The sequence below is a fragment of the Lentzea kristufekii genome, from assembly GCF_033949925.1.
Taxonomy (GTDB): Bacteria; Actinomycetota; Actinomycetes; order Mycobacteriales; family Pseudonocardiaceae; genus Lentzea; species Lentzea kristufekii.
In genome coordinates this window covers 114020-161544 of the sequence record NZ_JAXAVV010000022.1, presented here as the reverse complement: position 1 = coordinate 161544, position 47525 = coordinate 114020, and the positions used below count along the sequence as shown (strand labels likewise).

General features: G+C 68.7%; 51 protein-coding genes (1 of these 51 cut by a window edge). 23 read left to right on the top strand and 28 right to left on the bottom strand.

Features of this window, described 5'->3' with window-relative positions:
- Window positions 1–3: 3 nt before the first annotated feature.
- The 3 genes from SK571_RS35400 to SK571_RS35390 form a co-directional block, all read right to left on the bottom strand.
- Window positions 4–7542, bottom strand: coding sequence for a DUF7927 domain-containing protein (locus tag SK571_RS35400; RefSeq protein WP_319988452.1), 7539 nt, complete (start codon window positions 7540–7542; stop codon window positions 4–6).
- A 190-nt stretch (window positions 7543–7732) separates the two neighbouring features.
- Window positions 7733–7975, bottom strand: coding sequence for a DUF3107 domain-containing protein (locus SK571_RS35395; RefSeq protein ID WP_406602080.1), 243 nt, complete (start codon window positions 7973–7975; stop codon window positions 7733–7735).
- A gap of 192 nt (window positions 7976–8167) precedes the next feature.
- Window positions 8168–8809, bottom strand: a complete 642-nt coding sequence (locus tag SK571_RS35390; RefSeq protein WP_266040962.1) for a ferritin-like fold-containing protein — start codon at window positions 8807–8809, stop codon at window positions 8168–8170.
- 199 nt (window positions 8810–9008) lie between these two features.
- Between SK571_RS35390 and SK571_RS35385 the strand changes: the two genes are divergently transcribed.
- Genes SK571_RS35385 through SK571_RS35375 form a run of 3 tightly spaced genes read left to right on the top strand, consistent with a single transcriptional unit; the run spans window position 9009 to window position 12881 of the window.
- Entirely contained in the window at window positions 9009–10658 is a 1650-nt protein-coding gene (locus SK571_RS35385; RefSeq protein ID WP_319988451.1) for a DEAD/DEAH box helicase, read from the top strand.
- Between the two features lie 4 nt (window positions 10659–10662).
- Complete coding sequence (locus tag SK571_RS35380; protein ID WP_319988450.1) at window positions 10663–11994, top strand: Rv3212 family protein; 1332 nt, start codon at window positions 10663–10665, stop codon at window positions 11992–11994.
- Between the two features lie 8 nt (window positions 11995–12002).
- Window positions 12003–12881 (top strand): alpha/beta fold hydrolase, encoded by an 879-nt coding sequence (locus SK571_RS35375; protein ID WP_266040959.1) that lies wholly within the window; start codon window positions 12003–12005, stop codon window positions 12879–12881.
- A 2-nt stretch (window positions 12882–12883) separates the two neighbouring features.
- Here the strand turns inward: SK571_RS35375 and SK571_RS35370 are convergent, their stop codons facing one another.
- Window positions 12884–13492, bottom strand: coding sequence for an A24 family peptidase (locus SK571_RS35370; RefSeq protein WP_319988449.1), 609 nt, complete (start codon window positions 13490–13492; stop codon window positions 12884–12886).
- Window positions 13493–13699: 207 nt separating this feature from the next.
- Between SK571_RS35370 and SK571_RS35365 the strand changes: the two genes are divergently transcribed.
- From SK571_RS35365 to SK571_RS35320, 10 genes are all read left to right on the top strand, one after another.
- Window positions 13700–13891 carry a Flp family type IVb pilin gene (locus SK571_RS35365; RefSeq protein ID WP_319988448.1) on the top strand — a complete coding sequence of 64 codons (192 nt, stop codon included), beginning with the start codon at window positions 13700–13702 and terminating at the stop codon, window positions 13889–13891.
- A gap of 2 nt (window positions 13892–13893) precedes the next feature.
- Window positions 13894–14049 (top strand): Flp family type IVb pilin, encoded by a 156-nt coding sequence (locus SK571_RS35360; RefSeq protein ID WP_266040954.1) that lies wholly within the window; start codon window positions 13894–13896, stop codon window positions 14047–14049.
- Between the two features lie 64 nt (window positions 14050–14113).
- Window positions 14114–14515 (top strand): TadE/TadG family type IV pilus assembly protein, encoded by a 402-nt coding sequence (locus SK571_RS35355; protein WP_319988447.1) that lies wholly within the window; start codon window positions 14114–14116, stop codon window positions 14513–14515.
- The gene (locus SK571_RS35350; RefSeq protein WP_319988446.1) at window positions 14506–15582 is read left to right on the top strand and encodes a pilus assembly protein TadG-related protein; all 1077 of its coding nucleotides are present in this window, start codon (window positions 14506–14508) and stop codon (window positions 15580–15582) included. Before SK571_RS35355 ends, SK571_RS35350 begins: the two co-directional genes overlap by 10 nt.
- Window positions 15583–15597: 15 nt before the next feature.
- The gene (cpaB, locus tag SK571_RS35345) at window positions 15598–16347 is read left to right on the top strand and encodes a Flp pilus assembly protein CpaB (RefSeq protein WP_319988445.1); all 750 of its coding nucleotides are present in this window, start codon (window positions 15598–15600) and stop codon (window positions 16345–16347) included.
- An 8-nt stretch (window positions 16348–16355) separates the two neighbouring features.
- Complete coding sequence (locus tag SK571_RS35340) at window positions 16356–17510, top strand: AAA family ATPase (RefSeq protein WP_319988444.1); 1155 nt, start codon at window positions 16356–16358, stop codon at window positions 17508–17510.
- Entirely contained in the window at window positions 17507–18859 is a 1353-nt protein-coding gene (locus tag SK571_RS35335) for a CpaF family protein (protein WP_319988443.1), read from the top strand. Before SK571_RS35340 ends, SK571_RS35335 begins: the two co-directional genes overlap by 4 nt.
- Entirely contained in the window at window positions 18856–20460 is a 1605-nt protein-coding gene (locus tag SK571_RS35330; RefSeq protein ID WP_319988442.1) for a VWA domain-containing protein, read from the top strand. The genes SK571_RS35335 and SK571_RS35330 overlap by 4 nt, the downstream gene beginning before the upstream one ends.
- A 1-nt stretch (window position 20461) precedes the next feature.
- Window positions 20462–21346 carry a type II secretion system F family protein gene (locus SK571_RS35325; protein WP_319988441.1) on the top strand — a complete coding sequence of 295 codons (885 nt, stop codon included), beginning with the start codon at window positions 20462–20464 and terminating at the stop codon, window positions 21344–21346.
- A 104-nt stretch (window positions 21347–21450) separates the two neighbouring features.
- Entirely contained in the window at window positions 21451–22089 is a 639-nt protein-coding gene (locus SK571_RS35320; protein WP_319988440.1) for a response regulator transcription factor, read from the top strand.
- Between the two features lie 19 nt (window positions 22090–22108).
- On the opposite strand, the gene SK571_RS35315 is transcribed toward SK571_RS35320, so the two are convergent.
- Together SK571_RS35315 and SK571_RS35310 are read right to left on the bottom strand one after the other, a co-directional pair.
- On the bottom strand, window positions 22109–22411 hold the full coding sequence (locus SK571_RS35315; RefSeq protein ID WP_319988439.1) for a hypothetical protein: 303 nt from the start codon (window positions 22409–22411) through the stop codon (window positions 22109–22111).
- Window positions 22412–22518: 107 nt separating this feature from the next.
- Window positions 22519–23358: a RecB family exonuclease gene (locus SK571_RS35310; RefSeq protein WP_319988438.1), complete on the bottom strand. Its 840-nt coding sequence runs from the start codon at window positions 23356–23358 to the stop codon at window positions 22519–22521.
- A gap of 97 nt (window positions 23359–23455) precedes the next feature.
- Here SK571_RS35310 and SK571_RS35305 point away from each other — a divergent pair, with 97 nt between their 5' ends.
- Window positions 23456–23758, top strand: coding sequence for an ArsC/Spx/MgsR family protein (locus tag SK571_RS35305; RefSeq protein WP_319988437.1), 303 nt, complete (start codon window positions 23456–23458; stop codon window positions 23756–23758).
- Here SK571_RS35305 and SK571_RS35300 read toward each other — a convergent pair.
- From SK571_RS35300 to SK571_RS35285, 4 genes are all read right to left on the bottom strand, one after another.
- Window positions 23755–24369: a MarC family protein gene (locus SK571_RS35300; protein ID WP_030480912.1), complete on the bottom strand. Its 615-nt coding sequence runs from the start codon at window positions 24367–24369 to the stop codon at window positions 23755–23757. The genes SK571_RS35305 and SK571_RS35300 overlap by 4 nt on opposite strands.
- A gap of 12 nt (window positions 24370–24381) precedes the next feature.
- On the bottom strand, window positions 24382–25239 hold the full coding sequence (locus tag SK571_RS35295; RefSeq protein WP_406602079.1) for a PHP domain-containing protein: 858 nt from the start codon (window positions 25237–25239) through the stop codon (window positions 24382–24384).
- A gap of 36 nt (window positions 25240–25275) precedes the next feature.
- Window positions 25276–25836: a PH domain-containing protein gene (locus SK571_RS35290; RefSeq protein WP_266040941.1), complete on the bottom strand. Its 561-nt coding sequence runs from the start codon at window positions 25834–25836 to the stop codon at window positions 25276–25278.
- Window positions 25837–25915: 79 nt separating this feature from the next.
- Window positions 25916–26074, bottom strand: a complete 159-nt coding sequence (locus SK571_RS35285) for a hypothetical protein (protein WP_169746024.1) — start codon at window positions 26072–26074, stop codon at window positions 25916–25918.
- Window positions 26075–26208: 134 nt separating this feature from the next.
- Between SK571_RS35285 and SK571_RS35280 the strand changes: the two genes are divergently transcribed.
- Window positions 26209–26628 (top strand): NUDIX hydrolase, encoded by a 420-nt coding sequence (locus SK571_RS35280; RefSeq protein ID WP_406602078.1) that lies wholly within the window; start codon window positions 26209–26211, stop codon window positions 26626–26628.
- Between the two features lie 28 nt (window positions 26629–26656).
- On the opposite strand, the gene SK571_RS35275 is transcribed toward SK571_RS35280, so the two are convergent.
- Both SK571_RS35275 and SK571_RS35270 read right to left on the bottom strand, forming a co-directional pair.
- Window positions 26657–27652 carry a DUF2332 domain-containing protein gene (locus tag SK571_RS35275; protein WP_319988435.1) on the bottom strand — a complete coding sequence of 332 codons (996 nt, stop codon included), beginning with the start codon at window positions 27650–27652 and terminating at the stop codon, window positions 26657–26659.
- Between the two features lie 15 nt (window positions 27653–27667).
- Window positions 27668–28174 carry a MaoC family dehydratase gene (locus SK571_RS35270; RefSeq protein ID WP_090065688.1) on the bottom strand — a complete coding sequence of 169 codons (507 nt, stop codon included), beginning with the start codon at window positions 28172–28174 and terminating at the stop codon, window positions 27668–27670.
- A gap of 285 nt (window positions 28175–28459) precedes the next feature.
- On the opposite strand from SK571_RS35270, the gene corA reads away from it, so the two are divergent.
- Together corA and SK571_RS35260 are read left to right on the top strand one after the other, a co-directional pair.
- Window positions 28460–29530 (top strand): magnesium/cobalt transporter CorA, encoded by a 1071-nt coding sequence (gene corA, locus SK571_RS35265; protein WP_319988434.1) that lies wholly within the window; start codon window positions 28460–28462, stop codon window positions 29528–29530.
- 139 nt (window positions 29531–29669) lie between these two features.
- Complete coding sequence (locus tag SK571_RS35260; RefSeq protein WP_319988433.1) at window positions 29670–30047, top strand: hypothetical protein; 378 nt, start codon at window positions 29670–29672, stop codon at window positions 30045–30047.
- On the opposite strand, the gene SK571_RS35255 is transcribed toward SK571_RS35260, so the two are convergent.
- The gene (locus SK571_RS35255) at window positions 30031–31110 is read right to left on the bottom strand and encodes a DUF2332 domain-containing protein (RefSeq protein WP_319988432.1); all 1080 of its coding nucleotides are present in this window, start codon (window positions 31108–31110) and stop codon (window positions 30031–30033) included. The two genes, SK571_RS35260 and SK571_RS35255, sit on opposite strands and share 17 nt — an antisense overlap.
- A 65-nt stretch (window positions 31111–31175) precedes the next feature.
- Between SK571_RS35255 and SK571_RS35250 the strand changes: the two genes are divergently transcribed.
- The 3 genes from SK571_RS35250 to SK571_RS35240 are packed head-to-tail and all read left to right on the top strand — an operon-like array spanning window position 31176 to window position 33189.
- Window positions 31176–31847, top strand: coding sequence for a metallophosphoesterase family protein (locus SK571_RS35250; RefSeq protein WP_319988431.1), 672 nt, complete (start codon window positions 31176–31178; stop codon window positions 31845–31847).
- On the top strand, window positions 31837–32703 hold the full coding sequence (locus SK571_RS35245) for a ParB N-terminal domain-containing protein (protein WP_319988430.1): 867 nt from the start codon (window positions 31837–31839) through the stop codon (window positions 32701–32703). The genes SK571_RS35250 and SK571_RS35245 overlap by 11 nt, the downstream gene beginning before the upstream one ends.
- Window positions 32704–32712: 9 nt before the next feature.
- The gene (locus SK571_RS35240; RefSeq protein WP_319988429.1) at window positions 32713–33189 is read left to right on the top strand and encodes a GNAT family N-acetyltransferase; all 477 of its coding nucleotides are present in this window, start codon (window positions 32713–32715) and stop codon (window positions 33187–33189) included.
- On the opposite strand, the gene SK571_RS35235 is transcribed toward SK571_RS35240, so the two are convergent.
- The 13 genes from SK571_RS35235 to SK571_RS35175 all read right to left on the bottom strand — a co-directional run bounded on the left by SK571_RS35235 (window position 33164) and on the right by SK571_RS35175 (window position 44924).
- Complete coding sequence (locus tag SK571_RS35235) at window positions 33164–33430, bottom strand: hypothetical protein (RefSeq protein WP_319988428.1); 267 nt, start codon at window positions 33428–33430, stop codon at window positions 33164–33166. The two genes, SK571_RS35240 and SK571_RS35235, sit on opposite strands and share 26 nt — an antisense overlap.
- Before the next feature lie 27 nt (window positions 33431–33457).
- Entirely contained in the window at window positions 33458–34450 is a 993-nt protein-coding gene (locus tag SK571_RS35230; RefSeq protein WP_319988427.1) for a hypothetical protein, read from the bottom strand.
- A gap of 256 nt (window positions 34451–34706) precedes the next feature.
- A complete protein-coding gene (locus SK571_RS35225) occupies window positions 34707–35594 on the bottom strand; it encodes an SDR family NAD(P)-dependent oxidoreductase (protein WP_319988426.1) in 888 nt (295 codons plus the stop codon).
- A 270-nt stretch (window positions 35595–35864) separates the two neighbouring features.
- On the bottom strand, window positions 35865–37049 hold the full coding sequence (locus tag SK571_RS35220) for an ABC transporter ATP-binding protein (RefSeq protein ID WP_319988425.1): 1185 nt from the start codon (window positions 37047–37049) through the stop codon (window positions 35865–35867).
- A gap of 8 nt (window positions 37050–37057) precedes the next feature.
- Window positions 37058–37903: a carbohydrate ABC transporter permease gene (locus SK571_RS35215; RefSeq protein ID WP_319988424.1), complete on the bottom strand. Its 846-nt coding sequence runs from the start codon at window positions 37901–37903 to the stop codon at window positions 37058–37060.
- On the bottom strand, window positions 37903–38859 hold the full coding sequence (locus SK571_RS35210) for a carbohydrate ABC transporter permease (protein ID WP_319988423.1): 957 nt from the start codon (window positions 38857–38859) through the stop codon (window positions 37903–37905). The genes SK571_RS35215 and SK571_RS35210 overlap by 1 nt, the downstream gene beginning before the upstream one ends.
- Window positions 38856–40109, bottom strand: a complete 1254-nt coding sequence (locus tag SK571_RS35205) for an ABC transporter substrate-binding protein (RefSeq protein WP_319988422.1) — start codon at window positions 40107–40109, stop codon at window positions 38856–38858. Before SK571_RS35205 ends, SK571_RS35210 begins: the two co-directional genes overlap by 4 nt.
- 167 nt (window positions 40110–40276) lie before the next feature.
- Window positions 40277–40837, bottom strand: a complete 561-nt coding sequence (locus tag SK571_RS35200; protein WP_319988421.1) for a general stress protein — start codon at window positions 40835–40837, stop codon at window positions 40277–40279.
- Window positions 40838–40890: 53 nt separating this feature from the next.
- Window positions 40891–41400, bottom strand: a complete 510-nt coding sequence (locus tag SK571_RS35195) for a hypothetical protein (protein ID WP_319988420.1) — start codon at window positions 41398–41400, stop codon at window positions 40891–40893.
- 23 nt (window positions 41401–41423) lie between these two features.
- On the bottom strand, window positions 41424–42023 hold the full coding sequence (locus SK571_RS35190) for a hypothetical protein (RefSeq protein ID WP_319988419.1): 600 nt from the start codon (window positions 42021–42023) through the stop codon (window positions 41424–41426).
- Window positions 42024–42060: 37 nt separating this feature from the next.
- Window positions 42061–42729, bottom strand: a complete 669-nt coding sequence (locus SK571_RS35185) for a hypothetical protein (protein ID WP_319988418.1) — start codon at window positions 42727–42729, stop codon at window positions 42061–42063.
- A gap of 9 nt (window positions 42730–42738) precedes the next feature.
- On the bottom strand, window positions 42739–43560 hold the full coding sequence (locus SK571_RS35180; RefSeq protein ID WP_319988417.1) for a hypothetical protein: 822 nt from the start codon (window positions 43558–43560) through the stop codon (window positions 42739–42741).
- Between the two features lie 167 nt (window positions 43561–43727).
- Window positions 43728–44924, bottom strand: a complete 1197-nt coding sequence (locus SK571_RS35175; protein WP_319988416.1) for an acyl-CoA dehydrogenase family protein — start codon at window positions 44922–44924, stop codon at window positions 43728–43730.
- Between the two features lie 202 nt (window positions 44925–45126).
- On the opposite strand from SK571_RS35175, the gene SK571_RS35170 reads away from it, so the two are divergent.
- Window positions 45127–45504 carry a DUF4190 domain-containing protein gene (locus SK571_RS35170; protein WP_319988415.1) on the top strand — a complete coding sequence of 126 codons (378 nt, stop codon included), beginning with the start codon at window positions 45127–45129 and terminating at the stop codon, window positions 45502–45504.
- 11 nt (window positions 45505–45515) lie between these two features.
- Here SK571_RS35170 and SK571_RS35165 read toward each other — a convergent pair whose 3' ends face one another.
- Together SK571_RS35165 and SK571_RS35160 are read right to left on the bottom strand one after the other, a co-directional pair.
- Window positions 45516–45692: a hypothetical protein gene (locus SK571_RS35165; RefSeq protein ID WP_319988414.1), complete on the bottom strand. Its 177-nt coding sequence runs from the start codon at window positions 45690–45692 to the stop codon at window positions 45516–45518.
- Window positions 45693–45838: 146 nt separating this feature from the next.
- Complete coding sequence (locus SK571_RS35160) at window positions 45839–46798, bottom strand: HpcH/HpaI aldolase/citrate lyase family protein (protein WP_086663051.1); 960 nt, start codon at window positions 46796–46798, stop codon at window positions 45839–45841.
- A 164-nt stretch (window positions 46799–46962) separates the two neighbouring features.
- On the opposite strand from SK571_RS35160, the gene SK571_RS35155 reads away from it, so the two are divergent.
- Together SK571_RS35155 and SK571_RS35150 are read left to right on the top strand one after the other, a co-directional pair.
- Window positions 46963–47301, top strand: a complete 339-nt coding sequence (locus SK571_RS35155; RefSeq protein WP_319988413.1) for a hypothetical protein — start codon at window positions 46963–46965, stop codon at window positions 47299–47301.
- Window positions 47298–47525, top strand: the start of a protein-coding gene (locus tag SK571_RS35150) for an aminoglycoside phosphotransferase family protein (protein WP_319988412.1). It continues 606 nt past the right edge of the window; 228 of the gene's 834 nt are visible here — the first part of the coding sequence; the start codon lies at window positions 47298–47300; the stop codon falls past the right edge of the window. The genes SK571_RS35155 and SK571_RS35150 overlap by 4 nt, the downstream gene beginning before the upstream one ends.

Here is a 47525-nt window from a genome sequence, read left to right as displayed (position 1 = left end):
GGCCTAGGCCCGGCGCCTCAACACCACGCCCGCGAGCAGCAGGAGCAGGCCGAACGCCGCCAGCGGCAGGGCCGGGAAGCCGGTCCACGCGATCGGCGGGTCCTGCCGCACGTTCACGGTCGCCGAGCACCTCGGGTCGGAGCCGCCGGGCCTGCAGTTCGCGCCCGGCTCGTCCGAGGTCACGACGTTGCGCAGCTCACCGGGCCCGGTCGCGGTCACCCGGTACGTGACCGTGGCCGAGGCTCCGACCGCCAGCTCACCGGACCACGTCAGCACCGGCGACGTGAACGTGCCCGCGTCCGTGCCGCCCCAGCTCGCGTGCTTCAGCACGTCCGCCAGCGAGTCGCTGAACGACCCGGTGACCGGCGTCTGGCCCGTGTTCCGGACGGTCACGGTGTAGGTGATCTTCTCGCCCGGTTTCGCCTCCGCCCGGTCCGCCTTCTTCACGATCTCCAGGCCCGACACTGGGGTCTCGGTGCCACACGCCTCGCCTGGACAGTTCGACGGTGTGTCCGACGTGACGACGTTGCGCAGCGTGAAGTCGCCGGTCGGCGGGTCGTTCACGCGCACCCGGTACGTCACCGTCTTCGTGGCCCCGATCGCGAGCTCACCGGTCCACGTCAGCTTCGGCTCGGCGAACGAACCTGCGTTCGTGTCCACAAAGGACGCGTCGTCCAGCACTCCGCTCAGGTCGTCCACGAAACCGGCCGCGGGCAACGGGGTCTGGCCGGTGTTCGTGACCGTCACGGTGTACGCCACCAGGTCGCCGGGTTTCGCGGAGGTCCGGTCGGCCTTCTTGAGGATCTCCAGGCGCGGCACCAGCACCTCGACCGAACAACCCTCGCGGCAGTTCGAGCCGGGGGTGTCGGACGTGACGACGTTCTTGAGCCGCAGGTCGCCCTTACTCGTGACGGTCACCGAGTACCGCACCGTCGCAGATGCCCCGACCGCCAGATCGCCCTTCCACGTGAGCTTCGGTGCCGCGTAGGTGGCGAGACCCGAGGTCGAGGCCGCGTCGCCGTTGTACGTGGCGTCGTCGAGCACGTCGGTCATGTCGTCGGCGAACGCGGCGTCGCGCAGCATCGTGGCGCCGGTGTTCGTGACGACGATCGTGTAGGTGACCTTCTCGCCGGGCCTGGCCTCGGTCCGGTCCGCCTTCTTCACGATCTGGAAGCCGGCGATCGGGGTGTCCGTGGTGCAGCCGTCCGCGCAGTCGGTGTCCGGGATGTCAGACGACACGACGTTCTTGAGCCGCTTGTCCCCCGCACCCGTCACCTTGACCGAGTACGTGACCGTCACCGACGCGCCGACCGCCAGGTCGCCGGTCCACGTGAGCTTCGACGCCGTGAAGGACACCGAACCCGCGGTCGCCGCCTGATCACCGTTCCAGCTCGCGTCGTCCAGCACGCCCGTGAGGTCGTCGGCCACCGTGATTCCACTGTGGACCGTCTTGCCGGTGTTGGTGATCGTCACGGTGTAGCCGACGTCGTCACCCGGCTTGGCTGACGCCGGTTCTGACGTCTTCACCAGCTTCAGCCCGGCGATCGGCGTGACCGTCGCGCACTCGACGCAGGTGCCGCCCGGCGTGCCTGTCGTCACGACGTTGTCCAGGCTGAAGTCGCCGGTCACCGGGTTCTTCACGACGACGGTGTAGGTCACGGTCGCCGTCGCGCCGACCGGCAGGTCACCGGTCCACGTCAGCGTCGGCGCGGCGAACGAGACCGTGCCGCTCGACGCCGTCCACGTGCCGAACGTCGCGTCGTCCAGCACCTTGCTCAGGTCGTCGGAGAACGACGCCCCGGCCAGCTCGGTCTGGCCGATGTTGCGCGCCTTGACCGTGTAGGTGACGGTGTCGCCCGGCTTGGCGCTCTGGACGTCGACGCTCTTGCTGACCTCCAGGCCCGGCAACGGAGTCGACGTCGAGCACTTGGGGTCCGTCGATCCCGGCGGGCAGTTGCCGCCGGGTGTGTCCGAGGTGACGACGTTGTTCAGCCGGTGATCGCCGGCCGCCGTCACCTTCACCGAGTAGGTGATGACGGCCTGCGACCCGATCGGCAGGCCACCGGTCCAGGTCAGCTTCGGAGACGCGTAGGTCACCTCGCCGACGGTCGCGGCCTGGTCGCCGTTCCAGGTCGCGTCGTCCAGCACACCCGTCAGGTCGTCGCTGAACGAGGCGTTCTGCGACGTCTGCCCGGTGTTCCGGACGGTCACGGTGTACGTCACGACGTCACCCGGCACAGGCTTCTCCGGCGAGGCCTTCTTCACGATCTCCAGACCCGCGACCGGGGTGTCCGTGGCGCAGCCCTCCGAGCAGTCGGTGCCAGGGGTCTCCGACGACACCGCGTTCTTGAGCCGCTTGTCCCCCGCACCCGTCACCTTCACCGAGTACGTGACCGTCACCGAGGCACCGACGGCCAGGTCCCCGGTCCAGGTGAGCTTCGGCTCCTCGAACGACACCGAACCCGCGGTCGCCGCCTGATCACCGTTCCAGCTCGCGTCGTCCAGCACACCCGTGAGGTCGTCGGCCACCGAGATTCCACTGTGGACCGTCTGGCCGGTGTTGCTGATCGTCACGGTGTACTTGACGGTGTCACCGGGCTTCGTCGTGGCCGGCTCGGACTTCTTCACCAGCTTCAGCGAAGCGACCGGTGTGTCCGTGGTGCAGCCGTCGACGCAGTTGTTGCCGGGAGTCTCGGACGTGACGACGTTCTTCAGCCGCTTGTCGCCCGCCCCGGTGACCTTCACCGCGTACGTGACGGTCGCCGTCTCACCGACACCCAGCCGCCCGGACCACGAGAGCTTCGGCGCCGCATAGGTCGCCGTGCCCGTCGAGGCGTTCACCGCCTCCCAGGTCGCGTCGTCCAGCACACCGGTGAGGTCGTCGGCGAACGACGCGTCGAGCACGGTCTTGCCGGTGTTGCGCACGGTCACCGCGTACTTCACGGTGTCGCCCGGTTTGGCCGACGCGGGCTCGGCGGTCTTCTTGATCTCCACACCGGACACCGGGGTGTCGGTCGTGCAGTTCGGTACGCAGTTGTTGCCGGGGGTGTCGGACGTGACGACGTTCGTCAGCTGGTGATCGCCCTTGCCGGTCACGACGACCGTGTACTTCACGGTCGCGGAGCCGCCGATCGGCAGTGTGCCGGACCAGGTGAGCACGGGCGACGTGAACGTCCCCGCGGTCGTGCCGCCCCAGGTCGCGTCGTCGAGCACCTTCGTCAGGTCGTCGCGGAACGACGCGTTCAGCTCGGTCTGCCCGGTGTTCCGCACGGTCACGGTGTAGGTGACGGTGTCACCGGGGTTCGCGGACTTCCGGTCGGCCTCCTTCACGATCTCCATGCCGGGCAACGGGGTCGTGGTCGAGCACTTCGGGTCCGTCGAGCCTGGCGGGCAGTTGCCGGGAACCTCGCTGCTGACCACGTTCGCCAGCCTGTGGTCGCCCTTGATCGGGTCGTCGACCTTGACCACGTAGGTCAGGGTCGACGAAGCACCGACCGCGAGGTCACCGGTCCACGTCAGCGTCGGCGCGGCGAACTCCGCCTTGCCCGTGGAAGCCTGCACGGACACCCACGACGCGTCGTCGAGCACGCCGGACAGGTCGTCCGTCACCTTCTCGCCGGTCAACGGCACCTGACCGGTGTTGGTGATCGTCACGGTGTAGGTCACCTGGTCACCGGGGTTCGCGGACTGCCGATCGGCCTTCTTCTCGATCGTCAGCTCACGGCCGGGCGTCTCGGTGCTGCACGACGGGTCCGTGGAGCCGGGCGGGCAGTTGTTGCCGGGTGTGTCCGAGGTGATCTTGTTGTTGAGCTTCTTGTCGCCGGGGTTCGGGTTCTTCACCGTCACCGTGTAGGTGATCGTGGCCGTGCCGCCGATCGGCAGGTCGCCCTTCCACTCCAGCCTCGGCCACACCAGCGTGACCGCGCCTGTCGTGGCCTGCGCGTCGTCGTTGTAGACCGCGTCGTCCAGCACCTTCGTCAGGTCGTCGGTGAAGGACGCTCCTGTGTGGACGGTCTGGCCGGTGTTGGTGACCTCGACCGTGTAGGTCACGGTTTCACCGGGCACGACCTGGTCGCGGTCGTCGGACTTCTCGATGCGCAGCCCGGCGATCGGCGTGCTGGTGGAGCACTTGTCGCCGCCGGGGCAGTCGGCGCCGGGCGTGGTCGACGTGATCACGTTGTCCAGCTTGAAGTCCGCCGGGTCGCCGACCTTCACCGCGTACGTGACGGTGGCCGTGCCGCCGACCGCGAGATCACCGGTCCAGATCAGGCGAGGGGCCGTGAAGGAAGCCGAGCCCGTGGAGGCCTCGGCGGAAACCCAGTCGGCGTCGTCCAGCACCTTCGTCAGGTCGTCGGTGAAGGTGACGCCCTGCAACGGAGTCTTGCCGGTGTTCCGCACGGTCACGGTGTACTTCACCGTGTCGCCCGGCTTGGCCGACTGCCGGTCCACCGCCTTCTCGAACTCGACACCGGACACCGGCGTGGTGGTCGTGCAGTTCGGCACGCAGTTGTTGCCAGGGGTCTCCGAGGTGACGACGTTCGTGAGCTGCTTGTCGCCCTTGCCGTTCGCGACGACGGTGTACGTCACCGTGGCCGACTCGCCGGGCGCCAGCGGGCCGTTCCAGGTCAGCTTCGGAGCCGCGAAGGACGCCGTGCCCGAGGAAGCGCTGACCGAACCCCAGCCGGCGTCGTCGAGGACCTGCGTCAGGTCGTCGGCGAACGAGGCGTTCAACGGCGTCTTGCCGGTGTTCCGCACGGTGACCGTGTACTTCACCGTGTCACCGGGGTTCGCCGACTGCCGGTCGACCTCCTTCCTGATCTCCACCCCGGAGACCGGGGTCGACGTGCGGCAGTCCGCGTCGGTGGAGTCTGGCGGGCAGTTGCTGCCCGGCGTCGGCGACGTCACCACGTTGTCCAGCTGGTGATCGCCCTTGCCGGTCACCTTCACCGTGTACGTGATCGTCGCCGATCCACCGACCGCGAGCGTGCCGGTCCAGTCCAGCTTCGGTGCCGCGAACGTGGCCGTGCCGGTGGAAGCGCCGGCGGAAACCCAGTCGGCGTCGTCGAGCACCTTCGACAGGTCGTCGCTGAACGCGGCGTTCAGCGACGTCTTGCCGGTGTTGGTGACCTTGACCTTGTACGTCACGGTGTCGCCAGGATCGGCGGACTTCCGGTCGACCGACTTCTCGATCTTCAGGCCGGGCACCGGCGTGGTCGTGCCGCACTTCGGATCCGTCGACCCCGGCGGGCAGTTGCCGCCCGGCGTGCTCGACGTGATCGCGTTGTCCAACTGGAAGTCGCCCTTGACGGGGTTCGCGATCTTCAGCGAGTACGTGACGGTCGCGGAGCCGCCGACGGGCAGGTTGCCGGTCCACGTCAGCTTCGGCGAGACGAAGTCCGCCACACCTGAGGAAGCCGTGGCGGAAACCCACTCCGCGTCGTCGAGCACCTTCGTCAGGTCGTCGGTGAAAGTGGCGCCCTGCCAGAGAGTCTTGCCCGTGTTCGTGACGGTGACGGTGTACGTCACGGTCTCGCCGGGGTTCACCGACTGCTTGTCGGCCTGCTTCTCGAAGCTGATGCCGGACACCGGGGTGTCGGTCGTGCAGCTCGGCACGCAGTTGTTGCCGGGCGTGTCCGAGGTGACGACGTTCATGAGCTGCTTGTCGCCGTTGCCGGTGACGACGACGGTGTAGGTGACGGTCGCCGACGCCCCGACGGCCAGCGCACCCGTCCAGGTCAGCGTGGGCGAGGCGAACGTGGCCGTGCCGGAGGACGCCGTCGCGCTGCCCCAGGTCGCGTCGTCGAGCACCTTGGTCAGGTCGTCGGCGAACATCGCGTTCAACGGCGTCTTGCCGGTGTTGGTGACCTTGACGGTGTACTTCACCGTGTCGCCCGGATTGGCCGCCTGCCGGTCGACCGACTTCTCGATCTTCAGGCCCGGCGTGTTCACCGTGGTCGAGCAGTCCGGGTCGGTCGAGCCCGGCGGGCAGTTGCCCGCACTGCCGACCACCGCGTTGCGCAGCTGGTGGTCGCCCGTGATCGGGTTCTTGACCGTGACGGAGTAGGTCAGCGTGACCGTCCTGCCCTTGGCGACGTCACCGGTCCACGTGAGTTTCGGTGCTGAGTAGGAGATCGAGCCCGAGGTCGCGGCCTGGTCGTCGTTGAACGTCGCGTCGTCCAGCACCTGCGTCAGGTCGTCGGACACGGTCAGACCGGTGACGTCCGTGGCGCCGGAGTTGGTGATGGTGATGGTGTACGGCACTTGGTCGCCAGGATTCGCGGTGGTCCTGGTCGTCGACTTCTTGATGTCCAGGCACTCGACCGGCAGCCGGTAGTCCTCGACCTCACCGCTGTCCGCGAGACCCGTCGCGCTGGCCGCCTGGTCGGTGTCGTAGCTCGCCCGGAACCGCGCGTAGGTGTTGCCGCACTTGACGTTCTGCGGAATCTTCCAGGTGATCGTCGCGGATCGCGCGCCGGCCGCGAAGCTCGCACACGCGCGTTCGCCGGCGTCGAAGGAACCGTTGCCGTTGAAGTCGATCCACGCGCACACCCGGCCGGGCTGCGAGGCACCGGACAGCGTCACGGGCACCGAGTAGTCGTCACCGGCGTTCGACCGGGCCAGCCGCGGGAACGCCGCCACGCCGTCGTCGAGGTCGTCGCCGCCGGGAAGGTTGTTGTCGGCGCCCGCCGCGACGGCCTTGGGGCTCGGGGTGGTCGAGCCGGTGTTGATCGTCGCCGGGTTGTCGGCCGACACGCCCGAGCCCAGAACGAGATCGCCGACGACGTGGCTGGCGGCGGCACCGGCGTCGTAGCTCGCGGGCGCGTCACCGAAGTCCTCGTCCACCGAGACACCCGCGACGTAGAAGTCGTCGGTCGCGTTGCTGCTGTTGGTGAGCATGTCGACCTGGAAACTCACGGAGCTGACCGTGCCGTTCATGCGCACGCTGCCGCACGACGCGGGAGCCTGCCTCGCACCGTTGGAGTTGCACAGGACGTTGAGGTTGCGGTTCGGCGCCTCGACGCGCGTGCCGTTCTGCCCGATCTGCATGTTCGTCGCGCCCGCCAGCGGCCCGTCGAGCGTCACTCCTGGCGTGGTCAGCGTGTGTGCGACGTGCGTGCTGCCGGTGTTGCCGACGGTCGCGCCGCTGCCCGCGATGTGCAGCACGGGATCGCGCACCGGCCGGTTGAAGGAGAACGTCAGCGTGCCCCGGTTGAAGCAGTCCACGAACGCGGCACATCCCGCACCGGCGGCGGTGAGGCCGATCAGCGCCGTGTTCGCGGGGATCTGCGGCCGGAAGTTACCGGGCACCGCCCCGCGGTCGCCGGGAGGCGAGTTCAGCGTGGTCAGCCGCAGGTTCGCGCCGGACACCGACGCCGTGACCACCGCACCGGACGGCAACGTCGAACGCGCCGACGCGTTCACCGCCGGCAACGCGGAACTCGTGGACCACGACCCGGCCGCGTGCGTCTGGTACGCCTGCGCGGGTAGCGAGAACGTCGTTACCGAGACCACGAGCAACAGGGCCAGCAGGGCGGCGCGCATAGCACTCCTCAGCAGCGTGACGACTCCGTCACGCTAGGTGCACGTAAACCCATCTACCAGCGAAGTCACCGCTTCAGGCGACCTCGACGCGCGGCCGTGCTGCGGGTTCGGCGACCCGGCCCGATACTGCGTGACCGCAACGAGAAGGGCCCCGGTCGCGATGACCGGGGCCCTTCTCAGTGCTGACGACTCAGGCGCCGAACCCGACCTTGCGCGAGTCCTGCGGGCCGATCTCCACGTACGCGACGCGGCCAGCGGGCACGACGAACCGCGCACCCTTGACGTCCACCAGCGACAGCACGCTGGACTTGCCGGACACCGCGTCCGAAACCAGAGTCTCGACCTCGGAAGGGTTGAGCTCACTGGTCACGACGAGTTCGCGCCCGCTGTCCGCGACGCCGATCCTGACCTCCACGCTGACCTCCGTGCTCAAGAGAAAAATCTGATGCCGAGCCTACCCAGTGCGGCGACCACAATCACCGACAGGCGCTCCCGGTGTTCAGCAGGGCACCTCGCGGTGTCGACCCCCGCTCCCCATATGCCCGATATGAGGAGCGGGGGTCGACACCGCGATGCACCCGTCTGACCAGCGGGAATCACCTGCCGGCGGTTAGTGGTCGCCGCACTAGCCCAGACCCAGCTGCGTCATGCGCCGCGCGTGCGACTGCTGAAGGCGGCGGAACAGCTGACCGATCCCGGCGAGGTCGCCGGAGCCCCGGATGATGAGCTCGGAGAGGCCGTCCCGTTCCGCCACCACGTACTGGGCCTGCGTCAACGCTTCTCCGAGCAGCCGCCGGCCCCACAGCGCGAGCCGGTCGCGCACCCGCGGATCGGACTCGACGGCGGCCAGGACTTCGCGTTCAGCGAACGCCGAGTGACCCGTGTCGGCGAGCACGTGGAGCACCAGCTCCTTGGTCGGTGCGTCGAGCCACTCCGCGATCTCGCGGTAGAAGTCGGCCGCGAGCCCGTCGCCGACGTACGCCTTCACGAGCGACTCGAGCCACGACTTGGGGCTCGTCGACTCGTGGAACGCGTCGAAACCCTTCACGAACGGCGTCATCGCGTCCTCGACGGTGATGCCCTCGGCGGCGAGGTGCTTCTGCAGCAGCGTGAAGTGGCCGATCTCGGCCGCGGCCATCTGCGCGAGAGCGGCACGCCCCGCCAAGGTCGGCGCCGTGCGCGAGTCCTCCGTCATCCGGTCGAAAGCCGAGAGCTCGCCATATGCAAGCGCTCCCAGAAGATCGACAACACCCTCTGCAACACCCATGAGACCGAACTCTAGTGCGCGCTAGGTGGTCAAAAGTGTCTTGCCAGGTAGAATGGGGGCGGACGCCCGGCGTGACGAGTGTGACGACCACGCAGTGGCCCAATTTTTTCTTGGGCAGGCGCCAGAATGGTGCGCGTACACCTTTCCCGCAGCTGCTCATCGAGCGCGGTCGAGAGGCCCGGCCAGGGCTCGTACGCGCTTGGTACGAGAGAGGCTGATCACCCTGACCGCTGAAGTAGAAGCACATCTGGACCCGGTTCTCCTGGAACACAGCGAGGCCGGAGTTCCCGAAGAAGACACGTCGCACCCGTTGCTGGCAGACGCCCCGGTGCAGTCCGAATCCCCCACGTTCGCCGAGCTCGGCGTGCGTCACGAGATCGTCAAGGCGCTCGGCGAAGCCGGCATCGAGCGCACGTTCGCCATCCAGGAGCTGACGCTCCCCATCGCACTCGCCGGTGACGACCTCATCGGCCAGGCGCGCACCGGCATGGGCAAGACCCTCGGGTTCGGCGTGCCGCTGCTGCACCGCGTCGACCTGCCCGGCGACGGCACCCCGCAGGCCCTCGTGGTCGTGCCCACCCGTGAGCTGTGTCTCCAGGTCTCGCACGACCTCACCGACGCGTCGAGGCACCTCGGTGTGAAGGTCGCCGCCATCTACGGCGGCATCCCGTACGAGCGGCAGATCGCGCAGCTCCGCAAGGGCGCCGATGTCATCATCGGCACGCCCGGCCGCCTGCTCGACCTGGCCGAACAGCGCCACCTGGTGCTCGGCAAGGTCCGCATGCTGGTGCTGGACGAGGCCGACGAGATGCTCGACCTGGGCTTCCTGCCCGACATCGAGCGCATCCTGAACATGGTTCCGGACGAGCGTCAGACGATGCTGTTCTCGGCGACCATGCCGGGCCCGATCATCACGCTGGCCCGCACGTTCCTGAACCAGCCGACGCACATCCGTGCCGAGGAGAACGACGCAGGTCAGACGCACGAGAACACCTCGCAGTTCGTCTACCGGGCGCACTCGATGGACAAGCCGGAGATGCTGGCCCGCGCGCTGCAGGCCCGCGACCGGGGTCTCACGATGGTCTTCGCGCGGACCAAGCGGACCGCGCAGAAGGTCGCCGACGACCTGACCGAGCGCGGGTTCGCCGCGGCCGCCGTCCACGGCGACCTGGGTCAGGGCGCGCGTGAGAAGGCGCTGCGGGCGTTCCGCGCCGGCAAGGTCGACGTGCTGGTCGCCACCGACGTCGCCGCGCGCGGCATCGACATCGACGACGTGACGCACGTCATCAACTACCAGTGCCCCGAGGACGAGAAGACGTACGTGCACCGCATCGGCCGCACGGGCCGTGCCGGGCGCACGGGTGTCGCCGTCACGTTCGTCGACTGGGACGAGACGCACCGCTGGGCGTCGGTCAACGACATGCTGGGCCTCGGCCAGCCGCTGCCGGTCGAGACGTACTCCACGTCGGACCACCTCTACGCCGACCTGGGCATCCCGTCCGGTTCCACGGGCCGGTTGCCGCTGAGCCACCGCACCCGCGCGGGCCTCGACGCCGAAGAGGAGGAGAAGCTCGACACGGGCAAGCGCAAGCGCCGCAGCAGCACCAGCAGCAGCGGCAGTCGTCGTACGGGCTCCGCCCCCGCCGGTGCCGAGCAGGCGCCGGAGTCGAGCGAGGAGACCAGGCCGAAGCGGTCCCGCTCGCGCACGCGCAGCCGCGCCGGCGTGACGCAGGAGGGCGAGCAGACGCAGACGGGCCCCGAAGCCACCGAGAAGCCGGCCTCGGACAAGCCGCGCAGGCGTCGGCGTCGCCGAAGCTCTGCCGAACAGGCCGCTCCTTCGGCAGACTGATCACATGTCGTCCCCCGGTTCCGACGTCACGGATGTCGAGGACGTTCTCGACGAGCCCGCACACGAGGCCGCACCCGTCGCAGAACGTCCGCCCGCCCGGTCCTGGCGCACCCGCGCCGACTTCATCGCGATCGCCCTGATCGCGGTGGTGTCGGTCACGGCGTCCGTGCTGACCTGGGCGTTCAGCGATGCTCGCGCTACGACGTCGGTCACCGGGCCGTCGACGTGGGAGCAGCTGCCCGAAGTGACCACGCTGCCTCCGTCGCTCGCCGAGGTGTGGCGGGCGAAAAGCGGTGCCTCGCTGTCCCCCGTGGTCGTGCAGACCGCGTTGAAGGACACGGGCGAGGAGAAGCCGTCGACGGTCGTGACCGGCGACGGCGGCGAGGTCAACGGGCGCGACCCGCTGACAGGTGACGTGCGGTGGAGGTACAAGCGCGACCTGCCGCTGTGCGTGGTCAGCACGGGCTGGGGCCGGGCGATGGCCCTGTACTCCAAGGGCACGAACTGCTCCGAGCTCACCTCGCTCGACGGGGTCACCGGCGAGCGGCGGGCACAGCGCAACGGCGACGCGGAACCGGGCACGGCACTGCTCAACGAGGGTTCACACCTGATCACCACCGGCTCGAAGTTCGTCGAGGTCTACCGGCGCGACGACCTGGTGCGCTCGCTCGAGTACGGCGCTCTGCGCGCGATCGTGAACCCGAACAAGCAGCCGCGGGCCGGCTGCACGTACGGCTCGGTCGCCGTCGCCTCCGGCAGGTTCGCGATGGTCGAACGCTGTCCCGACGACGCGTCCGACCGGGTGACGATCCTCAAGCCGAACCCGGACAAGTCCGACGAGCCGAAGGTGTTCGGCAGCCCCCTCACCGGCGCGAAGAACGTGCAGGTCGTTGCCGTCACCGAGAAGCTCGTCGCGGTGGCCGCACCGAGCCCGAGCCGGCTGCTGATCTTCGACGCGGAGAGCGGCAACCAGGTCGGCGAAGCACCGCTCGACATCCCCGACGCCGACTTCACCGACCCGCCGAACCACGTGGCACGCGTCTTCACGACGAAGACGAACGCCTTCTGGTTCACCGGTTCCCGCACGGTCGCGCTGTCGCTGGAGACGCTCACTCCACTGTGGACTGCCGAGGGTGCGCTGGGCGCCGGTACGACGCTCGCGGGCCGCGCGGTCATCCCGGTGAAGGAGGGCCTGCGCGTGTACGAGCAGGCCACCGGTGCCGTCGTGGGCACGATCCGGCTGAACCGCGAGGGCCACACGGGCCCTGTGCAACTGGCCACAGCCGGTCCAGTCGTGCTCGAGCAGCGTGGCGAAACCCTGGTCGCACTGCGATAGTTCAGCTCGTGCACTCGCAGATCAGCCCTCACCGGGCGCAACGCGTCGACCTCCCGGGCCGCTACGGCACGATCGCGGCGCTGCGTGCGCCCGCGATGGGCGACGACGCGATGCGCACGACCGTGCTGCTCGTGCCGGGCTACACGGGCTCCAAAGAGGACTTCGCGCCGATGATCGACCCGATCGCGGACGCGGGTTTCGAGGTCGTCGCGATCGACCTGCCGGGCCAGCAGGACTCACCGGGCCCGGACGACGAGGCGCTGTACCGGCCGGGTCCGCTGGGGTCGGTGCTCGCCGAGCTGATCGGGAAGATCGCGGCGGACGGCCGCAAGGTGTTGCTGCTCGGCCACTCCTACGGCGGTCTGGTGTCACGTGCGGCGGTGTTCGCCGGGGCCCCGATCGCGGGGCTCACGCTGATGTCGTCGGGCCCGTCCGAACTGCCCGCGGGAGATCGCCGCACGGTGCTGGAGGTCGGCGAGCACGTGCTGGCCGAGCAGGGCGTCGAGGGCACCCAGCGGCTGAACGAGCTGCGGGCGCAGCAGAACCCGGCGTACGCGGTGCTCCCGCAGGAGCTGAAGGACTTCTACCGCACCAGGTTCCTCAAGTCGCAGGCCGCGGCGTTGCTCGGCATGGGCAACGGCCTGCGCTACGAACCGGACCAGGTGGCGAAGCTGGCACGCGCGCTGCGTTCGTCCGGCACGCCCTGCCTGGTGGTGTGCGGCGACGCGGACGACGCGTGGACGCCCGCCGCGCAGCGCGACATGGCGGAGCGGCTGGACGCGGACTTCGCCGTGCTGCCCGGCGTGATGCACTCGCCGAACACCGAGGCACCGCTGGACCTCATCGCCACGCTGCTGCCGACGTGGCGGGCCTGGCTGACTTCCTGAAGTCAGGACATCAGAACCGCGGCGAACGCGCCGAGCAACATGAACGGCCCGAAGGGCAACGCGCTCTTGAGCGTGACCCTCCGCAGCAGCAACAGCACCAGCGACACGACTGCCGACAGGATGAACGCGAAGGCCGCGCCGAACAGCAGCACCGGCCAGCCGAGCCACCCGAGCGCCATGCCGATGACGCCGGACAGCTTCACGTCGCCGAAGCCCATCCCGGCCGGGTTGACGAACTCCAGCACGCGGTAGACGAACGCGAGCGCGAGCCCGCCGAGCACGGCCCTGCCGAGCGCGCCGAACGTGCCACCGGTCAGCGCGGCCACCGTGAGCAGGAGCAGCACCAGCGGGTACGCGGGCAGCGTCAGCACGTCCGGCAGCCGGTGCACGGCCGTGTCGATGAACGCGAGTGCGACGCCGACGGCCCCCAGGCACGCGAACGCGAGCACCTCGACCGAGCCGGCGAACTTGAGCGCGAGCACGGCGAGAACGGCCGCTGACACCAACGGCAGGGCGATGCCGGCACGCGTGAACCGGCTGACCGTGCCGTGCAGGGCGACACCCGAGGCGAGCCCGCCCAGGGCACCGCCGGCGGCCCAGAGAACCATCATGCGGCCGACGGTAGAGCGCGTACGACCACAACGGAACGTGACGACGGCAGATCTGGCCGAGGGGCCTACAGCGTGTCCCCCGATCGACCGACAATGTCCTCCGATCTGCGCTTTCGTTACACCTCATCGCCCGATACCGGCGACCACCTCACATCACGCAGAGTTGCGGCGTCCCGACCTGGATCACACATCCCACAGGAGACCGCAATGCTCACCTTCCTCAGCTACGTGCAGACGTTCCTCACCCGCACCAAGCGCGAAGACGACGACAGAGGCGCGACCGCCGTCGAGTACGGCCTGATGGTCGCCCTGATCGCGATCGTCATCATCGTCGGTGTGACCGCGGTCGGCGTGAACCTCCTGGCGCTGTTCAACGAGATCGCCGCCGAACTGCTCTGACCGTGAAGCGTCCGCACGAATCGGACCGTGGCGCCACCGCCGTCGAGTACGGCCTGATGCTGGCGTTGATCGCGGTCACCGCCCTGGTGGCCATCACCGCGGTCGGCGAGAACATGGCCGCCATGTTCGAGTTCGTCGCCGACGTCATCGATGGCTGAAGTCTCCTGTCCCGCGCGGCCGGCGCTCCCCTCCGCCGGCCGCGCGCCTTTCTTCGGAGCGGTCATGACGAACCTTGCTCGCGATCGCGGCGCGACCGCTGTCGAAGTCGCCCTGCTGATGCCGATCGTGCTCGTCCTCGTGATGGGCATCGTCGACTTCGGCTGGGCCGTGCGCGCCCAGATCACCCTGACGCAGGCCGCGCGTGAAGGCGTCCGGGTCGCCGCGCTGAGCCAGCCCGACCCCGCCGGTCGCGCGGTGCTCGCCGCGACCGGTCTCGACGACGTCGACGTCGCGGTCGACGCCTGCCCCGCAGGTGGGACCCCTGGCGAAGACAGCGCCGAGGTCGTGGTCACCCACACGTACGACTTCATCACGCCGGTCGGCGGTCTCGCCGGACTGTTCGGCGGCGGTGGCTTCGGCTCCCCCATCACGCTGAGCGCCGAGGGAGTCATGCCATGCGGATGAACACGGGTGACGACCGGGGAGCGCTCGGCGTGCTGATCAGCATCCTGCTCGGGTTCGGCGTCCTGCTCGGCATGGGCGCCATCGTGATCGACGTCGGCTTCCTCTTCAAGGAGCGTGCCGAACTGCAGAACGGGGCCGACGCCGGAGCACTGGCCGTCGCCCACAGCTGCGCCGCCGAGCCCTGCATGGTCAACAAGTCCAACTACTTCGCCAACCACAACGCCAAGGACGGCGTGTCCACTGTGGATGTCGTGTGCGGATACGACAAGGGCGGCGTCCTGCCCTCCTGTCCCGCGACGACGGGCACGATGACCGACTGCCCCGCGAAGCCCGCCGCCGGCATCACGTACGTGGACGTGCACACCTCGACGCAGACGTCCGGTGGCGGCACCCTGCTGCCGCCGATGTTCGCCCGCTCGTTGCTGGACAACGGTTCCTACGAGGGCTCGCGGGTCGCCGCGTGCGCCCGCGCCAGGTGGGGCCCGCCGAAGACCGCGACCACGATGGCTCTGACGATCTCGTGGTGCGAGTGGGACGAGGCGACGTCGGGCGGCACGAACTTCGGCCCCACACCGCCCACCACGCCGCCGCTTTCGGTGCACCGCGTGCTGAAACTGCACACCACGACCGGGACCACCTGCCCCAGCGGCCCGTCGGGGTCGGACGGCCCCGGCATGTTCGGCTGGGTCGATGACACCGGTTCCGACTGCTCGGTGGACATCCTGAACAACACCTACAGCGCGGACACCGGCGCCTCGGCCGGCAGCGACTGCAAGACCGCGCTGGCCGCCGCGTTCAGCTCGCGCCAGGCCGTCTACTTCCCCATCTACACCAAGGTCACCGGCACCGGCACCGGCGGCACGTACGCGCTGGCCGGCTTCGCGGGGTTCGTCGTCACCGGCTACTGGCTGCCCGGCGCGAGCCAGAAGGACTGGCTGACGAACAAGAACGAGTGCAAGGGCTCGGACAAGTGCGTCGCGGGCTACTTCGTCGAGGGCCTCATGCCCAACACCGGCACCATCGGCGGCCCCGACCTCGGAGCCCGCATCGTCCAGCTCACCGGCTGAAACCCAGGAGTCGTCATGAAGAACCGCGCAGTCGTCATCATCCTGGCGGTGTTGCTGGCCGTCTGCGGCAGCGCCGGGGTGTTCCTCTACGTCCGCAGTGCCGACACCCGCGCGATCGCGGGCCAGCAGGCCGTCACGGTGCTCGTCGCGAAGGAACGCATCCCCGCCGGTACGAGCGCCGACTCGCTGAAGGACCTCGTCGAGCAGCAGCAGATGCCCAAGAGCAGCGTTCCCGCGAACACGATGTCCGAAGTGGACTCCTCGGTGGCGACGCTCGTGACGTCGTCGGAGATCACCGAGGGGCAGCTGCTCACGAAGACGCTGTTCACCGAGCAGGCGTCACTGGCCAAGGGGATCTCGATCCCGGACGGCATGATCGCGGTGACCGTGCCGACGGAGGCCTGGCAGCGCGCGGGCGGGCTCATCCAGAAGGGCTCGAAGGTCGCTGTCTTCGACACCTTCACCGTGATGGACGGCAAGGGCAACACCCCGTCTGGTGACGGTCTTTCCAAGCAGTACGAACGAAACCAGTCCACCCGGCTGCTGCTGACCGGCCTGGAGGTCCTCTCCGTCGTCGACGAGAAGAAGGCGGCCGAGGACGGCGACGTCGGCAAGGCCATCGTCACGGTCGCGGTGAAGCAGGCGGACGCGGAGAAGCTCATCCACGGCCAGCAGACGGGAACGCTCTACTTCGCGTTGCTCGGCGGCAAGTCCGAGATCGCGCCCGGCAACGGCGTCGACAACCGCTCCCTGTTCGGAAACTGAGGCGTGCCATGACGATCCTGTGCGAACCGGCCGCACTCGCCGGACAGCTCTCCCCCGCGCTCGGCGGTGACGTCCGCTCGGTGGAGACCCTGGGCGACACCTCGCGGTTGCTCACCACCGACCCCCTGGAGAACCTCGTCGTCATCGGTTCCGCCATCGACCTGGACGAGGCCCTGGCGTTCACCGCGGGCCTGCGGGTCGAACGTCCGTCGGCCGGCGTGGTGCTGCTGCGCGACGTGCTCGACGTCGCGGTGCTGACCCGCGCGTTGCGAGCCGGGGTGCGGGAGGTCGTCGCGCGGGACGACCTCACGGCCCTGGTGGACGCCTGCACCCGGTCGCGGGCCCTGTCCTTGCAGGTCACCGGCGTGCCGCTGCCCCGGGCCGACGAGCGCAGGAGCGGCCAGGTGATCACGGTGTTCGCCGCGAAGGGCGGCTGCGGCAAGACGACGCTGGCGGTGAACCTGGCCGCGTCGCTCGCGGCCGGTGGCACGCGGTCGGTGTGCCTGGTGGACCTCGACCTCGCGTTCGGCGACGTCGGCATCTGCCTGCGGGCCGAGCCGGTCCGCACGATCGTGCACGGGCTCGGGATGGTCGGTCACGTCGACGCGGCGGGGGCGTCGTCGCTGCTCACGGCGTGCCGGCCGGGGCTGAGCGCGTTGCTCGCGCCGGTCGAGCCCGGTGACGCGGAACGGATTCCGGCGTCGCTCGTCGGCGAACTGCTGGAGGTGCTGCCGACGATGTTCGACTTCGTCGTGGTGGACACGCCGTCCGCGTTCAGCGAGCACGTGCTGGCCGCGATGGACGCCTCGCACCACCACGTGCTGCTGACCACGCCGGACGTGCCGGCGTTGAAGAACCTGCGCGTGACGCTGGACATGCTGGACCTGCTCTCCTACGCGCACGACATCCGGTCGGTCGTGCTCAACCGTTCCGACGCGAAGGTCGGGCTCTCGATGGACGACATCGACCGCGTGGTGCGCAGCGACATCCGCGCGCACGTGCCGTCCAGCCGCGACGTGCCGATCTCGGTCAACAAGGGCAACCCCATCGTGATCGACCTGCCCAGGCACCCGGTCAGCGAGGCCATCTCGCGGTTCGCCCGTGAGCACGTGCTCGCCGAGCCCGTCGCCGCCTCCAGACCCTCGAAGAGGTGGTTCCGATGAGCCTGGCCAATCGCATTGCCGCGCAACGGGAATCGTCGTCACCGACGCCGCCGGTGCGCCGCCAGAACCGCGCCGCCGACCCGTTCGCCGAGGTCAAGCGCAGTGTGCACGCCGGTCTGCTGGAGGTGCTGGGCCCCAAGCTCTACGACGCGCACCTCGACCAGCGCGAGCTGGAGACCCGTGTGCGCCAGACGTTGCAGGCGGTGCTGGAGCGCGACGAGACGCCACTGACCAACGCCGACCGCGCCCGCATCGCGCTGGAGGTGCTGGACGAGATCCTCGGCCACGGTCCGCTGGAGCCCTACCTCCGCGACCCCGGCATCTCCGAGATCATGGTCAACGGGTTCGACCAGATCTACGTCGAACGCGCCGGGCGCCTGGAACCGGTGCCCGTGGCGTTCGCGGACGAGTCGCACCTGCGCCGCACCATCGACAAGATCGTCGCCAAGGTCGGGCGCCGGGTCGACGAGGCGTCCCCGATGGTCGACGCGCGCCTGCCCGACGGCAGCCGCGTCAACGCCGTCGTGCCACCGATCGCACTGGACGGCTCGGTGCTGACGATCCGCAAGTTCGCCGCCGACCCGTTCACCGTGGACGACCTGGTGGGGTTCGGCACGCTGACGCCCGCGACCGCCTACCTGCTGCAGTCGTGCGTGCAGGGGCGGATGAACATCCTGATCGGGGGCGGCACCGGCTCGGGCAAGACGACGTCGCTGAACGTGCTGTCGTCGTTCGTACCCGCGGACGAGCGCATCGTCACCATCGAGGACGCCGCCGAGCTGCAGTTGCGCCAGGACCACGTGCTGCGCCTGGAGGCCCGGCCGCCGAACGTGGAGTCGCGCGGCGAGGTGGCCGTGCGGGACCTGGTGCGCAACGCGCTGCGGATGCGGCCCGACCGGATCATCGTCGGCGAGGTGCGCGACGGCGCGGCGCTGGACATGTTGCAGGCCATGAACACCGGCCACGACGGCTCGATCACCACCGTGCACTCCAACTCGCCGCGCGACTCGTTGTCCCGGCTGGAGACGATGGTGCTGATGGCGGGCGTGGACCTGCCGGCGCGGGCGATCCGCGAGCAGATGGCGTCCGCGATCGACCTGATCGTGCACCAGTCGCGGTTGAAGGACGGCACGCGGCGGATCACCCACATCACCGAGGTCATCGGGATGGAGGGCGAGATCGTGACGCTGCAGGACATCTTCACGTTCGACTTCCACGCCGGGGTCGACGAGCGCGGCTTCTACCGGGGCACGCTGCAGTCGACAGGGCTGCGGCCGCACTTCGTGGAGCGCCTGCGCGACCGCGGGATCGACGTTCCGCCGCACCTGTTCGGAGGTGGTCCGCGATGACCCGTGTGGTGGCCGGCTTCGTCGCCGGTGTGCTGCTGACGTTCCTGTTCAGCGCTTTCGCCTTCGCCGCACCGACTCGCGGGGTCGTGGTGCTGCTCGACACCAGCGGGTCGATGGCACCTGATCGGATCGTCGTCGCACGGCAGGCGATCTCCACGTACGTGTCGTCTCTGCCCGCTGACGTCCAAGTCGGGCTGGTGGCGTTCTCGTCGCAGCCTTCGCTGGTGCTCGCGCCCACCTCGGACCGAGCTGCTTTCTCCGGCGCGTTGGACTCGTTGCAGGCCAAGGGTGACACGTCGTTGTTCGATGCCGTGCCGGTCGGGTTGTCCGCGCTGCAGGGGATTTCCGAGCGGCGGATGGTGATCGTGTCCGACGGCGAGGACACCGTCTCCCGCTCCACTGTGGACGCGGCCGTCTCCGCGGTCGCGTCCGCCGGTGTGCCGACCGACGTGATCGGCTTCCAGTACAGCGACGAGGCTCTGCGCCGCATCTCCGCCGCTGCCGGCGGGCGGCTGCTGACCGCTTCCGACGCCCCCGCCCTGGCTGCCGCGTTCGCTGCCCTGGCCGTGCCGACCTCCGTCACCGCCGCGCCTTCCGCCACCGCTCCCGCGCCCCTGCCGGCCGTCGCACCTGCGCCGGCTCCTGGGCAGAACTGGGCGGCCGTGGTGTTGATCGTGGGCACGTTCCTGGTCGTGTTCCTCGTCGTGATCATGCTGCTGACGCCGCGCCGATCCGCCGCGGGCCGCGGGCTCGAACGCCACCTGGAGCACTACGGCGCGCAGGAACCCGTTGTGCAGGAGGAGAGTCAGGCCGCGCAGACCGCCGTGGTCTGGACGCGCCGGGTGATGAGCGACGACGGCGCCGCCCGTCTCGCCGACCGGCTGGACCTGGCCGGGATGAAGGCGAGTCCGGCCGAGTGGACCCTGCTGCGGCTCTGCGCCGGTGCCGGGCTCGCCGCGCTGCTGACGTTGCTCACGACGTGGTGGATCGGCGTGCCGCTGGGCGCGTTGCTCGGCTGGCTGCTGGCGGCGCTGGTGGTGCGGGCGCGGACCTCGAAGCGCCGTGCCGCGTTCGCCGACCAGCTCCCCGACGTGCTGCAGCTGGTCGCGAGCTCGCTGCGGTCCGGTTTCTCGCTGGCGCAGTCGATCGACGCCGTCGTCCGCGACGACACCCAGCCCACCGCGGGCGAGTTCTCGCGCGCGCTGGCCGCCACCCGGATCGGTGCCGAACTGGAGGACGCGCTCGACCGCGTGGCCGCCCGGATGCACAGCGCCGACCTCGCGTGGGTGGTGATGGCGATCCGCATCCAGCGCCAGGTGGGCGGCAACCTCGCCGAGGTGCTGATGAACACCGTCTCCACCATGCGCGACCGTTCGCAGACCCGCCGGCACGTCCGCGCTCTTTCAGCGGAAGGCCGCCTGTCCGCTTACGTCCTGGTCGGGCTGCCGATCTTCCTCGCGGCGTTCCTCTTCTTCTTCCGCGCGGACTACATGCGGCCGCTCTACACGACGTTGATCGGCGTCGTGATGCTCTCGTGTGCCGCCGTCCTGGTCGTGCTCGGCTCGTTGTGGATGCGCAAGCTCGTGCGCGTGGAGGTGTGACATGGCGCTGTACCTCGGTATTGGCTGCCTGCTGCTCGCGGTGTTCCTCGTGGCATTCGCTCTCGTGGCGAAGCCACGGGTCACTGCCGCCGGTTCCCTCGCGCTGATCGAGACGAGCTACTCGGCCGCCGTGGCGGCGAAACCGGACGCGGTCGTCTCGCCGAGCTGGTTGCGGTCGATCGCTCTGCGGCTGTCCCCGGCCGGCATCGCGTCGCGGTTGCAGCGCCGCCTCGACCTCGCGGGCAACCCGGCCACGTGGACGCCGGACCGCGTGCTGGCCGCCAAGGGCCTGGGTTTGCTGCTCGGTCTCGCGCTGGGCGGCCTGCTCGGCATGGGTTCGGCGGGCTGGCTCGTCGTCGGCCTCGTGCTCGGCGCCGTGTTCGGCTTCTTCCTGCCCGACCTGCTGCTGCTCAACGCGGGCCAGAAACGCCAGGAGAAGATCCGCCGTGCACTGCCCGACGCGCTCGACATGCTCACCGTGTGCGTGGAAGCGGGTCTCGGCTTCGACGCGGCCATGGCCCAGGTGGCCCGCAACACCTCCGGCCCGCTCGCCCAGGAATGCGCCCGCGTCCTGCAGGAGATGCAAATAGGAAAGTCTCGCAACGAATCCCTGCGAGCCCTGACCCTGCGCACCACCGTCAACGAGCTCCGTTCCTTCGTCTCGGCTTTGGCCCAGGCGGGCGAGCTGGGCGTCCCGATCGCCTCCGTGCTGCGCGAACAGGCTCGCGAGATGCGTGTCCGCCGCCGTCAGCGCGCCGAGGAACAGGCCCAGAAGGTGCCGGTGAAGATCCTGTTCCCGCTGATCACGTGCCTGTTCCCGGCCATGTTCGTGATCATCATCGGCCCTGGCGCCATCAGCATCGCCCGCGTGCTGATGAATCTGTAGGTCCCTGTCCATCGAGGACCGAGGACTCTGTTAGTCCCTTCGGTGTAACCAATTCGTACGTCCGGAACGACATGCGGGTTGAACCTTCAACGAGGGGGCGGCTCATGGGAATCAAAGTTGTCGTCGTCGACGGACACGCACTCACTCGCTTCGGCCTGAAAATGCTCGCCGCCGCGTACCCCGACCTGGAGGTCGTCGCGGAGGCGAGCACGGCGGCCGAGGCCCCCGCGCTCATCGCCGAGTTCGCTCCGGACGTGGTCACCGTGGCGGTGGGCCTGCCGGACGGCAACGGCCTGCGCCTGGCCCGCGAAATGCGAGACCGCCATCCGGCACTGGGCATAGTCGTCCTGACCTCACACGGCGAGGACGACGTGCTCTTCCGCGCACTGGAGACCGGCGCCTCGGCGTTCGTGGGCAAGTCCGCCCCCATCGAGGAGATCCTCTGCGCCATCCGCCACGCGTCCGTGGCGGCCTCGTCGTTCACCGCCACTGGCCTCGCCACCGCCATGGCCCGCCGCCACGCCGCCCACCTGACGCTGAGCCCGCGCGAACGCGAGGTGCTCCACCTCCTGGGCCAGGGCGTGTCGATCCCGACGATCGCGCGAACCCTGTTCGTCTCGCCGTCGACGGCCAAGACCTACGTCTCACGCCTCTACGAGAAGCTGGGCGTCTCCAACCGCGCCCAGGCCCTGATGACGGCCCTGCGCATCGGCCTGATCCACAGCGACGCAGCGACCGCCTGACCACCCGGTCCCCATCGGGTCAGGCCCACCAGAACGTCCACAGCGTCGCGGCACTCACGACCAGCACCGCCAGCGACGCGACCGGCGCCTTCCAGTCCGCGTACCAGTCCGCCACGATCTGCCCGCCGACCACGAGCAACGCCGCCACCACGTGCGCGACGACGGACAACGTCCCAGGTCCAGGCAGATCGCGGGAGTTCGCGTAGAACTGGACGCCGATGTTCCCCAAAGCGAGCAGCACCATGCCCACCGCGAGCACTCCGCTCACGGCGCGCAGGAATCCGTAGGTCCGCGACGGTCGCTTCGCTGCTTCCACGTCCACTCCAGCCACCCTACGGGTCCGGGGATGCGCGAGCAGTCATGGCCCGGACGCCCCGGCAGCCGCGTACGGCAAAAGCCGCACTCCGTGCCCCCTTGCGGTCCCGCCGGCTACGGCGCCAGCAACGCCCAGGGGTCCAGGGAAGGCGCCGCCTCCTGCCCCTCCGGACAGCTCCGCCGGAAGTCGCACCACTGGCACTGCCGCCCCGTCACCGGCGGGAACAGGACCTCCTGGTCACCACCGGCCTTCAGCGTCTCCGTGGCCAGGTCGATCTCGTCCGCGGCCTCCTCCGCCCGCCGGACGTGCCGGGCCAGCGACTCCTCCGTGTGCTCCCACTCCGCGATCGACCCCGACGGCAGGTGGTGCAGCTCGACCCGGCGGCAAGGCTTGCGCAGCGTGCGCCGGGCCGCGAGGGCGTACAGGGCAAGCGCTTGCGAGCCGCGGGCGTCGTCAGAGGTCAGGACGTGACGGCCGGTCTTGTAGTCGACGATGACGAGCTCGCCGTCGCGGTAGTCGATGCGGTCGACCCGGCCCTCGGCCACGATGCGCTCCGTCGGCGACGACACCCAGCGCTCCACGCCCAGCGGTTCGAAGTCGACGTCCAGCGACGAGACGTACTCGTGGACCCAGCCCTGGGCTCGGGTGCGGTACTCGGCGGCCTGGTCGACGTCGCGGAAGCCTTCGGACTTCCACTGCCGGTTCAGCAGTGCGACGGCCTGGTCCGGGGTGCGGCGGTCGGGCGGCAGGTCGAACAGGGCCTTCAGGGCGTTGTGGACCACGGCGCCCAGCGTGTTGTGCGCCCAGGCACCGCCCCGAGGAGGTGAAGGCCGGTCCAGGTAGGTCATCCGGAAGCGCCGCGGACAGCTGGTCCACGTCGACAGCTTCGCGGGCGTGACGCGCACGAGCCTGCGGGGTGCCGCGGTGCCGAAGTCGAAGCCGAGTTGTTCCACCCAAACAAAGTTACTCAGGCACCCTGACAGTTTTTGATTGCCCCTGCTCCGCAGATGGCGGCGAGTTCGTCGGGAAGTCGGTCGCTACATTCGCCGCATGGAGATCTGGCACAACCCGCGCTGCTCCAAGAGCCGCGCCGCCAAGCAACGCCTCGACGACGAGGGCATCGAGTACACCGAACGGCGCTACCTCGACGACGCCCCGTCAGCTGAAGAGCTCGACCACGTCCTGAAGCTCCTGAACAAGGAGCCGTGGGAGATCGCACGCACCAAGGAAGCCGCGTACCCGAAGCTGCTCGAACACGACCGCGCCCAGTGGATCGCGCACACGGTCGCCAACCCGAGCCTGATCGAGCGCCCGATCATCATCGACGGGGACGAGGCCCACATCGAGCGCTAGACCCCGGACGAGATGAAGCCCTGCACGGACGAGGCGACGAGCTGCACGGCGATCGCGGCCAGGAGCAGACCGGCGATCTTGGCCATGAGCAGGATCCCGCTCTCCTTGAACACCTTGATCAGCAGGCCGGCGGACCTCAGCGTCCCCAGCAGCACGAGGTGCACGGCCACGATCGCCGCGGCCAGCGCGAGGTAGGAGCCCCAGTCGCCGTTCGCCTGACGCACGAACACGATGGTCGCGGCGATGGCACCTGGCCCTGCCAGCAGCGGCGTCCCCAGCGGCACCAGGGCGATGTTCACGTCCTCGACCTCGGGGTGGTTGGTCGCGCCCTTGCCCGTCAGCAGGTCCAGCGCGATCAGCAACAGCAGCAGCCCGCCCGCACCCTGCAGGGCGGGAATGCCGATGTGCATGTACGCCAGGATCGAGTTGCCGGCCACCGCGAACAACGTGATCACCAGGAACGACACCAGCACGCCCTGCCGCGCCGCCTGCTTGCGGGCCTCGCGCGACTTGCGGCCGACCAGCCCCAGGAAGACCGGCACGGTCCCGGGCGGGTCCATGATCACCAGCAGCGTGATCGAGGCCTCGATGAAGAGCCGCAGGTTGAACACGGGAACACCGCCCTATCCGACGAGGATCTTGCAGCCTGTCGCCCTCTCGGCCAGAGCATCCAGCATCTCCGGTGCCGTCGTCTCCGCGCCGAGCCGGACCGTCTTGTTCGTGCCGTGGTAGTCACTCGACCCGGTGACGATCAGGCCCAGCGAGTCGGCCAGCGTGCGCAGCGACCGCCGCGTCTCCTGGTCGTGGTCCGGGTGGTCCACCTCGACGCCGAACAGGCCGGCGGCGGCCAGCGAGCGCACGACGGAGGGCGCCACGACGGGGCCGCGGGAGCGGGCGAAGGGGTGGGCCAGCACGGTGACGCCGCCGGCCTCGGTGATCATCTCGATCGCGCGCTCGACGGGGGTGTCGGTGCGTCCGACGTAGTACTGGCCGCCGGTCAGGAACGTCGCGAACGCCTCGTCGACCGAGGTCACCACCCCGGCGCGGATCAGCGCCTGGGCGAGGTGCGGGCGTCCGGCCGGCGCGTCGAACGGCAGGCGGGACATCAGGTCGACCGGGTCGATCGGGAAGCCGTCGGCCTGCATCATCTCGGCCATCTTCTGCAGCCGCGTCCGCCGCTCCTCACGCAGGCGCGACTGCTCCTTCATCAGCATGGCGTGCGTCGGGTCGTACAGGTACGCCAGTAGATGAACGGTGATGGTGTGGCCGTAGCCGTCGGCCGAGGAACACGACAGCTCGGCGCCGCGCACCAGCTTCAAGCCGGACGGCAGCGCCGCCTCGGCCTCGGCCCACCCGGCCGCCGTGTCGTGGTCGGTGATCGCCACCGCGTCGAGTCCCGCGAGGGACGCCGCCCTCACCAGTTCGGCGGGGCTGTCGGTGCCGTCGGACTCGGACGAATGGGTGTGCAGATCGATGACCACGTCGTCCAGTGTGGACGACGTGGCGAACGACCCGTGTTACGGGACCATCTTCTTCCCGCGCGCCGCGCGCTGGGCCTTGATCATCGAGAACCGCTCGGCCTGTGCCTTCTTGTCGCCGAAGGTCAGTTCCGAGATGGCGTCGTAGACCTCTTCGGGGTCCGGCAGGAACTCCAGGCGGTTCAGCGCCTGGATCTGACCCGCCGACTCCACGATGAGCGTGCCGTAGCCGAACATGCGTCCGCCCACGGTGCGCTCGTAGGTGAGGTCGGTGACCTTGCTGATGGGCATCATCGCGACCTTGGTCTCGAAGACGCCCGACGTCAGCATGAAGCGCTTGTCGGTGACGACGATGCGTTCCACCCACCACTCGATGATGAAGTAGGAGAGCCGCAGCAGGACCAGCAGCGCTCCGTACCACAGCACGTTCTGGATCACGCCTGCGTCCGCCGGGAGCAGGTACGAGATCATCATGAAGCCGGCGAGCAGTGCCGCCGCCTCCAGGACGTCCCAGATCAGGTAGGACCAGTGCCTGCGCACCCGGATGACCCGACGCTCGCTCGACAGCAGGTAGTCGTCCGGATCACGTGGTGCGAACATGCGCTACCAGCCCTTTCCTGGTACCAGGCAGTGCCCTGTCTGACCTGCTCCCGCCACCCCGCGGGTGGCTGCTACCAGACTAGAAGACGGAACGCACGAACGTGATCAGCGCCTCGGCCGCGGTTCGCAGCGAGTTGAGGATGTTCTGCACGAGTTGAGCCGCCTGCTGAGGCTCCGCGATCAGGAAGAACAACAGCAAGGCGATTCCAGCGAAAGTGAGAATCTTCTTCAAGTTCACGGTGTCCACCCCGTCCGCGTCGCACCCGTTTGGCGCCGTTCGTGACCGTTGTACAGCACGATTCAGCACCTTGGGAGATTTGTACCGCAGCCGGGGTAGCGGACAGCACCGCCGATCCGGTGTGACTACGCTTCGTGATCGTGACGCCCAGCAGCAAGCGCACGATCCGTTGCGTCGGAGCCGTGGTTCATGACTCGAACGGGCGACTACTGCTCGTGCGGCGCGCTAATCCACCTGGTGAGGGCCTGTGGTCGATACCGGGCGGGCGAGTGGAGCCGGATGAGACGGATGAGGCGGCTGTGACTAGGGAACTAGCCGAGGAGACGGGACTCTCCGTCACCGTCGGCCGCCTCGTCGGCCACGTGGAGCGACCGGCCCCGAACGGGGTTTTCTTGATCTTCGACTACGAATGCCAGGTCACGTCGGGTGTGCTCCGAGCGGGCGACGACGCATCGGATGTCGCTTGGGTCGACCGTGCGACCTTGGACACACTTCCGACCACCGAAGGGCTCGTGGAAGCGCTCTCCGGCTGGAACTGCCTGCCCAGGGCCTGATCAGGGTTCACGCGTTAGGGGCGGGCGTTCAACGCCAAACGAGACGTTGCCCGTGGGCCTCGGTGGTCGCCAGCGTGGTCGTCTCCACGCCTGACTCACCGACACGGATGAGTCGCAGCTCACCGGCCTCGTGCGCGGCCCACCAGACAGGTCTGCCCAAGGCCGACAACGCGGGCACGAGGTCGAGGCCGGACCCGCTCGTGATGACGACGAGCGGCGCGTCGATCGGCTCGACCGCCTTGGCGAGGTCCGCGACCGGGTCACCGGTCACCAGGCGCGGCGGGTTCTTGCGCAGCACCCCGCACGCGACTCCGAACAGCCGCAGCCGCTCCGGCTGATCGGCCCACACGCAGGCCTCCAGCCACGCGTAGGCGTCCTCGTCGGCCAGATCGGCGGGCGCCACCCCGATGCCCGCCTTCGCGGCCACCTTGACCGTCTTGGGCAGCTTCGGCAGTGCGGCGCCGGGAGCGAGCTCCAACGCGCAGTGCAGTCCCAGCGCGGCCTTGGCCGGCCCGGCGACGAGCTGGCCGGCCTCCGCGGTCTGGTAGCGGTACGAGTACTGGTCGAGCCCGAGCAGCAGACCGGCCGTCGTCGCGGCCTCCACGAGCCCGATCGGCCCGCCCGCCTGCTTCGCCGCGGCCGCGACGGCCGGGTAGAGCAGAGCCGCGCGCCGCACCTCGTTGGTCTGGATCACCTGGCTGGACACCAGCGCCCGCACGCGGTCGCCGCGCTCCAGCAGGAAGTCCCGGAACAACGGCCAGGTGCTCTCGTCCGCGCCGTACGTCCCGCCGAGCGACGGGTAGTAGTTCGAGAGCTGGTGGAACGGCTCGGCCTGCACCAGCCGGTGCGCCGCCGCCAGCAGGAGCTCGCCCGTGGCGTTGTCCTCGCTGGCGGCGGTCAGCAGGTCGGCGACCTCCGGATCTGCGGCGGCACGCGACGCGAGGTGCTCGTAGAGCGGCGAGGTCGCCGCGGCCTCCTCGGCGAACGCGCGCAGACGTCGCTGTGCCAGATCCAGAGAAGTCACTTCACTACCCCACAATCAATTGGACACAGGTTCTGGCCGCCCCGGCTGCTCACCACCGCGGGCCTCGCCGTAGGACTGCTTCGGCACCATGACCTTGCGCCTGAAGATGCACACGACCGTGCCGTCCTGCTTGTAGCCGCGAGTCTCCACGTAGACAACGCCCCTGTCGTCCTTCGACTTGGACGGCGTCTTGTCGAGCACCTCGGTCTCACCGTAGATCGTGTCACCGTGGAACGTCGGCTTCACGTGCCGCAGCGACTCGATCTCCAGGTTGGCGATCGCCTTGCCGGAGACGTCGGGCACGGACATGCCCAGCAGCAACGAGTAGATGTAGTTGCCGACGACGACGTTCTTGCCGAAGTCCGTCGTGTTCTCCGCGTAGTTCACGTCCATGTGGAGCGGGTGGTGATTCATCGTGAGCAGGCAGAACAGGTGGTCGTCGTACTCCGTCACCGTCTTGCCAGGCCAGTGCTTGTAGACCGCTCCGACCTCGAACTCCTCGTAGTACCGACCGAACTGCACCGCGCCTCCAACTACGTGTGATCGAGATCTGCCTTAGGTGGGGAGACAGTCTTTACGCGGAGGGAGTACCCTCGGCAACCGGTGTGTGAGGATTTCCACCACCAGTGACTTCGCCCCGAGGAGGTGAGGACCCCTAAATGAGCAAGGACCCCCACCCTGCCAGTACCAAGCGCGTCCTCACCGAGGTGGCCTGCTAGATCGTTCTAGTCAGCCGAGTCCCACCGGTAGGACGCCCGTCGTGCTTTTCGTGCACTTCGACGACGTGTGGCCCTGGAGGAACTCACCATGCCCAGCCTGCCCTCGATCCGCGGACGCGGCGCCCAGCAGCGCCCGACGCCGCACATCTCCGTGCCGTTGTCGCACTACGTGGTCGACTGCGCGGTCTACGTCGACGGCAAGCGCTTGCCCGGCCGGTGGACTCACACCGACGCCGTCAAAGAGGTCAGCAAGCGCAAGGACGGGTTCGTCTGGATCGGACTGCACGAGCCGGACGCCGAGCAGATCGAGGGCATCGCCGAGACGTTCGGCCTGCACGAGCTCGCGGTCGAGGACGCGGTGCACGCACACCAGCGCCCGAAGCTGGAGCGGTACGACAACACGCTCTTCATGGTCTTCAAGACCGTCCGCTACGTGACGAACGAATCCCCCGACACCGCCAACGAGATCGTCGAGTCCGGCGAGATCATGGTGTTCCTGGGCAAGGACTTCGTCATCACCGTGCGGCACGGCAACCACTCCGGGCTCTCCAAGCTGCGGCACGTGCTGGAGGCCGACCCGGAGCGCCTGGAGATCGGCCCGTCCGCGGTGATGCACGCGATCGCCGACCAGGTCGTCGACAACTACCTCGAGGTCACCGACCACATCGAGGACGACATCGACCGCATGGAGGAACGGGTCTTCGCGCCGCGCACCGAGGTGAGCGCGGAGCAGATCTACATGTTCAAGCGCGAGGTCGTGGAGCTGCGCCGCGCGGTGATGCCGCTCGCGAACCCGTTGCGCCGCTTGGCGGAGGGCTACACGCCGCTCATCCCCGAGCAGGTGCGCGCGTTCTTCCGCGACGTCGACGACCACCTCACCGAGGTGTCCGAGCGCGTCACGGCGTTCGACGAACTGCTGACGACGCTGGTCGACGCGACGCTCGCGAAGATCACGCTGCAGCAGAACACCGACATGCGCAAGATCACCTCGTGGGTCGCGATCATCTCCGTGCCCACCATGGTCGTCGGTGTGTACGGCATGAACTTCGACTACATGCCCGAGCTGAAGTGGAAGTTCGGCTATCCGCTGATCATGAGTCTGGTCCTGATCGCCTGCCTGACGCTCTACCGAATACTGCGCCGAAATCGCTGGCTCTAGTCCCGGTTTCGCCCGCTTTCTTCGTTGTAGAAGGGCCCTGTCATGACCAGAATCCTCACCAACATCCGCTTCTGGATCCTCGCGTTCCTGCTCTGCTGGATCACCACCGTGTTCGTGCTGATCAGCGGAACCCCCTGACGTGTACGCGCGGCTGACGAACCTCCGGTTCTGGCTGCTGGTGTTCCCCATCGGCTGGCTCGCGATGGTCTTCGTGTCCATCGCGATCTGGCCGTCACCCGGTGCCGCGTCACCGGACGAGCTCGCCACCGAGGTGACGAACGCGTTGCGCGCACACGACTTCCACAAGCTGGAGCCGTTGCTCGCGGTCGGCGGCGAGGACGTCGCGAAGACGACCACCGACCAGTTCCAGACCGCGCAGGTGGACCGTGGCGTCTACCGCGACGGCGCCATCGTCGTCGAGTACACGCACGACGGCACCCGCGCGGAGTTCCGGCTGCCCGTGGAGATGCAGGACGGCCGGTACGTGGTGAACCCGGTCGTCACTCCCAGGGGGTGACGTTCCAGGTGAACGGCGTGCCGTGGCCCGCGCCGTGGCCGAGGTTCAGCGAGATCCCGGCCGGCCAGAGCTTGAGCAGCAGCTCGAACCGGTAGTCGTCGTCCGTGCGGCGCGGCTCGAAGACCAGCAGTGCCAACGGTGTCGTGGGCGTCGCCTTCGCGGCCGCGTCCGCCAGCACGGCCCTGCCCATCGCCCGGTCGGCGGGCGAGACATACTGCCACACCACGGAGTGCCACACGACGGTGAGCACGTCCCGTTCGACGCGGGCGAGCTGTTTCGCCAGCCACTCCGGACCGGCCGACCGGTCGACCCTGACGGGGTCGGTGGCGGCGAGGTCGAGCGCGTCCCGCAGGCGGTTCCACCTCTCCAGCTGGTCCGGCCAGACGAACGAGCTCAGGTGCAGCCGTCCGTCCTCTGTGGACAGGTCGACCGGGTTGAGGTCGCAGCCCGCCCTGCCGACGACGCGCAGCCGGTGGCTCAGGTCGGCGGACGGCCTGCCGGTCCACTCCGGGTCGAGGACCAGGAGGCTGTCCGGATCACCCAGGACCGTGTCCTCCAGCTGGTAGCCGACGTGGTGCGGACGCAGGTTGAGCCCGCCGCTCGCACCGACCTCCAGCAGCCGCACGCAGAACGGCACGTGCCGGCCGGCGGCCTTCGCGGCCTCCTGCGCGGCGACCATCAGGCCGCCGTAGAGGGGCGCGCTGCGGCCGGGTTCGTTGGTCTGCACGACCGTGGCCAGGACGCGTTGCCTCAGGACGTCGGCGTGCGCGTTGAGAGCGGGCAGCGCGTCCTCCCACAGCGTCGGCAGGTGGGGCTGGCCGCCGACGGACGGGTAGTGCTTCGCAAGGCCCGGCGCGCGCCCTTCGAGCACGAGCCGGTGGACGGCGCCCGCGAACCGCAGCCCAGGCACGGTGCCCTCCCGGTCGCGTTCGGAGCCGGCCATGATCCTGGCCGTGACACCGCCCTGCCGGAGGTCGTCGGCAGCGTCGGTGAGGAGTCGCTGGGTCAGCGGACTGCGGTCGCGGCATCCGTGGGCGGCCGCGGCGAACAGCTCGGCAAGCACGGTGAACACGCTAATGGCAGCGCTGTCCCGCGTCATGTGGGGAAAGACCTCATTACAGTGCTGGGATGGCTCGGATTCTGGCTGTCGCGGACGAGGTGGTCGAACAGCTGTGGACCGATCAGGTGCACCAGCACTCGGCCGTCGACCTGATCGTCGCGGCGGGCGACCTGCCGTTCGACTACCTGGAACACCTGGCCAACGCCCTGGACAAGCCGCTGGTGTTCGTCCCCGGCAACCACGACACCGACCTGTCGGGCTACTCGAACGTGCGCGGCCTGTGGACCAAGGCGGGCGTGCCGGTGCGGTGGCCAGGACCAGCCGGTGCGGTGAACGCGGACGAACGCGTGGTCGATGTCGCCGGCCTGCGGATCGCCGGTCTCGGTGGTTCGATCCGCTACAACAAGGGCCCGAACCAGTGGACGGAACGGCAGCAGGCCCGCCGTGCCCGCCGGGTGTCCCGGCTGGCCGGGTGGCGCAGGCTGCGGGACGGACGTGGCGTGGACGTGCTGCTGACCCACTCACCGCCGTTGGACTGCGGCGACGAGCCCGACGGACCGCACCGCGGTTTCGACTGTTTACGTGGACTTGTCTCGCGGCTGCAGCCTTCGTTCATGCTGCACGGCCACATTCATCCGCACGGCGTGCCGCGCCCAGACCGTTCGCTGGGCGCCACACGCGTGATCAACGTCGTTCCGCAGAAGGTGCTGGAGATCTCGGGAGGTCGTGATGAGACGTGACACCGGTTTCCCCGTGGCCGACGCCGAGAGCGACTTCCTGCGCGCTCGCCGCCGTCAGGTGATGTCGCGCCTCGCGGCCTGGCTGCGCCGCGAGCCCGACGACGTGAACATCATGCTGCCGTTCCACGAGGTCGTGGACGCCCTGGGCATGGCCTCGGAGAAGCGCCTGGGCCTGCAGACGATCCGCCTGGACTCGATCGTCGGCAGCGTCGACCGCACCCGAGACTTCGACCGCCGCTTCCGCCCGACCTCCGGCCGCGTCCGGGAACGCTGGCAACGACTGGCCCTGGCCGCGCGCCGCGGCGAGAGCCTGCCGCCGATCGAGGTGTACCGGGTCGGCGAGCTGCACTTCATCATCGACGGCCACCACCGGGTGTCGGTGGCGCACGCGATGGGCCTGGAGGTGATCGACGCGTACGTCACGCAGGTGATCACCCGGATCAACTCGTCCGGCATCCGCTACCGCGGCGACCTGATCGTGAAGGACTACCGCCGCCTGTTCCTCGACCGCGTCCCCCTGAGCGGCGAGGCCCGCGCCGCCGTGGTGCTGTCCGACCCGTGGCACTACGCCCAGCTCGGCGAGCACGTCGAGGCGTGGGGGTTCCGGCTGATGCAGGACAGCGGCCAGTTCCTGGACCGCTCCGAGGTGGCGCGCCGCTGGTACGCCGACGAGTACAAGCCGGTCGTGGCGATGCTGCGGCAGGCCGACATGATCGGCGACCGCACCGAGACCGAGGCGTACATGTGGGTCGCGGCCGAGCGGTACCGGCTGATTCGCACGCATCGATGGGACGCTGACGTCATCAACGCCGTGCGGGAGGAAAGTCAGTCGCACGGACGCAGCCCACGTGGCTAGCGTGCGCGCGTGACTGATCTTGTTTCCGAACGTCTCATCTTGCGCCAGTGGTCCGAGCTCGACGTGAAGGCAGTGGTCGCGGACGCACGCCAACCGGCGTGGGCCGCCGACTTCCCGTCCGAGGGCGACACGGTGATCGCCGGACTCCTCGCCTCGAACCCGGACTGGCTCTCGCCGTTCGGCCATCGCCTGATCATCGAGCGGTCGACCGATGAGGTCGTGGGATCCCTGGGTCTGTTCTGGCCTCCTTCCGACGGCCGGGTGGAGATCGGTTACGGCGTGGTGCCCTCACGCCAGGGACGCGGCTACGCCTCGGAGGCGGCCGCCGCCCTGACCGCGTTCGCGCTGGAACTGAACGACGTGCACACCGTCCACGCCAACGTGGAGGTGGCCAACCCGGCCTCCGCCCGCGTGCTGGAGAAGGCGGGCTTCACCCGGTACGCGAGCACCGACGAGCTGATCAGCTACCAGCGCACGGTCGGCTGACCGGTCCGCACTCGCGGTCGAGCACCTCGGGCCAGTCCCCGTGCCCGAGGCCACCGTTCGGCAGCACGTCACGCCAGTCCACCCGCAGCGCACGCACCTGCGCCCGCAGCACCGACACGTCGCCGGCGGCCGCCAGCACCACCGCGGCATGGACGCGTTCCACGTCCTGGTTGCCGGTGAACGCGCCGACGAGCCGGCCCAGCACCTCGTCGACGAGGTCGGCGTGGAAGTCCGTGCGCACTCTCGCGGCGATCCGCTCCGAACCCGGTTATCGGGGCGCCACCCTCGGCCCGTCCGCGTCCGGCAGCGGCCGCGCCTGGTCCAGCACCTCGTCGGTGTACTTGTCGAGCAGCCGCGTGCCGATCTGCTGCGCGTACCCGAAGATCACGGCCCACAGCAGCAGGGCCGCCGCGGACGGGATGCCGATCAGCCCGCTGGTGACCCCCGCTCCCAGCGCCAGGATGCCGACCACCGCCAGTGCCGCACCGAGCATGATCTTGATCAGCGCCTGGTACCCGATCATCACGTACGGCGAGAGCGATGGCCGGCGGCGTAAGAGCAGCACCACCGCGGCCAGCACCGCGCCGAACGACCCGAGCACCTGCACCAGCCACACGTCCACACCGGACGCCTTCACCGTGCCGCCGGGGCAGACGGTGGGCAACGCGTTCTCCTTCGGGTCGACGCACAGCGGGATGATGCCGGGCTTCACGATGCCGACGACGCCGAGAACCGTGTTGATCACGAACAGCACGAGGGACGCGGCGATCAGCTTGTTGCGCAGCGCACGCGAGCCGGCGTGCGCGAAGTCCGAGTTGTCGTAGGCGGCCCGCAGCGCGTCCACCACGATCGCGCGCTCGACCGCGGGCGTGAACTCCCCCGGCCGCAACGCTTCCAGGGCACGCCGGCGCGGATCGTCGTCGTCCAGGTACTGCGCCACCCGCGCCCGCAGACCGGGCAACCGCCCCAGGAACCCGCGCTCGGCCGAGATCGTGGCCACCTCGGCCTCGTGCAGGGCGCGCCAGGCACGTTCGATGTGCCAGCCCGACCACCACGACGGCAGCATGCGCCACCACGGCTCGCGGGCGTTGAGCATCGCCTCGACCACATCGGCCTGCACCTCGGCCGTGCGACGCCACACGTCGCCCTCGGGATCGACCGGATCCGACGGGCCGAGGGCAGCCAGATCCGCGCGGACCCGGTCCAACCGGGACTGCACGACGAGTCTCCAGTCGGTGACTCTGGGTTTGCGCTCGGCCATGTCCCGATGGTGACAGGAGGGTCCGACAATTTCCGCAGCCATCCGTGTGACGTGCGCAAACGTCACCCGAACACCTCAGTCCGTGATCGTCTGGCGCACCGCACGGAAAGTAGCGGCCGGTCGAATGCGGTGCCGACGTAGGCGGGGAGCGGGGAAACCACGCGCGGAAGCTGACACCGGGTCGAGCTCGGCCGTCCGCAGCCGACCAGAGGGGAAGGCGCCGCACAGGGCACCGGGCGACGCCTCCCCCACCCGCTCAGGCGGTCTGCGAAGGCTCCACCAGCGCACGGAGCCGGGGAGGCATCCTCTTCTCCAGCCCGTACGGTTCGAGGTGGGCCTGCAGCACGCCCGTGAACGCCCGCTCCACCGAAGCGGTGTCCCAGTTGTCGCTCTCCAGGATCGGCTGCTTGAAGTACGGCTGACCCACGATGTGCAGCTGCCTGCCGTTGCACCGGATGACCTGCCCGGTGATGCCCTCGGCGCGGTCCGAGAGCAGGAACAGCACCAACGGCGCCACCTTGCCGGGCGTGCGGTCGGCCGGAATGGCGCGCAGGGAGCGTTCCGACTTCCACACCATCCGCGTGTGCGCGACGGGGCAGACGGCGTTCACGCGGATGCCTTCGGCCTCCAGGTCGAGGGCCCACGAGTAGCTCAGCGAGGCCACGGCGCCCTTGGTCGCCGAATAGGTGGCGAGTTTGCGCTGACCGAATGACGCACCGGAGGAAATGTTGATGATGGAACCGCCGCCGGTGGCCCTCATCGCGCGCATCGCCGCGATTCCGGTGTAGATGACGCCGAGGACGTTCACCTCGACCACGTGCTTGATGGTCTCCGGGTCGTCTTCCCACGGTGCGGTCTCGTAGTTCAGGCCCGCGTTGTTCACCAGACCGTCGACGCGGCCGAATTCGTCCACGCACAGGTCGACGATCTTGGCCGCCTCGCTCGGGTCCGCGACCGTGTGGTTCGAGGCCACTGCGCGGCCGCCGAACTCGCGGATGTGCTCGGCGACCCGTTCCGCGAGGTCGCTGTCGTTGTCGTTGACCACCACCGACGCGCCCGCGAGGGCAGCGTGCATCGCGTAGGCCTCGCCCAGTCCTCGGCCGGCCCCCGTGATGACTACCGCTTTTCCGTCCAGGATCCCCATTGCACGCTCTCTTTCACTCGGCGGCGGTTCACGGGAACCCCCCTGTGGTCCTGTACCCGCCTTCGACAAGCGTGCGGACTGTCCGAAGAAGCGAAGACCACGTTTCGATGAGATGTCGCTGCCGAGCGCCCAATGGCGAACCGAGTTCGGCAGAGCAGATAGGGCGGGACTAATCAGTCCCAGGTGCACGAGGACTTTCGTCCTCACTCGATCGAGTGACACAAACGGGCCGCCTTCCCGAGAGGGGAAGACGGCCCGTAAAACGAGAATTCACCGTTCCGTGTAAGTCAGGTTCCTGCCGTTGGACGGGTCGAAGAGCTGCACCTTGTCCGCGTCGAACCAGATGTTCGCCGACGCGCCCTCCACCGCCTCGGACGCGGAGGACAGTCGCGTCACGAGCGAGATGCCGTCACCCGGCACGTCGTCCGCTCCCGCGTCCTGCGCGAGCTCCTGGAGCTCCGCCGAGGCCGCCTGCTCGCCCGTGAGGTTGAAGTAGGCGTACTTGTCCGAGCCCATCGACTCCAGCACGTCAACCTGGTGCGTGAACTTGCCGCCCGACGACAACGCCGCCGCGTCGACCAGCGCCGCGTCCTCGAAGTGCTCGGGGCGGATGCCCATGATCACCTCGCGGGGCGCGTCAGCGGCCTCGACCAGCTGCCGCACCCGGTCCGTCAGCGTCACGTCGCCGATCACCGACCGCAGCGCGCCGTTCTCCAGCGTCGCCGGCACGAAGTTCATCGACGGGGAACCGATGAAGCCCGCGACGAACAGGTTCGCCGGCTGGTCGTAGAGGAACTGCGGCGCGCCGATCTGCTGCACGACACCGCCGCGCATGACCACGACCCTGTCGCCGAGGGTCATCGCCTCGGTCTGGTCGTGCGTCACGTACACCGTGGTCGTGCCGAGCTGCTTCTGCAGGCGCGACACCGAGGTGCGCATCTGCACGCGCAGCTTGGCGTCCAGGTTGGACAGCGGTTCGTCCATGAGGAACGCCTTGGGGTTGCGCACGATCGCGCGGCCCATCGCCACGCGCTGCCGCTGGCCACCGGACAGGTTGGACGGTTTGCGGTCGAGGTGCTGCGTGAGGTCGAGGATCTCCGCGGCCTCCTTGACCTTCTTCTCGACCGTGGCGTTGTCGACCTTGGCCAGCCGCAACGGGAAGGCCATGTTCTCCTTCACCGTCATGTGCGGGTAGAGCGCGTAGGACTGGAACACCATCGCGATGTCGCGGTCCTTGGGCGCCTTCTCGTTGACGCGCTGCCCGCCGATGCGCAGCTCGCCGTCGGTGATGTCCTCCAGGCCCGCGATCATGTTGAGGGTGGTGGACTTCCCGCAGCCGGACGGCCCGACCAGGATGATGAACTCGCCGTCGGCGATCTCCAGGTTGACCTCCTGCACGGCCAAAGCGCCGTCGGGATACCGCTTGGTCACCTTGTCCAGAACGATCTCTGCCATTGGTCAACTCACCCCTTGACGGCGCCGGAGGTCAGGCCGGCGACGATCCGGCGCTGGAAGAACAACACGAAGAGGATGATCGGGATCGTGATGACCACGGCGGCCGCCGCGATCGACCCGGCCGGGTCCTCGAACTGGGAACTACCGGTGAAGAACGACAGCGCCACCGGCACGGTCCGCGACTGCTCGGTCGAGGTGAGCGAGATCGCGAACAGGAAGTCGTTCCAGCAGAAGATGAACACCAGGATCGCCGTCGTGAACACACCGGGCGCGGCCAGCGGCGCGATGACGCGACGGAACGCCTGCCCCGGCGTCGCACCGTCCATCTTCGCCGCCTTCTCGAGCTCCCACGGGATCTCGCGGAAGAACGCCGAGAGGGTGTAGATCGCGAGCGGCAGCGCGAACGTGATGTACGGCAGGATCAGGCCCGGCCACGTGTCGAAGAGTCCGAGCGAACGCTCGATCTCGAACAGCGGGGACACGAGCGAGACCTGCGGGAACATCGCGATCAGCAGCGAGACGCCCACCAGCAGGTTCTTGCCGGGGAAGTCGAGCCGCGCGATGGCGTAGGCGGCCATCGTGCCGAACACCACGGCGATCGCGGTCGCGATGATCGCGATGCCGATGGAGTTGATCAGTGCCCGCGTGAACTCGGACGTCGAGAAGATGTTCTGGTAGTTCTCGAGGCTCCACTCGCGAGGGATGAAGTTGCCGTCCGCCAACGTCTTCGACGACTTGAACGACAACGACACGATCCACAGCACCGGGATCAGCGCGTAGATCACGACGACCGTGTTGAGCACACCCCAGCCCCACTTCTTGGCCGGGGTCTCCGCTCCTCCGATGCCCGCCATCAGCGCTTCCCTCCGTCGTCACTGCCGGGGGCAGCGGTGCCGAAGAGCTTGATGAACACGAACGCGATGATCGCGACCATGATGAAGATCAGCACGGACATGGTGGACCCGATGCCGAGGTTCAAGCCCTTGATGAGGTTGTTGTAGGTCAGCATCGACACCGACGACGTGCCCTGCGAACCCGCGGTGAGCACGAAGAGGTTGTCGAAGATGCGGAACGCGTCGAGCGTGCGGAACAGCAGCGCCACCAGAATCGCCGGCTTCATGATCGGCACGGTGATCTTGATGAACCGCTGCCACCCGCTCGCGCCGTCCATCGCGGCGGCCTTGAGGAGGTCGTCGGGCACCAGCGCCAGGCCCGCCATCAGCAGCAGGGCCATGAACGGCGTGGTCTTCCAGATCTCCGCGAGACCCACGACCATCAGGGCCGGGATCTTCTCCGTGAGCACGGGATCGCCACCGAGCGCCTCGGCGAGGTAGCCGGTGCCGGGCGTCCAGGCGAAGCGCCAGGAGAACGCGGCCACGACCGTGACGATGCCGTACGGGATCAGCGTCGTCGTGCGGACGATGCCTCGGCCGACCAGTGCGCGGTGCATGATCAGCGCGAGCGACATGCCCAGCACCAGTTCGATCGCGACGGTGACGACGGTCAGCAACACCGTCACCCACACCGCGTCCCACCAGTACGGGCTGCTGAGGACGGTGACGTAGTTGTCGAACCAGATCCACTCGGTGCGGTCCGGGAACTTCAGGTCGAACCTCTGCATCGACAGCAGCAGCGAGTAGAGGATCGGCCAGCCGGTCACCGCGATCATGGTGATCGCGGCGGGCGCGCAGAGCAGCCAGCCGAGCCTGCGCTCGGCCTTCTTGCCCTCGCTCAACGCTTTCTTCCTGGGCGCGACGGGAGCCGGTGTGGCCCCGGTCGTCGCCGTGTCCTCTGTCGTCGTCTGGCTCACGGCAGCACCCCCTTCGAGTCGAGAGCGTCCTGCAGTTCCTTGCGGAGCCTGTCCGCCGTGGCCTGCGGGTCGATGCTCGCGGGCGGCGACAGGATCGTGGAGATGACCGTCGAAACGTTCTGGTAGGCGGGCGTGCGCGGCCGCACACTCGCGTTCTTCAACGTCTCCTTGATGTCGTCGCGCATCGGGTACGCCTCGGCCATCTCGGGCTCGTCGTAGACGGCCTCGATGGTCGGCGGCACACCGTCCTTCAACGCGGCGAGCTTCTGGCTTTCCGCGCCGCGCAAGCACAACACCGCGTCGAACGACTCGTCCGGGTGCGTGGTGTAGTTGCTGACGGCGTAGTTGATCCCGCCGACGGTGACCTTCGCCTTCTCACCGCTGACCGCGGGGTACGGCGCCCACTTGAAGTTCTTCGCGAAGTCCGGCTTCTTCTGCGCCGCCGCGTAGACGTACGGCCAGTTGAGCTGGAACGCCGCGTTGCCACCCTCCATGGCGAGGCGCGCGTTGTCCTCGGCCGCGTTGGAGAACGACGGGTCGATCGCCTTCGACGTGGCGAGCTTCTTCAACGCCGCCAACGCTTCCACGGCCTTGGGGTCGACGATGGCCTTCGTGCCGTTCTCGTCGAGGATGGTGCCGCCGTTCGAGTTGACCAGGGTGTTGTACAGCACGACGAGTCCCTCGTACTGCTTTCCCTGCGCCACGATCTGACCGGGCTTCCCTTCCGCCACCAGCGCCTCGGCCATGGAGATCATCTCGTCCCACGTCTTCGGCGGCGTGGGAACGAGGTCGGAGCGGTACCACAGGAGCTGGACGTTGGTGTTGTCCGGAGCCCCGTACAGCTTGCCCTCGTAGGTCGCCGTGTCGAGCGGCGTCTTCAGCGTGCCGGTCTCCACCTGCGACTTGACCGAACCGGTGAACTCCCTGATCCAGCCCGCCTTGGCCAGCTCCGCGGTCCACGTGACGTCAAGCCCGAGGACGTCCATGCTGTCGTCCTCTGCCGCGAGTCTGCGCACCATCTGTTCGCGCTGACCGTCCGCCTCCCGCGGCAGCTTGTTGTAGACGATGTTGTATCGCCCGCCGGCCTTCGCGTTGCAGCTGTCGACGATGGCCTGGAAGTTCTCCTGGGGATACTTGTAAACGTTGACGGTGATGCCTTGGTCGCCAGACCCGCACGCCGTGAGCGTTCCTGCCGCGAGCATCGCGGCTCCCACTCCGGCGGCGAGTCGATAGCGCCTCGTCGCACCCATCGGCCCTGCCTCCTTCCCGACTACACGGAGGAGCCAGACCGCAGCGCCCGGCACCTCGTCGTGCCACCGGCCGCACCGGGCGGACCGGTCAACCGAACCTAGGCCTGGTGATCACGAGCCGCAACCAAGGGAAGCAACGATTCAGAACCAATGGTCTTATGTGAGTCTTAAGAACTCGGGTTCACCGGCCGCATCGCGAGCTTCGCGAGCAGGTCACGGCCCTTCTCGGCGGATTTCGGGTGGCAGAGCACGTCATACCGGTTCGCGACCAGTTGACTCGCCGACTGGAAGTCCCGCTTGCCGCGCGCGGACCCGTACCCGACCGCCGCGAACACCAGGCCGAAGAAGACACCGGTGATCAGACCGGTCAGCACCGGCCCGACGGTGACACCTGGCTCCGGGCTGAACAACGTCAGCAGCAGACCGACGAACAGACCGAACCACGCGCCGCTCGCCGCGCCGGTCATGAGCACCCGGCTCCACGTGAGCTTGCCGGTGATGCGCTCGACCAGCATCAGGTCCACACCGACGATCATGACGTCCTGCACGGTGAAGTCCTCGACGGCCAGGAAGTCGACCGCGCGCTGTGCTTCCTCGTACGTGGCGTACGAACCGATCGGCCACCCCGTCGGCGGAGTGGGCAGGCGGGGAGGGACGCCGGGCCGGTTCGGGTTGGCGAACGGACTCGTCACGGGGACCACCTCTGTCGGACGCGCTGATCGTTCCATCCTGCCAGTGCCCCGTACGGCGTGCCGATACGCCTACAGGTGTTTTGCCGGTTTCAGCCTTCGGGCGGCATGACGACGTGGTCGTCGTCGTTGCCGGGCCGGAAGAACCGCCAGTCCTCACGCCCCGAGTCGCCGCACCGCGCCTCGATCAGGAAGCCGTCCGAGAGGAACACGGTCAGATCTCCGTCCGCGTCCAACTCGACCGACGTCACGACGACCTCTGCTCCGCCCAGGTGCGTGGTCAGCGCCGCCGCACGGACGTCGAACCTGTTGGCGCCCTGCACGTCCCAGTCGAACTCGCCCTCACCGGTCCAGCCCGGTGGTGGCAGGTGGATGTCGGAGGCCCCGGTGAGGCGCTCGTCGCCGAGGTACACCCGCCACGGCCCCTGCAGGTGCAAGGCGAACTCAGCGACCTCGCGGGTGGCACCCCGGTGATCGGGCAGCTCGAGAACGGGCCCGAACCCCAGCCAGACGAGATCGCAGGCACGGCCTGCGTAGCGCCACCGCGCCCCGACCAGATCCGCCAGGGACCGGCGCGCCGCGTCGATCACCAGGTCGTTCACCGGCACATCATCACCGCGGACCGTCAGCCGGGAAACGCGATTTCGAACCGGTGCACGAGCGCGCGGTGCGAGCGCGCGTACGCGTCCCGCCTGTCCGCCACTCGTTCCGTCTCCTTCTGCAACGCCTCGCGGGCCGCACCGGCGTTCCCGCCGAGCAGGTGGATGATCGCCAGCTTGCGGGCCCGCTCGAAGTCGAGCAACGACTCCGGCTTCGCGACGAGTTCGCGGGCGAGGGTGTCCCACTTGGCGTACTTGTCGATGTACGGCTTGCCGTGCTTGAGGAACGCGGCCACCAGCGACGCCGCGACGGAGGCGTGGTCGCCGCCGGGGGTGAAGGTCCACTTCCAGACGGGCTTGTCGGGCGTCAGGTGGCCGAGCGGCGCGGACACCACCGGTGTGGTCGGGATTCCGACGCCCAGGGTGCGGCAGACCTCGTCGTAGTGGCGGAAGCAGACGCCGGCCAGCGGGGTCAGGTCGAGCGCGCCCGCGATGCCGAAGCCCAGCCAGCCGGAGACTCCGCCACCGCGTTCCTGGAGCCAGACGTGGCCGCGGCGGACGAAGCCCGCTGGGCGCAGGGCGGTGTCCACGGCGACGAGCGCGTCGGTTTTCGGTGATGGCCTCACGAGCCACAGGGTCCCAAACGATGCCGTATCCCGCTGGTCAACGGAGCCGCGCGGTCACCTGGTCCACTGGCGGCAGCCTCGTCGGCGGCTCGTCGGTCACCCAGGCGTACTCGATCGCGGACAGCCGGCCGTCCGCGATCCACAGCAGGATCTCGCCGACCAGCTCACCTGATTCGTGCACCTGGGCGTCCACCGGCAGGACGCCGTCGGCGACGTCGGCGGCAGCGCCGCCCGTGCTGAGATCGAGACTCGGGGCGCCCTCGTACCAGGGCTTCAGGACGCGGACGTGGTCGAGCTGGGCGTGCAGGGCGGTGGCACCGGGGAAGTCCGCGGCGAGGATCCGCTCCAGCACGGCGCGTTCGGACGGGGCCAGCGGGCGCGGGCCTTCGAACGGCAGCAGCCGCAGGAGTTCGGCGGCCAGCGCGCGGAGCGAGGCCCACTGCGGTGCGACGGCCAGGGCGTCGACGTGCCAGACGGGACTCGGACCGCTCATGGCGTCGAGCAGGGCGTCGATGCGTTCGGTGAGCGCGGCGGCCTCGGCGTCGAGGCGCATCAGGTGGGGCCGGACGTCGTCGAACTCCAGCGCGAGCTCGTCCGCCGACGGCGCCGTGCCGATGGCCTCCAGATAGGCGCGTTGCGCTTCGGCGGGCATGGCGAGCCGGCGCACCGGGCCCACGAACGGCAAAGGCCGGTCTCCGGGCTGCATGGCTCCCCCTCAGTGCAGCACCGGCCCGAGGAACTCGGCCAGCTTGCGCACCACGTCCGGCGGCACCTCGTCGAGGTGTTCCGTCAGCTGCAAAAGTATGCGACCGCCACCGAGGTGCTCAACGGAAAAACACGGCGCCGTCCCGCAGACCTCTTGCACACCACCCAAAGCAGCGACCTGCCGCGGTCCCAGCAACGTGGCCCAGTGCGGGCCTCGCGCCATTTCCGCGGCCGTGAAAAGGGATTCGTCCAGGCCGACGCCGACGGCGACCTCGTGCGCGGTCCGCACGCCGACGCGGTCCAGCGTGATCCAGCCGCCGCTGGCCTGCACCAACGAGGCGCCCGACCGGAGGACGGACAGCCATTCCTGTTGCACCGCATGGGAAATCCAGCCGCCGAACAGCGATCGCGAGGCCGTGACCACGACCTGGTGCGGGAACGCGGGGTCGTCCTTCAGCAGGATCTCCGCGCACCAGCCGTGATCGACCAGGGGCACGCCCTGGGAGTCGAGCTGGACCAGCTGCACGCGCAGGAACGACGGCAGGTCGGCCAGGACGGCCGACCACGACGGAAAGGTGAAGTCACCCGAAGAGAGCAGCAGCCGGGCATATCCCGGCGGCCCCCAGGGCGTTGTGTCGGAGGGGTGGTAGTCGCGCGCCACCGACACGAGCTCCTCGACCGAGGCCGGGCACAGGGGTGCGAGCAGGTCGGTGAACAGGGCGCCGAACCACTTGGCCAGCGCGGGACGGTCGACGCCGGAGAACGTGTCCAGTTCAAGACGGACGACGTGTGGCGGCGACACAGGTCCGGGGAGTGTCAGATCTGTGCTCAAAGTGAGCGAACCTTATGGCCCGCCGGTACAAACCGTCAGGGGCCAGTCCCGTGAAAGATTGGCCCCTAACGGGCGAACGTCAACTTGCCTCTAGGGCCTGTGTCGAAGTCTGGTTCGATGAGAGTCGCGCTTGACCGGCTATCGCGGATCAGACTTCGACACAGGCCCTAACCGCGCGACTGGTAGTCGCGGAGCAGGCCGCGCGAGATGATCGTCTTCTGGATCTCCGACGTGCCCTCGCCGATCAGCAGGAACGGGGCCTCGCGCATCAGGCGCTCGATTTCGTATTCCTTGGAATAGCCGTATCCGCCGTGGATGCGGAACGACTCCTGCGTCACCTCGGCGCAGTACTCGGAGGCGATGAGCTTCGCCATGCCGGCCTCGACGTCGTTGCGCTGGCCCGAGTCCTTGAGGCGCGCGGCGTTGACCATCATCAGGTGCGCGGCCTCGACCTTGGTCGCCATCTCGGCGAGCTTGAACGCGATGGCCTGGTGCTCGACGATGGCCTTGCCGAACGTCTTGCGCTGCTGGGAGTACTCGATCGCGAGCTCGAAGGCGCGGATCGCGATGCCGCACGCGCGGGCGGCCACGTTCACGCGGCCCACCTCGACGCCGTCCATCATGTGGCGGAAGCCCTGGCCGGTGACGCCGCCCAGCACCTGGTCCGCGGCGATCTCGAAGCCGTCGAACACCATCTCGGTGGTGTCGACGCCCTTGTAGCCCATCTTGTCGATCTTGCCGGGGATGGTGAGGCCCGGCAGGACCTCGCCGTAGCCCTCGGGCTTCTCGACCAGGAACGTCGTGAGGTTCTGGTGCGGCTTCTCGGCGCCCTCGTCGGTCTTCACCAGCACGGCGGTGAGGTTCGACGTGCCACCGTTCGTCAGCCACATCTTCTGGCCGTTGATGGTGTAACCCGACTCGCCCTTGACCGCGCGGGTGCGGATCGCGGCGACGTCGGAGCCGAGTTCGGGCTCGGACATGGAGAACGACCCGCGCACCTCGCCCGCGGCCATGCGCGGCAGGTACTTCTCCTTCTGCTCGGGCGTCCCGTGCTGCTTGAGCATGTGCGCCACGATGAAGTGGGTGTTGATGACACCGGAGACGCTCATCCAGCCGCGCGCGATCTGCTCGACCACCAGCGCGTAGGTCAGCAGGGACTCGCCCAGGCCGCCGTACTCCTCCGGGATCGTCAGGCCGAAGAGGCCCATCTCCTTCATGCCCTCGACGATGTCGGTGGGGTACGTGTCGCCGTGCTCCAGCGTCTGGGCGTGCGGAATGATCTCCTTGTCCACGAACGTGCGGACGGTCGCGAGGATTTCTTCCTGAATGTCCGTGAGACCCGCGGTCTGGGCGAGGCGCGCCATCGCACTTCCCTTCCAACGCTTTGGTTACCGGCGAGTATGGACCGGTTAACGCCCGTTTGCGACCGGGGTGTGCTCTCCGCAACAACGCGGGCTCCCGCTGTACCGAAACAGCATCCCTGACAGGTGTATTCGCGCACCCGCACGCGACGAACCGCGCAGCCGGACCTTAAGATCCCCGCTCACACGTCTAGGGGGACTCGCGATGACCTACGACCCGTACAACCCGAAGCAGCCAGGTGATCCGTACGGCCAGCAGCCGCCTTACGGCCAGCCCGGTCAGTACGGCCAGCAGCCCATGTACGGCTACGGCTACCCGCCGCCCGCGCCCAAGCAGCAGACGAGCGCGATCCTGGCGCTGGTGCTGTCCCTCGTGGGGTTCGCGACCTGTGGCGCGACGGCGATCGTCGGCGTCATCTTCGGGCACATCGCGATGGGGAAGATCAAGCGGGGCGAGGAGGAAGGCCACGGGATGGCGCTCGCCGGCATCATCGTCGGCTACGTCGTCATCGTCGGCTACTTGCTGTTCGTCGCGATCTACGTCTTCGCGATCTTCGCGGCCGTCAACGGCGGCTATCGCTGAAACGGGAGAGCTCAGCCCGCGAGGGCGATCTCCAGGGTGCCGCCGCAGTGGCGGCAGACGTCGGCGAACACGTGGACGTCGGCAGCACATCCAGGGCAGCTGCGGAAGCTGCGCTCGAGCAGGTCGTCCTCGCGACGTTTGAAGAGCCGCAACCGTCTGCTCGTCTTGCCGTTACTCGAACGTGACATGCCCCAGAGCATGCCCCCACCCAGGGGCAAGATCGCAAACTTCGGTGACGGATTGTGCGCCACTTCACCCGTTTCGAATGCAACCTGTGACGGTCGAACACGTCCAGTGACATTCAGGGTGAAATAGCGCACAATCCGTAACGGAATCAGTCCTCCGGCGGCGTCCACACGTTCGCGCGGGACATGCCCGCCGCACGGCCCTTGCCGGAGATCACCAACGCCATCTTGCGCGAGGCCTCGTCGATCATCTCGTCGCCGAGCATCACCGCGCCGCGCTTGCCGCCCGCCTCGGACGTGTAGAACTCGTACGCGTCGAGGATGTTCTCGGCGTGGTCGTAGTCGTCCTGCTTCGGGCTGAAGACCTCGTTGGCCGCGTCGATCTGGCCGGGGTGCAGCACCCACTTGCCGTCGAAGCCCAGCGCCGCGGACCGACCGGCGACGCGCTTGTAGCCCTCGACGTCGCGAATCTGCAGGTAGGGGCCGTCGATGGCCTGCTTGTCGTGGGCCCGCGCGGCCATCAGGATCCGCATCAGGATGTAGTGGTAGGCGTCACCGACGTCGTAGCCGGGCGGCTGCTCACCGACGACCAGCGACTTCATGTTGATCGACGCCATGAAGTCCGCCGGGCCGAAGATGATCGTCTCGACGCGCGGGGACGCGGTGGCGATCGCGTTGACGTTGTTCAGGCCCAGGGCGTTCTCGATCTGCGCCTCGATGCCGATCTTGCCGACCTCGTAGCCCATCGTCTTCTCGATCTGCGTGATCAGGAAGTCGAGCGCGACGACCTGCTCGGGCGTCTGGACCTTCGGCAGCATGATGCAGTCGAGGTTCGCTCCGGCGCCTTCGACGACCTCGGTGACGTCGCGGTAGGTCCACTCCGTCGTCCAGTCGTTGACGCGCACGACACGGGCCTTGTCGCCCCAGCCGCCCTCGTTGAGCGACGCGACGATGGTCTTGCGGGCATCGGGCTTGGCCAGCGGGGCGCAGGCGTCTTCCAGATCCAGGAACACCTGGTCCGCCGGCAGCGTGCGCGCCTTGTCGATCATCTTCTGGCTCGAGCCGGGGACCGCCAGACACGAGCGACGGGGACGCTGCTGGTCGACCACTGGAGTACCTCCTTGTACCGGCCGGTAACTATGAGCGCCACAGTGGCACGCATCATCTCCGGGCGCATATTCGCTGAGTCCCGTTTCACAAAGCGAGTTCGCGTCGCGGCGAACTCGCCGCCGTCTGCGGAGCAGCGGCCATCCAACACTGGCAGGCTGAACCGGTGGAGATCACTCGAGTGCTTGACGCGGCGTTGCGCAAGGCGGCAGCCGTCTGGATCACCTCGCCCGGTCACGGTCCACGTCTCGTGCACGCGCACTGGCGTGCCGACTCGCTGTGGGTCATCACCGGCGGCACCGAGCAGGACGTGCCCGGTCTGGCCGATGGAGCGCAGGTCACCGTCACCGTCCGCTCCCCCAGCACGCACTCGCACCTCGTCGACGCCCAGGCCGTCGCGCACCTGACCGAGCCCGACGACGAGACGACGCAGGCGCTGAAGACAGCCCGGCTCAACACCAAGCCAGAATGGGAAGCGGTGTACCGGCTGGAGTTCAGCGCATGATCACCGTCCCGGACGGCTTCGGCGAGGGCCTCGGCGACGGCGCCGACGAATGGGTCGCGAAGCTGCCGAAACTCGCCACCAAGGCGTGCGCGCGCTGGCAGCTCACGCCGGACGGCGCACTGATGAACGGGTTCTGCGCCGTCGTGCTGCCGGTCCGCAGAGCCGACGGCCATCCCGCCGTGCTCAAGCTGAGCTGGGTCGACGACGAGACCGCGCACGAGCCG

What these genes read in the sequence shown, in the direction of transcription:
- SK571_RS35400 (WP_319988452.1), bottom strand. Translation starts at nt 7,542, where the DNA reads ATGCGCGCCGCCCTGCTGGCCCTGTTGCTCGTGGTCTCGGTAACGACG.
- SK571_RS35390 (WP_266040962.1), bottom strand. Translation starts at nt 8,809, where the DNA reads ATGGGTGTTGCAGAGGGTGTTGTCGATCTTCTGGGAGCGCTTGCATAT.
- SK571_RS35380 (WP_319988450.1), top strand. Translation starts at nt 10,663, where the DNA reads ATGTCGTCCCCCGGTTCCGACGTCACGGATGTCGAGGACGTTCTCGAC.
- SK571_RS35370 (WP_319988449.1), bottom strand. Translation starts at nt 13,492, where the DNA reads ATGATGGTTCTCTGGGCCGCCGGCGGTGCCCTGGGCGGGCTCGCCTCG.
- SK571_RS35365 (WP_319988448.1), top strand. Translation starts at nt 13,700, where the DNA reads ATGCTCACCTTCCTCAGCTACGTGCAGACGTTCCTCACCCGCACCAAG.
- SK571_RS35355 (WP_319988447.1), top strand. Translation starts at nt 14,114, where the DNA reads ATGACGAACCTTGCTCGCGATCGCGGCGCGACCGCTGTCGAAGTCGCC.
- SK571_RS35350 (WP_319988446.1), top strand. Translation starts at nt 14,506, where the DNA reads ATGCGGATGAACACGGGTGACGACCGGGGAGCGCTCGGCGTGCTGATC.
- cpaB (WP_319988445.1), top strand. Translation starts at nt 15,598, where the DNA reads ATGAAGAACCGCGCAGTCGTCATCATCCTGGCGGTGTTGCTGGCCGTC.
- SK571_RS35340 (WP_319988444.1), top strand. Translation starts at nt 16,356, where the DNA reads ATGACGATCCTGTGCGAACCGGCCGCACTCGCCGGACAGCTCTCCCCC.
- SK571_RS35335 (WP_319988443.1), top strand. Translation starts at nt 17,507, where the DNA reads ATGAGCCTGGCCAATCGCATTGCCGCGCAACGGGAATCGTCGTCACCG.
- SK571_RS35330 (WP_319988442.1), top strand. Translation starts at nt 18,856, where the DNA reads ATGACCCGTGTGGTGGCCGGCTTCGTCGCCGGTGTGCTGCTGACGTTC.
- SK571_RS35325 (WP_319988441.1), top strand. Translation starts at nt 20,462, where the DNA reads ATGGCGCTGTACCTCGGTATTGGCTGCCTGCTGCTCGCGGTGTTCCTC.
- SK571_RS35320 (WP_319988440.1), top strand. Translation starts at nt 21,451, where the DNA reads ATGGGAATCAAAGTTGTCGTCGTCGACGGACACGCACTCACTCGCTTC.
- SK571_RS35305 (WP_319988437.1), top strand. Translation starts at nt 23,456, where the DNA reads ATGGAGATCTGGCACAACCCGCGCTGCTCCAAGAGCCGCGCCGCCAAG.
- SK571_RS35290 (WP_266040941.1), bottom strand. Translation starts at nt 25,836, where the DNA reads ATGTTCGCACCACGTGATCCGGACGACTACCTGCTGTCGAGCGAGCGT.
- corA (WP_319988434.1), top strand. Translation starts at nt 28,460, where the DNA reads ATGCCCAGCCTGCCCTCGATCCGCGGACGCGGCGCCCAGCAGCGCCCG.
- SK571_RS35250 (WP_319988431.1), top strand. Translation starts at nt 31,176, where the DNA reads ATGGCTCGGATTCTGGCTGTCGCGGACGAGGTGGTCGAACAGCTGTGG.
- SK571_RS35245 (WP_319988430.1), top strand. Translation starts at nt 31,837, where the DNA reads ATGAGACGTGACACCGGTTTCCCCGTGGCCGACGCCGAGAGCGACTTC.
- SK571_RS35230 (WP_319988427.1), bottom strand. Translation starts at nt 34,450, where the DNA reads ATGGCCGAGCGCAAACCCAGAGTCACCGACTGGAGACTCGTCGTGCAG.
- SK571_RS35225 (WP_319988426.1), bottom strand. Translation starts at nt 35,594, where the DNA reads ATGGGGATCCTGGACGGAAAAGCGGTAGTCATCACGGGGGCCGGCCGA.
- SK571_RS35220 (WP_319988425.1), bottom strand. Translation starts at nt 37,049, where the DNA reads ATGGCAGAGATCGTTCTGGACAAGGTGACCAAGCGGTATCCCGACGGC.
- SK571_RS35215 (WP_319988424.1), bottom strand. Translation starts at nt 37,903, where the DNA reads ATGGCGGGCATCGGAGGAGCGGAGACCCCGGCCAAGAAGTGGGGCTGG.
- SK571_RS35205 (WP_319988422.1), bottom strand. Translation starts at nt 40,109, where the DNA reads ATGGGTGCGACGAGGCGCTATCGACTCGCCGCCGGAGTGGGAGCCGCG.
- SK571_RS35200 (WP_319988421.1), bottom strand. Translation starts at nt 40,837, where the DNA reads ATGGAACGATCAGCGCGTCCGACAGAGGTGGTCCCCGTGACGAGTCCG.
- SK571_RS35185 (WP_319988418.1), bottom strand. Translation starts at nt 42,729, where the DNA reads ATGCAGCCCGGAGACCGGCCTTTGCCGTTCGTGGGCCCGGTGCGCCGG.
- SK571_RS35175 (WP_319988416.1), bottom strand. Translation starts at nt 44,924, where the DNA reads ATGGCGCGCCTCGCCCAGACCGCGGGTCTCACGGACATTCAGGAAGAA.
- SK571_RS35170 (WP_319988415.1), top strand. Translation starts at nt 45,127, where the DNA reads ATGACCTACGACCCGTACAACCCGAAGCAGCCAGGTGATCCGTACGGC.
- SK571_RS35165 (WP_319988414.1), bottom strand. Translation starts at nt 45,692, where the DNA reads ATGTCACGTTCGAGTAACGGCAAGACGAGCAGACGGTTGCGGCTCTTC.